Origin of the sequence: Marivivens niveibacter, from assembly GCF_002150005.2 — a bacterium.
Taxonomy (GTDB): Bacteria; Pseudomonadota; Alphaproteobacteria; order Rhodobacterales; family Rhodobacteraceae; genus Marivivens; species Marivivens niveibacter.
This window is the reverse complement of the sequence record NZ_MSPP01000006.1, coordinates 1-57,671: the sequence shown is the minus strand read 5'-3', so window position 1 is coordinate 57,671 and position 57,671 is coordinate 1. Positions and strand designations below refer to the sequence as shown.

General features: G+C 52.4%; 51 protein-coding genes. 20 read left to right on the top strand and 31 right to left on the bottom strand.

Annotated elements, in window-relative coordinates; translation table 11 throughout:
- The first annotated feature begins 13 nt into the window (after positions 1-13).
- From BVC71_RS14035 to BVC71_RS14025, 3 genes are all read left to right on the top strand, one after another.
- Positions 14-775 (top strand): DUF2793 domain-containing protein, encoded by a 762-nt coding sequence (locus BVC71_RS14035; RefSeq protein WP_086452400.1) that lies wholly within the window; start codon positions 14-16, stop codon positions 773-775.
- 91 nt (positions 776-866) lie between these two features.
- On the top strand, positions 867-1,964 hold the full coding sequence (locus BVC71_RS14030; RefSeq protein WP_165767785.1) for a DUF3500 domain-containing protein: 1,098 nt from the start codon (positions 867-869) through the stop codon (positions 1,962-1,964).
- A complete protein-coding gene (locus BVC71_RS14025) occupies positions 1,964-2,500 on the top strand; it encodes a hypothetical protein (protein WP_133064551.1) in 537 nt (178 codons plus the stop codon). The genes BVC71_RS14030 and BVC71_RS14025 overlap by 1 nt, the downstream gene beginning before the upstream one ends.
- 36 nt (positions 2,501-2,536) lie before the next feature.
- Here BVC71_RS14025 and BVC71_RS14020 read toward each other — a convergent pair whose 3' ends face one another.
- The 3 genes from BVC71_RS14020 to BVC71_RS14010 all read right to left on the bottom strand — a co-directional run bounded on the left by BVC71_RS14020 (position 2,537) and on the right by BVC71_RS14010 (position 8,138).
- Positions 2,537-4,846 carry a Tex family protein gene (locus BVC71_RS14020; protein WP_086452327.1) on the bottom strand — a complete coding sequence of 770 codons (2,310 nt, stop codon included), beginning with the start codon at positions 4,844-4,846 and terminating at the stop codon, positions 2,537-2,539.
- Positions 4,847-4,936: 90 nt separating this feature from the next.
- A complete protein-coding gene (locus BVC71_RS14015; protein WP_165767784.1) occupies positions 4,937-7,465 on the bottom strand; it encodes a hybrid sensor histidine kinase/response regulator in 2,529 nt (842 codons plus the stop codon).
- Between the two features lie 130 nt (positions 7,466-7,595).
- A complete protein-coding gene (locus BVC71_RS14010) occupies positions 7,596-8,138 on the bottom strand; it encodes a glutathione peroxidase (RefSeq protein WP_240516870.1) in 543 nt (180 codons plus the stop codon).
- Between the two features lie 107 nt (positions 8,139-8,245).
- Between BVC71_RS14010 and BVC71_RS14005 the strand changes: the two genes are divergently transcribed.
- Both BVC71_RS14005 and BVC71_RS14000 read left to right on the top strand, forming a co-directional pair.
- On the top strand, positions 8,246-9,448 hold the full coding sequence (locus tag BVC71_RS14005) for an AMP-binding protein (RefSeq protein WP_086452325.1): 1,203 nt from the start codon (positions 8,246-8,248) through the stop codon (positions 9,446-9,448).
- A complete protein-coding gene (locus BVC71_RS14000; protein ID WP_086452324.1) occupies positions 9,445-10,509 on the top strand; it encodes a thiolase family protein in 1,065 nt (354 codons plus the stop codon). Before BVC71_RS14005 ends, BVC71_RS14000 begins: the two co-directional genes overlap by 4 nt.
- A 6-nt stretch (positions 10,510-10,515) precedes the next feature.
- On the opposite strand, the gene BVC71_RS13995 is transcribed toward BVC71_RS14000, so the two are convergent.
- The 7 genes from BVC71_RS13995 to repA form a co-directional block, all read right to left on the bottom strand.
- Positions 10,516-11,187, bottom strand: coding sequence for a nitroreductase (locus BVC71_RS13995; RefSeq protein WP_086452323.1), 672 nt, complete (start codon positions 11,185-11,187; stop codon positions 10,516-10,518).
- Positions 11,187-11,738, bottom strand: a complete 552-nt coding sequence (locus BVC71_RS13990) for a biotin transporter BioY (RefSeq protein ID WP_086452322.1) — start codon at positions 11,736-11,738, stop codon at positions 11,187-11,189. The genes BVC71_RS13995 and BVC71_RS13990 overlap by 1 nt, the downstream gene beginning before the upstream one ends.
- Positions 11,739-11,771: 33 nt before the next feature.
- Positions 11,772-12,386 carry an energy-coupling factor transporter transmembrane component T family protein gene (locus BVC71_RS13985; RefSeq protein ID WP_086452321.1) on the bottom strand — a complete coding sequence of 205 codons (615 nt, stop codon included), beginning with the start codon at positions 12,384-12,386 and terminating at the stop codon, positions 11,772-11,774.
- Positions 12,367-13,071, bottom strand: a complete 705-nt coding sequence (locus BVC71_RS13980; RefSeq protein ID WP_086452320.1) for an energy-coupling factor ABC transporter ATP-binding protein — start codon at positions 13,069-13,071, stop codon at positions 12,367-12,369. The genes BVC71_RS13985 and BVC71_RS13980 overlap by 20 nt, the downstream gene beginning before the upstream one ends.
- A gap of 32 nt (positions 13,072-13,103) precedes the next feature.
- The gene (repC, locus tag BVC71_RS13975; protein WP_086452319.1) at positions 13,104-14,228 is read right to left on the bottom strand and encodes a plasmid replication protein RepC; all 1,125 of its coding nucleotides are present in this window, start codon (positions 14,226-14,228) and stop codon (positions 13,104-13,106) included.
- 179 nt (positions 14,229-14,407) lie between these two features.
- On the bottom strand, positions 14,408-15,307 hold the full coding sequence (gene repB, locus BVC71_RS13970) for a plasmid partitioning protein RepB (protein ID WP_086452318.1): 900 nt from the start codon (positions 15,305-15,307) through the stop codon (positions 14,408-14,410).
- Positions 15,297-16,496, bottom strand: a complete 1,200-nt coding sequence (gene repA / locus BVC71_RS13965; protein WP_086452317.1) for a plasmid partitioning protein RepA — start codon at positions 16,494-16,496, stop codon at positions 15,297-15,299. The genes repB and repA overlap by 11 nt, the downstream gene beginning before the upstream one ends.
- 215 nt (positions 16,497-16,711) lie before the next feature.
- On the opposite strand from repA, the gene BVC71_RS13960 reads away from it, so the two are divergent.
- The 3 genes from BVC71_RS13960 (at position 16,712) to adh (ending at position 19,811) form a co-directional block, all read left to right on the top strand.
- Positions 16,712-17,653, top strand: coding sequence for a GAF domain-containing protein (locus tag BVC71_RS13960; protein WP_086452316.1), 942 nt, complete (start codon positions 16,712-16,714; stop codon positions 17,651-17,653).
- Between the two features lie 99 nt (positions 17,654-17,752).
- The gene (locus BVC71_RS13955) at positions 17,753-18,157 is read left to right on the top strand and encodes a hypothetical protein (RefSeq protein WP_086452315.1); all 405 of its coding nucleotides are present in this window, start codon (positions 17,753-17,755) and stop codon (positions 18,155-18,157) included.
- 133 nt (positions 18,158-18,290) lie between these two features.
- Positions 18,291-19,811: an aldehyde dehydrogenase gene (gene adh / locus BVC71_RS13950; protein WP_086452314.1), complete on the top strand. Its 1,521-nt coding sequence runs from the start codon at positions 18,291-18,293 to the stop codon at positions 19,809-19,811.
- Positions 19,812-19,896: 85 nt separating this feature from the next.
- Here adh and BVC71_RS13945 read toward each other — a convergent pair whose 3' ends face one another.
- Positions 19,897-20,136: a hypothetical protein gene (locus BVC71_RS13945; RefSeq protein WP_086452313.1), complete on the bottom strand. Its 240-nt coding sequence runs from the start codon at positions 20,134-20,136 to the stop codon at positions 19,897-19,899.
- A 200-nt stretch (positions 20,137-20,336) separates the two neighbouring features.
- The gene (locus BVC71_RS13940) at positions 20,337-21,011 is read right to left on the bottom strand and encodes a GntR family transcriptional regulator (protein ID WP_165767783.1); all 675 of its coding nucleotides are present in this window, start codon (positions 21,009-21,011) and stop codon (positions 20,337-20,339) included.
- A gap of 290 nt (positions 21,012-21,301) precedes the next feature.
- Between BVC71_RS13940 and acs the strand changes: the two genes are divergently transcribed.
- From acs to BVC71_RS13905, 7 genes are all read left to right on the top strand, one after another.
- The gene (acs, locus tag BVC71_RS13935; RefSeq protein ID WP_086452311.1) at positions 21,302-23,254 is read left to right on the top strand and encodes an acetate--CoA ligase; all 1,953 of its coding nucleotides are present in this window, start codon (positions 21,302-21,304) and stop codon (positions 23,252-23,254) included.
- 144 nt (positions 23,255-23,398) lie between these two features.
- Positions 23,399-23,656, top strand: coding sequence for a DUF4212 domain-containing protein (locus BVC71_RS13930; protein ID WP_086452310.1), 258 nt, complete (start codon positions 23,399-23,401; stop codon positions 23,654-23,656).
- An 11-nt stretch (positions 23,657-23,667) separates the two neighbouring features.
- Positions 23,668-25,425: a sodium:solute symporter family protein gene (locus BVC71_RS13925; RefSeq protein WP_086452309.1), complete on the top strand. Its 1,758-nt coding sequence runs from the start codon at positions 23,668-23,670 to the stop codon at positions 25,423-25,425.
- 93 nt (positions 25,426-25,518) lie between these two features.
- A complete protein-coding gene (locus tag BVC71_RS13920) occupies positions 25,519-27,333 on the top strand; it encodes a putative nucleotidyltransferase substrate binding domain-containing protein (protein WP_240516869.1) in 1,815 nt (604 codons plus the stop codon).
- 139 nt (positions 27,334-27,472) lie between these two features.
- Positions 27,473-27,826, top strand: coding sequence for a hypothetical protein (locus BVC71_RS13915; RefSeq protein ID WP_133064550.1), 354 nt, complete (start codon positions 27,473-27,475; stop codon positions 27,824-27,826).
- The gene (locus BVC71_RS13910; RefSeq protein WP_086452307.1) at positions 27,826-28,200 is read left to right on the top strand and encodes a response regulator; all 375 of its coding nucleotides are present in this window, start codon (positions 27,826-27,828) and stop codon (positions 28,198-28,200) included. The genes BVC71_RS13915 and BVC71_RS13910 overlap by 1 nt, the downstream gene beginning before the upstream one ends.
- Complete coding sequence (locus BVC71_RS13905) at positions 28,190-30,214, top strand: 3'-5' exonuclease (protein WP_086452306.1); 2,025 nt, start codon at positions 28,190-28,192, stop codon at positions 30,212-30,214. Before BVC71_RS13910 ends, BVC71_RS13905 begins: the two co-directional genes overlap by 11 nt.
- On the opposite strand, the gene BVC71_RS13900 is transcribed toward BVC71_RS13905, so the two are convergent.
- The 5 genes from BVC71_RS13900 to glf all read right to left on the bottom strand — a co-directional run bounded on the left by BVC71_RS13900 (position 30,194) and on the right by glf (position 36,135).
- Positions 30,194-32,137, bottom strand: coding sequence for a polysaccharide biosynthesis protein (locus tag BVC71_RS13900; protein WP_086452305.1), 1,944 nt, complete (start codon positions 32,135-32,137; stop codon positions 30,194-30,196). The two genes, BVC71_RS13905 and BVC71_RS13900, sit on opposite strands and share 21 nt — an antisense overlap.
- A gap of 86 nt (positions 32,138-32,223) precedes the next feature.
- Entirely contained in the window at positions 32,224-32,889 is a 666-nt protein-coding gene (locus BVC71_RS13895; RefSeq protein WP_086452304.1) for an ABC transporter ATP-binding protein, read from the bottom strand.
- Positions 32,886-34,022 carry a KpsE/RkpR family capsule polysaccharide export protein gene (locus BVC71_RS13890; protein ID WP_086452397.1) on the bottom strand — a complete coding sequence of 379 codons (1,137 nt, stop codon included), beginning with the start codon at positions 34,020-34,022 and terminating at the stop codon, positions 32,886-32,888. The genes BVC71_RS13895 and BVC71_RS13890 overlap by 4 nt, the downstream gene beginning before the upstream one ends.
- 41 nt (positions 34,023-34,063) lie before the next feature.
- Positions 34,064-34,990, bottom strand: coding sequence for a glycosyltransferase (locus tag BVC71_RS13885; protein WP_086452303.1), 927 nt, complete (start codon positions 34,988-34,990; stop codon positions 34,064-34,066).
- Positions 34,987-36,135 carry a UDP-galactopyranose mutase gene (gene glf, locus BVC71_RS13880; protein WP_086452302.1) on the bottom strand — a complete coding sequence of 383 codons (1,149 nt, stop codon included), beginning with the start codon at positions 36,133-36,135 and terminating at the stop codon, positions 34,987-34,989. The genes BVC71_RS13885 and glf overlap by 4 nt, the downstream gene beginning before the upstream one ends.
- Before the next feature lie 167 nt (positions 36,136-36,302).
- Between glf and BVC71_RS13875 the strand changes: the two genes are divergently transcribed.
- Entirely contained in the window at positions 36,303-37,412 is a 1,110-nt protein-coding gene (locus BVC71_RS13875) for a polysaccharide biosynthesis/export family protein (protein WP_086452396.1), read from the top strand.
- Here BVC71_RS13875 and BVC71_RS13870 read toward each other — a convergent pair.
- Both BVC71_RS13870 and BVC71_RS13865 read right to left on the bottom strand, forming a co-directional pair.
- Positions 37,407-38,909, bottom strand: coding sequence for a calcium-binding protein (locus tag BVC71_RS13870; protein ID WP_086452301.1), 1,503 nt, complete (start codon positions 38,907-38,909; stop codon positions 37,407-37,409). The genes BVC71_RS13875 and BVC71_RS13870 overlap by 6 nt on opposite strands.
- 114 nt (positions 38,910-39,023) lie before the next feature.
- Positions 39,024-39,812, bottom strand: a complete 789-nt coding sequence (locus BVC71_RS13865) for an ABC transporter permease (RefSeq protein WP_165767782.1) — start codon at positions 39,810-39,812, stop codon at positions 39,024-39,026.
- A gap of 240 nt (positions 39,813-40,052) precedes the next feature.
- Between BVC71_RS13865 and BVC71_RS13860 the strand changes: the two genes are divergently transcribed.
- Entirely contained in the window at positions 40,053-41,063 is a 1,011-nt protein-coding gene (locus tag BVC71_RS13860) for a hypothetical protein (RefSeq protein ID WP_133064549.1), read from the top strand.
- A gap of 21 nt (positions 41,064-41,084) precedes the next feature.
- On the opposite strand, the gene BVC71_RS13855 is transcribed toward BVC71_RS13860, so the two are convergent.
- Positions 41,085-41,459 (bottom strand): VOC family protein, encoded by a 375-nt coding sequence (locus tag BVC71_RS13855; RefSeq protein WP_086452298.1) that lies wholly within the window; start codon positions 41,457-41,459, stop codon positions 41,085-41,087.
- 39 nt (positions 41,460-41,498) lie between these two features.
- Between BVC71_RS13855 and BVC71_RS13850 the strand changes: the two genes are divergently transcribed.
- Entirely contained in the window at positions 41,499-42,044 is a 546-nt protein-coding gene (locus tag BVC71_RS13850) for a winged helix-turn-helix transcriptional regulator (RefSeq protein ID WP_086452297.1), read from the top strand.
- Here BVC71_RS13850 and argE read toward each other — a convergent pair.
- From argE to BVC71_RS13795, 11 genes are all read right to left on the bottom strand, one after another.
- Positions 42,027-43,175, bottom strand: coding sequence for an acetylornithine deacetylase (gene argE / locus BVC71_RS13845; RefSeq protein WP_086452296.1), 1,149 nt, complete (start codon positions 43,173-43,175; stop codon positions 42,027-42,029). The genes BVC71_RS13850 and argE overlap by 18 nt on opposite strands.
- Positions 43,176-43,178: 3 nt before the next feature.
- Positions 43,179-44,363 (bottom strand): M24 family metallopeptidase, encoded by a 1,185-nt coding sequence (locus tag BVC71_RS13840; RefSeq protein ID WP_086452295.1) that lies wholly within the window; start codon positions 44,361-44,363, stop codon positions 43,179-43,181.
- Between the two features lie 199 nt (positions 44,364-44,562).
- Positions 44,563-47,169, bottom strand: coding sequence for a bifunctional lysylphosphatidylglycerol flippase/synthetase MprF (gene mprF, locus BVC71_RS13835; RefSeq protein ID WP_240516868.1), 2,607 nt, complete (start codon positions 47,167-47,169; stop codon positions 44,563-44,565).
- Positions 47,170-47,274: 105 nt separating this feature from the next.
- Positions 47,275-48,012: a bifunctional hydroxymethylpyrimidine kinase/phosphomethylpyrimidine kinase gene (gene thiD, locus BVC71_RS13830; protein WP_240516867.1), complete on the bottom strand. Its 738-nt coding sequence runs from the start codon at positions 48,010-48,012 to the stop codon at positions 47,275-47,277.
- A gap of 8 nt (positions 48,013-48,020) precedes the next feature.
- A complete protein-coding gene (locus BVC71_RS13825) occupies positions 48,021-49,001 on the bottom strand; it encodes a HesA/MoeB/ThiF family protein (protein WP_240516866.1) in 981 nt (326 codons plus the stop codon).
- On the bottom strand, positions 48,980-49,570 hold the full coding sequence (locus tag BVC71_RS13820) for a thiamine phosphate synthase (RefSeq protein ID WP_086452291.1): 591 nt from the start codon (positions 49,568-49,570) through the stop codon (positions 48,980-48,982). Before BVC71_RS13820 ends, BVC71_RS13825 begins: the two co-directional genes overlap by 22 nt.
- Entirely contained in the window at positions 49,570-50,337 is a 768-nt protein-coding gene (locus tag BVC71_RS13815; protein ID WP_086452290.1) for a thiazole synthase, read from the bottom strand. Before BVC71_RS13815 ends, BVC71_RS13820 begins: the two co-directional genes overlap by 1 nt.
- Before the next feature lies 1 nt (position 50,338).
- The gene (thiS, locus tag BVC71_RS13810; protein WP_086452289.1) at positions 50,339-50,536 is read right to left on the bottom strand and encodes a sulfur carrier protein ThiS; all 198 of its coding nucleotides are present in this window, start codon (positions 50,534-50,536) and stop codon (positions 50,339-50,341) included.
- Entirely contained in the window at positions 50,505-51,473 is a 969-nt protein-coding gene (locus BVC71_RS13805; RefSeq protein WP_086452288.1) for an FAD-dependent oxidoreductase, read from the bottom strand. Before BVC71_RS13805 ends, thiS begins: the two co-directional genes overlap by 32 nt.
- Positions 51,470-53,269: a phosphomethylpyrimidine synthase ThiC gene (thiC, locus tag BVC71_RS13800; protein ID WP_086452287.1), complete on the bottom strand. Its 1,800-nt coding sequence runs from the start codon at positions 53,267-53,269 to the stop codon at positions 51,470-51,472. The genes BVC71_RS13805 and thiC overlap by 4 nt, the downstream gene beginning before the upstream one ends.
- Before the next feature lie 343 nt (positions 53,270-53,612).
- Positions 53,613-54,668: an alpha/beta hydrolase family protein gene (locus BVC71_RS13795; RefSeq protein ID WP_165767781.1), complete on the bottom strand. Its 1,056-nt coding sequence runs from the start codon at positions 54,666-54,668 to the stop codon at positions 53,613-53,615.
- 137 nt (positions 54,669-54,805) lie between these two features.
- On the opposite strand from BVC71_RS13795, the gene BVC71_RS13790 reads away from it, so the two are divergent.
- Together BVC71_RS13790 and BVC71_RS13780 are read left to right on the top strand one after the other, a co-directional pair.
- On the top strand, positions 54,806-55,810 hold the full coding sequence (locus BVC71_RS13790) for a helix-turn-helix domain-containing protein (protein ID WP_086452285.1): 1,005 nt from the start codon (positions 54,806-54,808) through the stop codon (positions 55,808-55,810).
- A 713-nt stretch (positions 55,811-56,523) separates the two neighbouring features.
- The coding region (locus BVC71_RS13780; RefSeq protein WP_205905983.1) for a hypothetical protein at positions 56,524-57,671 on the top strand (1,148 nt) is incomplete at its 3' end.

Below are 57,671 nucleotides of genomic sequence, written 5' to 3'. Positions count from 1 at the left end.
GTCAGAGGCGCCCATGTCCGATAACACCCCTTCCCTGCAGCTCCCTTATATTTTGCCAGCCCAAGCGCAAAAACATGTCACCCACAACGAAGCGCTAGATCAGCTAGATCAATTGGTCCAACTCGTCGTCACCGCGTATGATGCAACGACTCCGCCTGCAGAACCTCAAGAGGGCACCGCATACACAATCGGCAGCAACGCGACCAATGAATGGGCAGGGTTGGAAGGCAAAATCGCCAGTTGGCAGAATGGTGGTTGGGTTTTTACTGCGCCAAAATCAGGTTGGCGGGCATCAACACCCGCGGGTGATTTTCGTATCTTTGACGGCGCCGCGTGGAAAGATGCGCGCTGTTTCACAGGTTTGCACAATCTGCCCGCGCTTGGTGTCGGCGCGACTGCAGACGATTCAAACAAATTGGTTGTGTCGTCAGATGCCACACTACTCACCCACGCGGGTGCAGGCCATCAGGTCAAGATCAACAAATCAGGCGAAGCAAACACGGCGAGCGTTCTGTTCCAATCAAACTGGACCGGCCATGCAGAAATGGGCCTAAGCGGGTCCAACAATTTCAATATCAAGGTCAGCGCCGATAGCGGAAACTGGATCAATGCGATTTCAATCGCACCTGATGATGGGACTGTTACGATGGCATCAATGATGACGCTCACCCCCTCTGACGAACCAACGACACCTCTGGCAGGTACAGTTTATTTCGATAGCGCGACCGCGAAACTGCGATGTTATGATGGCAGCATTTGGAACGATTTATATTAATGACAGGGCCCAATTCGGGCCCTTTTCACTTTTGCGCGACGGAAAGGTCTACGTTCTGCGTTAGTCAGGTAAAATGACAAAAGGACAGGACATGAAACGAATTACGCTGGCTACATCCGCTGCTGCAATTGCGATTGGCTTGGGGTTGGTTGTTGCATTGCCCGAAATTTCAGATGCCCAAGGACGGAGCCTACAAAACCCGGCGGTAGATCTGACAATTTCTGACAACATCACGGTTCCCGCAGCTGACGAACAAACAAACGCGATCGTCGCTGCCGCGAATGCATATCTGGAAACGCTGTCAGACGAACAAGTCGCAGCGTCTATCTATTCCTTTGATGACAACCTACAGCGTGCAAACTGGTCGAATTTTCCAGACGGCGCAGTAAATCGCGGCGGGGTCATGATCGGTGACCTGAACGACGAACAGCGCGACGCGCTTTGGGCGCTGCTGAACACCGTGCTAAGCGACGAAGGCGTTCGCAACGTTGACCTGCAGCTCGCTGCTGAAGAAACCCTGAACGAAGGCGGGAATGGCGGCGTACGTTTCGGGCACGACTACTACTACACCTCGTTTCTAGGCACTCCAGCCGCTGACACACCGTGGATGTTCCAATTCGGCGGCCATCATCTGGCAATTAACGCAACTGTCGTCGGCCCAGATATTTCGTTCGGCCCATTGCTGTCGGGCGGCGAACCTTTGAACATCACGCATAATGGCGAAGAGGTTTACATCACCGAAACCGAAACACGTGCCGCACAGACCTTTATGGATGCGCTGGATGAAGCGCAGCAAGACGTGGCTATTGTCAGCTCTCGCTATATCAATCTGGTCGCAGGTCCAGGCGAAGATGACGCCATCATCGCACCCGAAGGCATCAAAGGCAGCGCCCTGAACATCGAACAAAAAGCGTTGTTGCTGGACGTGATCGCGGCCCGATTGATGATGCTGAACGCCGATGATTACGCAGCTAAATTCGAGACTGTTTTGGCCGAAATCGATGAGACCTATTTCGGCTGGTGGGGACCAACTGGCACTTTGGGTGGCGCTTATTTCCGAATTGTCGGCCCATCAATCGCAATTGAATATTCGCCTCAGGGCGGCGACGGCACACCAACAGATCACGCGCATAACATCATGCGTGAAACTGGCAACGATTACGGGGCAGCATGGATCGCAGCAAACTAATGTTACGTTCACTTACAGGTGCGGTTTTCCTAATTGGGACGACCGCGTCTGCGCACCCGCATTCCGACATTGATCAACAGCTGTTGATCACCTTAGGCGTTGATGACGCTGCGCTGACCTACGTCATTGTTCCGTCGATTGGGTCCGGCCCTGATTTTGTGTCCATGATCGATACAGATACCGATGGCACAATTTCCCCAGCCGAAGCCGATCAATTTGCGAACGCCATAGCGGCGGCGACGACAATTCTGGCGGATGATCAAACCGTGGAATTGTACGATGTATTCGCAATCATGCCACCCGTTGAGAACATCATGTCAGCGACCGCGCCAATCACGGTCAAAGCGACAGTTGAAATGCCTTTCGCCACGTCCGGGATACACAGCGTTGGCGTGGACATCGCATTCGATGCAATGTCCCACGACTGGTTTATTCAGCCTTTTTATCGGTCCGACCTAATTGATCTGACTGGAACGCCCGAATTGATGCGACAAAACGATACCAGCGCGATTAGCATTACGGCTCAGACACCCTAAAAATGCGCCGCACTCACTACGGTGCGGCGCAATGACTCAGCGTTTGCGCATCGCGGACAATAGCGCATCACCTAAGGCACCAGTTCCACTAGATTGTGGTTTGGAACTGTAATTTCCGCCCTTTGGGCCTTTGGGTTTGGGGCGCGACGGGCCACGCTCTGCCCGCGCTTCTTTCGCTGACGCTCCGCCGTCTTTGCGCATGGTCAGGCCGATCCGTTTGCGCGGAACGTCGACTTCGGTCACGGTCACGCGCACAACATCGCCCGTTTTGACGACCTCATGCGGGTCTTTAACGAAACGGTCGGCCAGCTGGCTGACGTGCACCAGACCGTCCTGATGGACCCCGATGTCCACAAACGCGCCAAAGGCGGCGACGTTGGTCACGGTGCCTTCCAACGCCATGCCGGGTTTCAGATCTTTGATATCTTCGACCCCGTCGGTGAATGTCGCCGTTTTGAACGTCGGGCGCGGGTCGCGTCCAGGTTTTTCCAGTTCGGTCAGAATATCGCGCACTGTCGGCAGGCCAAAGGTATCGTCGACAAACTGTTCGGCGCGCAGACCGCGCAATGCCTTTTCATCGCCCATCAGGCTGCGCACATCACGCCCACAGGCCGCCACGATTTTACGGGCAACGCCATACGCTTCGGGGTGGACCGATGACGCGTCTAACGGTTCCGACCCGTCGCGAATACGCAAGAAACCCGCGCATTGTTCAAAGGCCTTGGGACCCAAACGCGCGACCTTTAGCAGGTCTTTGCGCGACTGAAAGGCACCGTTGATATCGCGGTGCGAAACGATGGATTCAGCCAAAACAGGGCCTAAACCAGACACATGCGACAACAGTGCGGCCGATGCAGTGTTCAGGTCCACGCCCACTGCATTCACGGCGTCCTCGACCACGGCCTCTAGCGATTTCGCCAGTTTGTGCTGGTCCACGTCGTGCTGATATTGGCCAACGCCAATCGCCTTTGGTTCGATCTTTACCAATTCGGCCAATGGGTCCTGCAAACGTCGCGCGATCGATACGGCACCGCGCAAGGAGACATCTAGATCAGGGAATTCACGGGCCGCCAATTCGGACGCGGAATAGACCGAAGCGCCTGCTTCGCTCACCACAACTTTGGTCGGCGGCGTCACGGATTTCGGCAGCATTTTGATGGTGTCCGCGACCAAACGTTCGGTTTCGCGGCTGCCCGTGCCGTTGCCAATCGCGATCAGGTTCACGCCGTGTTTCGCGATCAGCGCCATCAATGCGGCCTGCGATCCTTGGACGTCCATTTTGGGCTGGAACGGATAGATGGTCGTGGTGTCCAGCACCTTGCCCGTTGGATCAACAACCGCGACCTTAACGCCCGTGCGAATGCCAGGGTCCAAACCCAACGTCGCCTTGGCCCCCGCGGGCGCGGCCAACAGTAGGTCTTTGAGGTTGCGAGCGAACACATTGATCGCTTCGTCATGGGCGCGGCTACGCAGATCGCCCAGCAGGTCCAGCATCATCGACATGGACAGTTTCACCCGCCACGTCCAACCCGCAACAGTGGCCAACCATTTATCGCCCGCCGTTCCGTGACGCACATCCAGATGGTGCGAAATCATCGACACCGCGCGTTCAACGCCCGCCTCGTCCGGAACGATATCGATGGTCAGGAAACCTTCGTTCGCGCCGCGCAGCATCGCCAGCGCACGGTGCGATGGCGCGTCCGCCCATTTTTCGCTGTGATCGAAATAGTCGGCGAATTTGGCGCCTTCGGTTTCTTTGCCTTCGATAACCTTGGCCGTGATCAAGGCGTCACGTTTCAGGAATTCGCGCAGTTCACCCAATAGCGCCGCGTTTTCAGCCAGACCTTCGACCAAAATATCACGCGCACCATTCAGCGCATCACGCGTCGTCGCCACGTTTTCGGTGATGAACCCAGCCGCGTGCACGTCAGGGTCCGTCGTACGATCCGACAGGATCAATTCGACCAAGGGTTCCAACCCGTTTTCGCGTGCTATCATCGCCTTTGTCCGGCGTTTGGGTTTGTAAGGAAGATAGATGTCTTCCAGCACCGCTTTGGTTTCGGCCTGATGGATGGACAGCGCCAACTCATCGGTCATTTTGCCCTGCGATGTGATTTCTTTGGCAATGGCCGCGCGGCGCGTTTCCAATTCGCGCAAATACACCAAACGTTCGGACAGAACCCGCAACTGCGTATCATCCAATCCCCCTGTTACCTCTTTGCGGTAACGCGCAATGAACGGAACAGTCGCGCCTTCGTCCAACAGAGCAACGGCCGCGCCGACCTGTTTTGGGGTTGCATTGGTATCTTTCGCAATCGTGTTTGCGATACGGGTAACGGTGTCCACTCAGGCCTCCTCATGGGAATTGGAGGAACTGTTTAGACCCTGAACCCCGAAACGGAAAGTCGGATTTCAACGGCACCGTTTACAAAGGCTTTATTCCGCCAAACGCGCCAGAAACGCCATCAAACGCTCCATGTCCAATGGTTTGGCCATGACCAAATCTGCGCCTGCAGCCTGAAACCTGTCGATGTCATTACCGACAGCTGCGGCCGTCAAACCGATAATCGGGAATTCATGTCCCTTCTCGCGCAGCCGTTTGATTAATTCGTCGCCTTCTAACTTTGGCATGAACAGATCGGTAATCACCAAATCAGGCGAATGGTTTTCCAGATACTCCAATGCCATCTGCCCATCCGACGCAACAGTCACAGACTTGAACAGTTTTGACAGACGCGATTTGGTGACCTCTGCAACCAAAGCATTGTCTTCGGCCAATAGTACATCCATTTTCGACGTATGTGCCATGGGCAAGGATTTCTTAGCCGGCTGAGGCGCAGACTGATCGGCGGCAATCGGTTCAGGCAACGAAATTGCGTAACAGGCCCCTTTCGGGATCGGCACATAAACGATCGCGCCGCCCAATAACTCGACCGTAGTTTTGGCGATATATAGACCCAGACCGCTACCATCAGCCTGGTTTCGCGGGTCCGCCCCACCGCGTTCAAATGGTTCAAACAGGCGCGGCACTTCGTCTTTGGGAACGCCAACACCATCATCGCGAATGGTCCACTGGGTCCAAGTTTCGCCAGTCGCTTCTTTTCGTTCTTCGAAATAGATTTCGACCTTTGTGCCTTTCGAATGGATCAACGCGTTGCGCACCAAATTGCCGATCAGTTGTTTGGCACGGGTCTGGTCACCGACACGGCGCACGTTCGCCCCAGCACCCAGATTCAACTCGATCCGCATCGACGATTTATGGGCCAGATCCTGATAGGTGTTGCGCACGGTTTCAGCCAATTGCGCCGGCAGGTAACTGGTTTTCACAATCGCCATATTTTGCGCCGGATTCACGGCCTGACGCATGTCCGTCAGAACGCCTAACAGTTGGTCGGATGCTTCCTCCATCCGGCTGCGGGTTTCTTCCAAATTCGTGTGATCCAAATCCTCGATCAGCATCGACAATACAGAGGCGGGGGTTCTGATTTCATGGCTGATGATCGAAAACATGCGACGCTGTTTTTCGTCTTTTGCCTCTAGATCGGTCAATGCATGACGCAGGGCAGATTCTTGCTTGTAGGCTTCGGTGATATCGACGACCAAACCATAGGCAAGGTTCGCGCCGCTTTCGCTGCGCTGCGCCCACACAAAGATGCGGATTATCACGTCGTCGCCGTCATCACGCGGGACACGCAAAATACGGTTAAACGACGTACCCGGTTCGACAACCCCAACGGCGATCAGTTCCTTTTGCGATTCTGGCGCAAACCGGCTGTATACATCGGCCACGTTTGAAAACACCCGCGGAATACCTGTGACGCGCATACCGGTGTGGTCTAATTGGATCACACCCGTTGATTGGTTCACCATGAAAATTCCAACGCCGGCAAAGTCACGCGCCACGTCCAAACGCGTAATACTATCGACAGCCGACGTTTCCCTTTCATGCTGCGCACCGCTTTTGGCAAGGATGATTGCAGCCAAATTCAACAGAGCAATAGAGTAGTATTCAAGCACCCCCTCTTGCGGCGATGCATAGACCACATCAGACAAATAAACGCCGGTCAAACTAGCATACAGACCCACCGATACGACCAGCGCCAAGGTCGCAGCACTGCTAGGCAGTAACAAAGCAAACGTACAGCCAGCGATGGCCGCCTCGATCCCGCTGGGACTGCCGTAGCCCATCGAATGCAGGGCAGCCAGCCCCACATATACCGCCACGGGCAGCGCGACATAATAGGCGTCTTTCCAACGTGGGCGATTGAAAAACAGCAGGATGAATACCAGAAAAACGGCGCAGCCACGCAAAACGCGGCGGATCGCCAAATCAATGTAATGGCCGTCGTAACCGGCCAAAGCCTGCGCGACATCAGATTGCGCGGACATAAACCGATCAAAGCCAAAGACCATGCACAGGTTTAAAACAAGGAACGCGACTTGCCCCGCAAACGCTAAAACCATGTCAGCCGAATAAGGGGACATTTTTGCGCGAAATTGGCCAAAGACCCACATCGCGATCGCGCCATTCAAAATGGCCGCGCCGACGTTCACAGCAAAAATTATGGCGACGACATTTGGCGCTGTTTGCAATAAATCGTACCAGTTCTGCAATTCCACGAAAGGCAAACAGAACGGCACAAATAAAACGGCAACAAAGGTTAAGGCCGGTATCCAAAATCGATGCGGTGGGTAAATCGCCAACCCGATGATCAACGAATAGAAACCGATGGAAGGCGAATATTGAATGATAAAGGCATTCGACCCGTAAACCGCAGAGCCGTATGACAACAAAATCGTCCAACCCAAAACGATCGGCAAAAAGAACAGCAAAAAGCCAAAAGGACGACGCCTGACTATTCTGCGTAATCGAAACAGACGAGATACCGCAAACCCATCACGCAGCGGTTCGGTACGATCCTCGGATCGCCGTAGCCCTGTATCTCCAATTGCACCTGTTACCACGTTTCTTTTGCCTCAAGCGAACGCACCTAAGCGCCGGAATATCCTGAATTACACGATGCGCAGGATCACAAGCGGGATCAACCCCTTACAGGCTGGGCAATAGTTCAGTTTCGTTTTTCATTAGGCGCAATTAGCGCGATACAGCTGCCTCAATTGCATCGGCAAATTGGGGGCTATCGGGGGTGACAACGCTACCCCATGTCCCGCCAATGGTGCCATCGCGCAGGATCAGAACCTTGTTAAAGTTCCATGTCGGTTCGAAACCGTGGCTTTCCTTGAACCAAACAAACAAAGGGTGCGCGCCCTGCCCTACCACCTGAGTGATGTCTGTCATCGGCATGGTCAGGCCAAAATTCAATTCACAGTAGGATTTGACCTCGTCGATCGAGTCCAGTTCTTGATTGAAATCGTCCGACGGCACGGTCAGGACGATCAACCCATCATCTGCGTATTCATCGTACAGATCCTGCAAACCATCGTACTGAGGCGCAAAAGCGCAGCGGCTTGCTGTGTTGACGACCAGAACAGGTTTTCCTGCCCAATCATCTGTTCGAATGAAACCACCGTCCGCCGAAACGAATTCCACTGACGGAACAGTGGTCGTCGCCGCAACAACTTGCGTTGCTGCAATCGCCAGAACAGCCGTCATACCAAGTTTACGCCAGAAGGTCATAGGATCGGACACCGTTAACAAAAAACTGACTTTAACAAATGAACCTGTTCGCCCTAAGGTCAATAGCAAAGCTGGCCCCAAGTCATGACCTAAGCTAAGGAGGCTTCATGGAACAGATGACCTCCTTGCCTTGTTTGCGTCCTTCGCGCACCTCTCGGTTGCTGCATTGTGGGTCGGCTATTGATCATCCTTATGTCGAACGATCGACCGGTGGGCGCGTCACAACGATCCGCCCTACCCCAGTCCGCCCCTCCCTGTTGCGGATTCTGGAATGCCTGTGGTCGGGTGCACCATTTTGCGTCACCAACGGTGCCGATGTTGATTACGATGACGACCCCGATGTCATCCATAGCCAAAGCTCTGGTTCAACTGGCGCGCCGAAACGCATCAGGCGCCATGCCTCTAGCTGGACAGCCAGTTTCGAGCAGAACAAAGACCTGTTCGGAATTACGTCATCAGACAGGTCTGTGATCCTAGGAAGCCTGGACAGTTCTTTATCACTCTATGCTTTGTGCGAAGGACTGCACCAAGGTATCACCGTTGACGTGGTTTCAGGCGAAAAACCAGCCGTTCAAAAAACCGCCCTGCAGGATGCTACTATCCTATACGCCACACCGACCCAAGCTCGCGTGGCGCTAAACCAACCTTTCCAGAACCTTAGGGTCATCGCAATCGGTGGCGGACATTTGGATGACAAAACCCGCGCGGCAATCAAACAGAACGCCCCAAATGCACGGGTCGTAGAATTTTATGGTGCAGCTGAAACCAGCTTTGTCACTATGTCCGATGACAACACGCCAGCTGGATCCGTTGGATCGCCCTACCCGTTTGTTCAAATTGAAATCCGTAACGCGGACAAAAACGGAATTGGTGAGGTCTGGGTGAAATCGCCCTATCTATTCGATGGCTATGCATCGCCCGAATTGGGCCAAACGCGGACGGACGGATCATGGGTGACGGTTGGCGAAATTGGCGCGCTGCGTGACGGTTACCTGTACCTTATGGGACGTAGCGACCGCATGTTCACCGTTGCTGACCGCAACTATTTCCCCGAACCGAGCGAGGCAAAGCTGGCCACGATCCTTGGCGTAGATCATATCGCCATTCTGCCACGCTCGAATGACATACGCGGCGCAGTGCCAATCATTCTATATCAGGGCGATATTGCTCCAGATCAGATGCAGGATGCGGCACGGCAATTGTTAAACGCTGACGCCCCGAAAAAGGCGTTCCGGCTGTCAACATTTCCTCTGACCCTTTCGGGCAAACCTGATATTGCAGCTCTTCGCGGAATGGTGGACCGTTTATGATCGACGCCCATATCATCGCAGCACGGCGCACAATCGTGGCCCCCAAGGGCGGCGCGCTATCCACCCTGTCATTACACGACATGGCGGCACCAGTGATACGCGCAGCATTAGACGACGCGATGATCGGCCCACACCAAGTCGATGAAGTCATCCTATCGAATGCGATTGGCGGCGGCGGCAACCCTGCCCGACTTGCCGCATTAGCCGCAGGGTTGCCCGAACACGTTGCCGGCCTGACAATCGACCGCCAGTGTGCCGGCGGATTAGATGCGATCGGTATGGGCCTCGCAATGGTCCGGTCGGGCCTTGCAAAGGTGGTTGTCGCTGGCGGATTGGAATCTCATTCTCGTCGCCCTATCAGAATGGCCGTTCCCATTGACGGCCCACCTGTTGCCTATGACAGACCGCCCTTTTCGCCTTGGCCTGACCGCGATCCTGACCTTCCTGTTGCGGCTGACGCGCTGAACATTCCACGCGAACGACAAGACGTCTGGGCTATGGACAGCCACGACAAAGCCATGAACTCGAGGACCGCGCTACGGTTTGAAATTGTCCCGCTCGGCGCCGAATTGGACGATCCATTTACACGCGACCTGTCGCCACGATTGGTTGCCCGCGCACCTGTTGTCACGGGGCAGTTGACAGCTGTCAACACGGCGGTCGCTGCTGACGCGGCTGCGGTAATTGTGATCGTAGCGGCAGATTTGATTACTCGTGCATCAGTACGAATTGATAAATACGTCAGCATCGGTGGAGACCCAGCACAGCCAGCATTAGCCCCGATCGAAGCAATCAATCGCCTTGGAACCCACGACATCGCTCAAGCTGAAATAATGGAGGCTTACGCAGCCCAATGCATTGCGACAGTTGATGCGACCGGCATTGATCCGAAAATCGTAAACCCAAAAGGCGGCGCGCTGGCACGTGGTCATCCGATTGGGGCGTCTGGGGCTATTCTGGCCGTGCGTCTGTTTCATGATTTGGCAGGCACCGGAAAGTCAGGCATCGCGGCGATAGCAGCCGCTGGAGGTATTGGGTCCGCCCTGCGAGTGACCGGTTGACAGCTGTCAACCGTCGAAACCTCGGAACGTAGTGAACTCTGCCAACGCAGCGCGTTCCGTACGAAAATCATTCACCGCAGCATCCGCCGCATATCCCAGTGCAATACCTGCGACCACGACCTGATCGTTAGGCAGCTCTAACACCTCATGCACCAAGTCACCGTAATTCGCGATAGCGCCAATACCACAAGCAGCTAAGCCAGCATCATGAACTGCAAGCAAAAACGTTTGGATCGCCATCCCCATGTCCATCCAACAGCCTTTGCCCATATCGCGATCAATCGAAATGATGATCCCAACGGGTGCGTCAAAGAAACGGTAGTTCCGTTCAAACTGCGCACGCCGACCATCCAAATCCCGCTTCTCGATTCCCAACGCTTGGTACAGCGCATACCCAGCCGTGCGTTGACGCGCCTTTAGCTGTTTCGACAGCGGGTTTGGAAAATACGAATATTCAGAAACCTGAGGCCGATCCGCTGCAATGCCGGCTGTCAACTGTGCGTTCAGGTCCGCCAACGGTTTGCCCGTTAAAACGTGAAACTGGCCCGGCTGTAAATTCGCGCCAGAGGGCGCACAGCGGGCCAGTTCCAAAAGATTTGCAATCGTCTGTTTGTCGACTGCACGATCTGTAAATTCGCGCACCGAACGCCGTTCACGTATGGTGCGCGATGTTTCCATTAGTGACGCGACAACAGGCTTTGTGGACGCGCTTTGGCCAATGCACCAACAATGATTGCCGTGAGCACAACTTTGACCAAGTCACCTGGGATATAGGTAACCATGATCGAAATCGACGTGCCCAGCGATTTGTCGGTCAGCATGTAGAAACCAAAGATGCCCATCACGTACAAAACAATGATACCGCCGATGAACGACGCGATGCCTGATGCTACGGTTGGATCAAACCGCAGTTTTTCCATGATAAGACCCGTCACAAACGCGGCGACAGGGAAACCAAAAATAAAGCCTGCAGTAGGGGACGCAAAAACGCCCAGACCACCACGGCCACCAGCTAACAATGGTAAACCTAGCGCGACAAGGCCAATAAACAGCAGGATCGAAAGACCACCACGTTTAGCGCCCAATACTGCGCCAGCAAGCATCACGCCCAGGCTTTGCGCTGTGACTGGAATACCCCAAGGCATCTGGATCGAAGGGATCAAACCCAAAACCGCAACCAATGCGGCGAATAGGGCGATCAGAACCAGATCATTTTCTTTCGATTGCATGTGCTCTCTCCCACTAAATGCTGCGCGTGCATATCAGGGTTTGTACGCGCCATCTAGCCCACCTTTGGCACGAAGGGCAGTGGCAACATGATCGGCGTCATCTAGTACGGACATGATTAAAGGCAGGATAATATAAAAGGTCGGGAATTTCGTGGATCTTGCTTTGAACGCCAGCTGCATCTGATTTGCGCGCGTGAGCAGGACCGGGACGAAACGCACAACCAATGCAATCGCTAAAGCAAGTGGTTTAGGTGACACACCCAAAAAACTGAGCGGCGACATCATGCGATAAGTCACATCAATCAAGTCATCCAATCGCGTCGTCAGCGTTACAAGATTAGCCAAAGCCACCGCAGTTGACAGCCGCAACACAATCGCGATCCCAGTTTGCGCATCTCCGGTCACAACGTGCCATATCAAAATAAAGGCTAACAGAAACCGTAGGGGCCGCATCATGCTCAGGCCAATTCGGGCGAAATAGACACTGAACGACAAATAAAGCCCGGAGGTCAAAACCGCAGCTAAGGCTAAATAAATTGGCGACTTAAGCCAGAATAGGGTCACAATGGCCCCTGACATCAGCGCAAGCTTTAACCCAGCCGACCATTTATGCAGCGGGGTAGGGATGTCAGAGGTCAAAGCCAGCATCGGCGGCCTCCATCGCAGCTAGAAAATCTGGCAACACAGCATCGGGCGTACCATCAGCAGCGATTTCGCCGTTTTCGATCCAAATCAATCTGTCATAGTCGCGAACTAATTCAGGGTCGTGCGTGATGTGAATTAGGCTCTGTTCCAGCCCAACAAAGCGTTTTTGCAGTGCCCGCTTTGTTGGAATATCCAGCCCACTAAATGGTTCATCAAGAACAATCACTTTTGGAGCCATTGCCAGCACCGACATCAAGCAGACCAACTGTCTTTGGCCTTGTGAAAAATTGGAAACAGGACGATCCGCCCAGTCCATTCGATTGAACCGTTTCAAAACCTCAACAGTACGAGTTTTCGCGTCGTGTTTTGAAGCACCTAATTGACGGATCCCAAACCCAATTTCCTCGGCCACTGTGGGGAAAATGATCTGATGATCAGGGTTTTGAAAAATGATTCCAACGGTGTTCAAGGCTGCAGGTCGATCATTCAAAACATCAACATCGTTGACCAGAACTTTGCCGCTATCTGGTTTGATTAGACCACAAATCGCTTGTGCAAGCGTTGATTTCCCTGACCCATTGCGTCCTACAATCGCGATGCGGCGTTCCGTCAGTTTCAAACTGACGTTAGATAGGGCGGTTCGATCGCCGTATTTGTACGTAATTGATTGAATGTTGATTGTGGTCATAGCGTGCAAAGGGTCTTAACCCTGTCCGGTTGTCAACTTGTTTGGCGTAACAGCGCAATGATCATGGGCATAGGAGAGAATGATTTTTTCTCAGCTTTTTGCGTGAGGCGTCGTAGGTAGCCGCCTGGTGATTTAATTTCACCCATTCTTTGCAAAATTCCTGCGGTCACAACAGCTGTGGTTTGTGGGCCCATGATTTTCATCGCATGTTCCCATGTCTCTGCTGTGATACCCATCATGGATTTGATGATGGACATGGATGAAATGAAATCATGCCAGTTTCGCAAAGGTCGATCGGCAAAATCTTGAATATCTGGGCATGCCTGTAGGACCATTGGCAATGGAACGGTGGTCTGTTCAGAGTCAGCAGTATTTTTATTTGAATTAGAATAGTGCCGCTCATTTTGGATGTCATTGCCGCTCATTTTTGGTGTTTGATTGGGGTTTATCCCCAGCCACTCCTTGATGTTGTCTACAAGGACAATCAGTGTCTGTTTCAGCTGGGATAGAGCCGATACATCCAATTTCCGACGTAGAAACTTTGCTAGCTCAGCTAGACGTGATTTTGGTTCGTCTAAATCGTATTTCAGGCCGATTTCGTGACTGTATTCGATGAGTTTGTCAGCGTCGCGTTTGAGGATGATAATCTCATTTCGTAGCTCTTTACGCTCGGCTTCTTTCTGGCGCTGCGTTTCTGCGGCTTCGATGATTTCTGATGCGCGAACAAGCAGGGGGCGCAGGTCAAAGCCATAGGCTTGTACGATGTCTCCAGAGCGCGACGTCATCGCGTAACGTTTTCCATTCGGGCTGTCGTTGCGCAAGATGAGACCCGATTTAACAAGCTTGCTGATGTGGCGGCGCAGTGTGCTTTCGGGCATACCATGGGCACGGTTTGACAGTGTGGCGTTGGACGGAAACACAATCAGCTGATCTTCTTGGTCAAGTTCTTCGGATTTGTGAAAACTGACTAATGCGTTCAATACGGCGATGTCGCGGTCGTTTAGTCCAAACGTTTTTTTCGCTGCGCATAGTTCGCGTAAAAGATCCCATTTGCGAACGCGTGGAAGGGTAGGGGCCTGTTGCCGAATTGCGGCTCGTTTGATTAGGCCAGCCGTTACCGGCCGCTGCCCAAAAGGCGTCGTTGAAATAACGTGCATGATTTTTCACATGGCAAAACTTTTTTGCCCGCCGCACACGACGCCCGTTGACAGCTGTCAACAAATAGCTCATTTTCGGAGGTGCTAGAACCGAAACGGGCCTTCTGGGGTGTTTGCCTCGGGGGGCCTTTTTCTTTTGTTTTGCTCGGTTGTGCCTCCTTAGTTTGTGTTTACTGCTCTTATTCTTCCGTAGACTGTTTCCAGCTACGGTGAATCTGGTCGAGATTGGCCAGTAGCCATTCGTCAAATCCATTGCGCGGCATCGTCAGAACCGTTTTCGATGGTTTACGGGCGACACGCGCGATTTCTTCGCCTTCGACCCGAATGATGTCGGGCATTGGCGCTGGGGCCTTTGGCGGGGTAAGGGCGCTAAAGACAGCTTCGAACCGGGCGTCGGATGTATCGCCTTTTGCAGCTGAAACCATGTCGCGGCCGTCTAATTTGTCCGACAATTTCATCCAACGATCACGACCGATAGATGGCGCGGCTCCGATCGCTTCGATTAGGTCCAATGGAACGCTGTCTGCCACGGAAAGCATACGTGAAATCAATGTCTTATCGACATTGAGGGCATCACAAATGACCTTGCGTTCATATCCTCCGTCACGCATCTGACGTGCAAAGTTTGCGCGTTCGATGAATGACAGGTCTTTACGGGCAGAGTTTTCCTGACCCTGCGCAATGACTAGTTCGCGGTCATTTAGAACGCGGACCATCGCGTTGACTGGGATGTTGAGCTTTTTCAACGCAGCGACACGGCGACGACCGTAAACAATCTGATAACGTTCAGGATCGTTCGGATTTGGGCGCAGCAAAACAGGAACCTGCTGGCCATACGCTTTGATACTATCGCACAGCGCGTCGATATCGTCTTTTTCCAGACGATCCTTCATTCCGGCGTCATCAATCATCCGCGGATCGACCTGAACGATCGAACGAGATTTCAGTTCAGCGATTGATTGGCTAACTGCGCCGATTGCACCTTTGGCGTAGCGTGGTTTTGCTGGATCCACCCGTGTTTCGGTTTGTGGTGCCGCAGCCTGATCCATCAGGCCGTTCAAAATGCCCTTACGCGCCATTGTTACGTCCCCATGCGTCTTGAATCAGTGTTTCGATTTCACTGCAAACGTTGGTGATACTTTCGATCGCACGATCATAGGTCGAACGCGTGAACTGTGATTTTTCGATTTCCCACAGAGTTTGCTTTGTCAGGCCAGCGTCAGAAATCGCTGTGGATTTCAGCATCGTGTGATTCAGAACGTGTTCGCCAAACATCGATCGCATAAACGACACCATTTGGTTTTGCGGACCGTCACCTGGTTCATAGCGTGTCACGACATAACGCAGCCAATCGTAGGACATGTCGCCGCCGGCTTCTGCCACGACGCCCAAAAGGTTCGATGTCATCAACAGGAATTGGCACATCGACATAACGTCCAACATTTGCGGATGAACGGTGACAAGCACAGCCGTTGCAGCAGACAGAGCGGACATCGTCAAAAAGCCCAACTGTGGCGGACAGTCGACGATGACAACGTCGTAATCATCTTCGACTTCGGCCAGCGCATCGCCGACGCGAGTAAAGAACAGACTCCCGTCCCGTTGAGCCAATGCACGCGGCGTGTCGTGTTCAAATTCCATAAGGTCCAGATTGCCTGGAATGATGTCCAGATTGCGGAAATATGTTTTTTGAATCACATCACGGATCGATACAGGATCATCATATCGGATCGCATCGTACAGGGTGCCGCCGTCCAGAAGGTCAAACTCTGGTTGGAAACCGTGCAATGCGGAAAAAGACGCCTGCGGGTCAACATCTACTGCCAAAACGCGATAGCCATCTAGCGCCAGTTTTTGCGCCAAATGTGCGGATGTGGTCGTTTTACCAGAGCCACCTTTGAAGTTGATGACCGAAATAACCTGCAAATGGTCGCCCGGGCGGCGTCCTGGCATATAGGTGCCGGGCACCTTGGCGCCCTTTTCCAGGTACTCGCGCAAAGCAACGATATCGTCGGGCGAATAAAAACGGCGACCATTGCCGCGAATTTCAGGGTCTGGCCCTTTGGATTCGAGACTAAGCTTGCGCAAATAGGCATCTTTCACACCCAACAGGTCTGCCACTTCGCCACTGGTAAACTTGCGCAATTCTTTTCGCGCATGTGGTGGGAATAGCTGTGCGCGATGCGCTTGTAGTCGTTCGGACAGCATTGCGGCATGCTGGCCTACGATGGTATCAATGCGCAAATTCGCCTTTGGGTGTTGGCCCATCTGTCTCTCTTTCTCGCCTCGGCCGTCTAACCGTTTGTTACGGTTTTTGCCGTTATTTCCGTTTTTTTCGTATATACATGCGACAGGATTTAGATTCTGGCAAGAGTTTTCCACAGGTTTGGGTGAAATTGGCTGTTTCGGAAAAAGAGTTGCCTTTTTCCCGAAGGTTGTTCCACTCTAAGGCCGAGGAGAAATCAGCCCTAATTGTTACGGATATGACGCATCAAGAGCATGTAGATCGCGTGATGGAAACGTTATCGTCGGGGTCGGCGGCTGCGCGGTCACGGCTGGCGGCCAGCTGGCAACGGTCAGCGCGAAACCACGGGCTGGATCCGTCTAATGTGCATGGCCGTGATGGTCTGATTCACAAAGACCTCGCTGAACGCAAGGAAAGGGCAGGGGCCTTTCTAAAGGTCGCAAATCCGCAGATGGATAATCTGTTCCGTATGATTTCGCATTCAGGCTGTGGCGTTTTGTTGACGGATGCAGATGGGATTATTTTGGAACAGCGCTGTGCGACGGCAGACAATGATGCATTTGATGATTGGGGCCTATCAGCAGGGCGCGATTGGAGTGAAGCCGCAGAGGGAACAAACGGTATTGGAACCTGCCTAGCCGAACAGCGGGCCGTTACCATTCATCGTGGCGATCATTTTATGGCGCGAAACATCGGGATGAGCTGCATCGATGCACCGATTTTCGGGCCAGAGGGGGAATTGATTGGCGCGTTAGACGTTTCATCAGCCCGAGCGGATCAAACAGAGGCTTATAATCGGTTGATGGGTGCAATGGTGTTGCAAACCGCGCAAACAATCGAAACTGAAGTTTTTCGCCAGACATATTCGGGTAAGCGGATCATTGTAACCGAAGGTGATGGGGCCGCATTGTTGGCAGTGGATGGCGATGACATCGTTATCGGCGCAACAAAGGCGGCGCGTCGGGCGTTGGGGCTAGCATCTAGTGGAGCGCTCGCGCCGCGTCCTGCCGTCGACCTGATTGGACGCGATGGCGATGGGGCAGGTTTAGACCGCGCCGAGAAAGCCGCTTTGGCACGGGCGTTGGCTCGGGCTGATGGGAACGTGACTGCGGCAGCCCGCGCGTTAGGGATCGGGCGCGCCACGATTTATCGATTAATGAAACGGCACGGTTTAAGTTAGGCCGCTGATTTGTGCACCCACGTTTAATCTAGACTAGAAGCGTGAGACGAATGAGTTACCATAAATCAATCTAAAGCCGAGTCGTTACAGGTCAGTTCCGTGATCACCTCTGTCGCAGAAAATGGATACATCCGTCACCGTTTTACCGGTGTCGTCGATGCAGACCAAGTGCGCGATTGGTACGCCACGTTGGATTTAACTAACGAAGCGACATCCGGTGGGATCTATGCGTTTATCGATTATTCGCAGCTAAAATCCATTACCAAAAAAGCAATGGATCTGATCGTTGATGTTCAAAGGGACGCTAGAGACGCTGGTCTGGTCAGGGTCGCCGTGGTTGTGAACTCTGGCATGTTGCAGCTTCAGACGGAACGTCTAGCGCGCAGTTCCGCCATATATAACGTGGAGCGATATATTTCGAGTGATCGCACCCCGAATTGGGAAGACGTTGCGAAGGCGTGGCTGATTCATGGGATCGAACCGTCTGCCTATCGTGGTGAATAACGGCGTCTAGAACTGTCTCAGATCTGAGACAAATCCAAAAACTCCGACTTTGGTCCGACTCCACAGGCACGTTTGTGTTCGTCATGGTGACCTCATCCCCACGAGAGGACGTGGGATCAGAGGAGGAAATATCATGAACGAGATGACTCAGGTCGTTGACTATTTCGTCAACCCATTCAAAGACCGCTATGACAACTTTATCGGTGGCAAATTTGTTGCGCCGAAAAACGGCAAATATTTCGATAACATCACCCCGATCACTGGCGAAGTTGTTTGCCAGATCGCACGTTCCGACGCAGCAGACGTCGAAGCAGCATTGGACGCAGCGCACGCAGCAAAAGACGCTTGGGGTAAAACCTCGGCTGCGGAACGTTCGAACATCCTGCTGAAAATCGCAGATCGTCTGGAAGAAAACCTGCACATCCTGGCGTCCGCTGAAACCTGGGACAACGGCAAACCAATCCGTGAAACTGTAAACGCAGACATCCCGCTGTCGGTTGACCACTTCCGTTACTTTGCTGGCGTTCTGCGTTCGCAAGAAGGCAACATGTCGGAAATCGATCACGACACCGTTGCGTACCACTTCCACGAGCCTCTGGGCGTTGTTGGCCAGATCATTCCTTGGAACTTCTCGATCTTGATGGCTGCATGGAAACTGGCACCTGCGCTGGCTGCTGGTAACTGTATCGTGCTGAAACCAGCCGAACAGACCCCTGCTGCGATCATGGTTCTGGCTGACATCATCTCTGACCTGCTGCCTGCTGGTGTTCTGAACATCGTTAACGGCATGGGCCCAGAGGTTGGCGGCCCGCTGGCAACATCGTCGCGCATCGCGAAAATCGCGTTCACCGGTTCGACCGAAACTGGCCGCATCATCATGAAAGCTGCGACCGAAAACCTGATCCCTGTTACGCTGGAACTGGGTGGCAAATCGCCAAACATCTTCTTTAAAGACGTGATGGCCGAAGACGATGCATTCTTGGACAAAGCAGTCGAAGGTTTTGTTCTGTTCGCGTTCAACCAAGGCGAAGTTTGCACCTGCCCATCGCGCGCCCTGATCCAAGAAGACATCTACGATGAATTCATCGCACGTTGTATCGAACGCGTAAAAGCGATCAAACAAGGCGATCCACGTGACATGAACACCATGGTTGGTGCTCAGGCGTCGCAGGAACAAAAAGACAAGATCCTGTCGTACCTGACCATCGGTCGCGAAGAAGGCGCAGAAGTTCTGGTTGGCGGCGACGCCGCACGTTTCAACGGTGATCTGGCAGATGGTTTCTACATCCAGCCGACCATCCTGAAAGGCCACAACAAAATGCGCGTCTTCCAGGAAGAAATCTTTGGCCCAGTTGTGTCGGTAACGACCTTTAAGGACGAAGAAGAAGCCCTGCAGATCGCAAACGACACCATGTATGGTCTGGGCGCTGGCGTCTGGAGCCGTGATGCGAACACCTGCTATCGCTTTGGCCGCGCAATCGAAGCTGGCCGTGTGTGGGTGAACAACTATCACGCATACCCAGCACACGCTGCATTTGGTGGTTACAAGCAGTCCGGTATCGGCCGCGAAACCCACAAAATGATGCTGGATCACTACCAGCAGACCAAAAACATTCTGATGTCGTACAACCCGAACAAACTGGGTTTCTTCTAGGACTGTATCCTCCAGCTACGGGCCGTGTTTTGGTCCGTAGCATCCCCCTCAAACGGGTCACGGTTTTTCGTGGCCCGTTTATCCTTTAATGGGCGATTTCGTAGCTGATTTTGCCGCCGTCTACGTCTTCGACACGGGCAAGCTTGCCGCGCATAGCCAGTACTTTTAATTTTCTGTGGGCGCGATCACGTGTCCAACCAGAGTTGCTGAGCATACGGGCTAGTTCTTCGGCAGTAGTGGTGCCGCCACAAGCAGAAATGATTTTCAGACAGACTTCGTCCTCGGTCGCCGGATCGATTTCGAAAGAGTATTTACCGAGCGTCATGGCTTTCCTACGTGCTTCAGCTTACCTTGCGTTCTTTGCGGCCTAGGACCGCGCTACTAAAAGGTATTACGCAGAAATTTCGAAAAGGTTTCCGAAACGTGTTTGGACCTCTGCAGAATCTACCCACAGCTTTAAGATGACCAATGGCCGTAGTTGTTACTAGCTGTGCAGAAGACTGTAGGTTCTATCCTGTCGGACAGTTATTTGCGGGTCAGGCCAGCTTCGACCGCGCTCGCGTGTTTGCGGAAATGGCGATTAATCAACGCAGCAACCAATTCGCTGTTTCGATCCATCAATGCGTCAAAAATAGCCTGATGATCGGCGCGGCTATCTATCGGCATTCGGCGCCAAGGTGCTGCGATCGTCATATACCGAACCCAATGGGTCTGGTGCAGATCGCGCATCGCGCCCAGCCAGCGGTTTCCGTGGGCCGAAACGGTCGCGTCGTGAAAATCGCGGTTCGCTTGTTCCCAATGGAGCGCGCGTTCAGCGGGAACAGCCGCTTCAATACGTGCTAGACGGTGATGGGCTGCAACAAGATCGGCCTCCCATTGATCGTCGCCTTTGATGATCGACTGACGCAGAGCTTGTTCTTCGATCATACAACGGGTGTCGACCAATTCCCGGAAATCGGTCAGCGAAACATGAGCCGCCCGAAATCCGCGTTGTCCTTCGGAGGTTACAAGGTTTTCAGCCATAAGGCGGGATAGCGCTTCGCGGACGGTTGAAGCGCCTACATCATATCGTGTGCGCAACTCTTCGACCCGCAAACGGGACGCTGGTGCGATCTCACCGCGTAGCAATGAGTCGCGCAAATCGGCATAGACGCCTTCGATGGCCGTTTTGTACCCGTCTAGGTTGCGTTCATATGCCACGGTGGATTTTGTCCCGTTCGTTCGTTGCACCGCAGTATATCGACTGACCGTGCGGTTAAGTCAAAGGGTTCGGATCGAATTTGCCAAGTATCAGAAAAACCACGGAAATTTTTTCAAATTGAAAAGCCGTTTACAGATTTTCAATTCAAAAAGTAAAGGATTTTACAAAAAAACGTTGTTAGCGCCGTCAGTTAGGCGACCTTTGACAGACCTTTGTTGTATATCGTTTGGTAACGATCAGGGCTAATGGGAGTCGGCCTTGTGCAGAAAATAGAGTTTGGGAGGACGTCATGACTGATAAGCTGTACCCGCCGTCACAAGAGATTGTTGACCGCGCTCATATCGATGCCGCGAAGTACGAAGAAATGTATGCCGCATCGGTAAACGACCCTGAATCGTTTTGGGGTGACGCAGGTAAACGCCTGGATTGGATCAAGCCATACACCAAAGTTAAGAACACCAGCTTTGAACATGGTGCTGTAGACATCAAATGGTTCGAAGACGGCGTAATCAACGTTGCTGAAAACTGCATCGACCGCCATCTGGCGACCCGCGGCGAACAGACCGCGATCATTTTCGAACCAGATAGCCCAGAGGACGAAGCCCAGTACATCACGTACAATCAGCTGTCCGAAAAAGTGAACCGCATGGCGAACGTTCTGCTGAGCCAGGGCGTGATGCGCGGTGACCGCGTCGTTATTTATCTGCCGATGATCCCAGAAGCCGCCTATGCGATGCTGGCTTGTGCGCGTATCGGCGCGATCCATTCGATTGTCTTCGCAGGCTTTTCGCCTGACGCGCTGGCAAACCGCATCAATGACTCGGGTGCTAAGGTTGTTATCACCGCTGATACCGCGCCACGTGGCGGCCGTCGCACAGCGTTGAAATCGAACTGTGACGCAGCGCTGCTGCATTGTTCGGACAAAGTGCGCTGTCTGGTCGTAAAACACACCGGCGATCAGACCACTTGGATCGATGGCCGTGACGTTGACGTGAAATACCTGATGGAGCACGCGTCGCCAGAGTGCCCTCCACGTCCAATGAACGCCGAAGATCCGCTGTTCATCCTGTACACCTCGGGTTCGACCGGTAAACCAAAGGGCGTTGTGCATTCGACCGGCGGCTATCTGCTGTATGCGGCGATGACTCATCAGTACACATTCGATTATCACGAAGGTGACGTTTACTGGTGTACCGCTGACGTGGGTTGGGTCACTGGCCATTCGTACATCGTTTACGGCCCGCTGGCGAACGGCGGCACGACCCTGATGTTCGAAGGCGTTCCAACTTACCCAGACGCAGGCCGTTTCTGGGCTGTTTGTGAAAAACACAAAGTGAACCAATTCTACACTGCACCAACCGCGATCCGTTCGCTGATGGGGCAGGGCAACGAATTCGTTGAAAAATACGACCTGTCGTCGGTCCGCATTTTGGGCACCGTGGGGGAACCTATCAACCCAGAGGCTTGGAACTGGTACAACGACGTAGTCGGCAAAGGTAAATGCCCGATCGTTGACACTTGGTGGCAGACTGAAACCGGTGGTCACATGCTGACACCGCTGCCGGGTGCAACGGCAACCAAACCGGGTTCGGCAACAAAACCGTTCTTTGGCGTGCAGCCTGTTCTGCTGGACAGCGTCACCGGCAAAGAAATCGACGAAACCGCAGCCGAAGGCGTCCTGTGTATCAAAGACAGCTGGCCGGGTCAGATGCGTACCGTTTATGGCGACCATGAACGTTTCATGCAGACCTACTTCAGCGACTTTAAAGGGTACTATTTCACCGGTGACGGCTGCCGCCGCGATGCCGATGGGTACTACTGGATCACTGGCCGCGTTGATGACGTGATCAACGTATCGGGTCACCGCATGGGCACGGCAGAGGTAGAAAGCGCATTGGTCGCGCACGCAACCGTCGCCGAAGCCGCAGTTGTTGGTTATCCGCACGACATCAAAGGTCAGGGCATCTACTGCTACGTGACTTTGATGAATGGCCAAGAGCCGTCGGATGAGCTGAAGAAAGAACTGGAAAAATGGGTTCGCACCGAAATCGGTCCGATCGCCAAACCAGACGTGATCCAGTGGGCACCTGGCCTGCCGAAAACACGTTCGGGCAAGATTATGCGCCGTATTCTGCGCAAGATTGCAGAAAACGACACCGGCAGCTTGGGTGACACTTCGACCTTGGCTGATCCTTCCGTGGTCGATGACCTGATCAAGAACTCGGCACATAACCAGGCATAAGTCGCCTGGGGTCATAAAAAATTGCTGGTCGCGGACAACGCGGCCAGTCCCCAAACTGGGGAAGGGGGACAGGCCGTTGTTTTGGGCTGTCTATCATTTCCTTCGGTTGAGGAGCCGTAGGAGGGGTAAAATGGAGGAAGTCTCATGGCTAATCAAAGCGATAACAACGCTTACTGGGCCGCGAACAAACGGATCATCGGCATCAGCCTTGTGATTTGGTTTATTTGTTCGTTTGGCTTTGGCATTCTGCTACGCCCATTGCTGGCGAGCATTAATGTTGGTGGTACGGACCTAGGTTTCTGGTTCGCACAGCAAGGTTCGATCCTTGTCTTCTTGGTTCTGATTTTTGCCTACGCGGCAAAAATGAACAAGCTCGATAAAGAGCATGGCGTAGACGAATAAGGGGACCAACAATGGATCAATTTACGCTCAACCTGCTGGTTGTGGGTGCTACCTTTGCGCTCTACATCGGCATCGCGATCTGGGCCCGCGCGGGTTCCACATCTGAATTCTACGCTGCGGGTCGCGGCGTTCACCCTGTCGTCAACGGCATGGCAACTGGCGCTGACTGGATGTCGGCGGCATCGTTCATTTCGATGGCTGGTATCATCGCATTTGGTGGCTACAACACTTCGGCTTACCTGATGGGCTGGACCGGTGGTTACGTTCTGCTGGCAATGCTGTTGGCACCGTATCTGCGCAAATTCGGCAAATTCACTGTACCTGAATTCGTTGGCGACCGTTTCTACAGCCAAACCGCACGTACCGTGGCAGTTATCTGTCTGATCGTTGCGTCGATCACCTACGTTATCGGTCAGATGACCGGCGTTGGCGTTGCGTTCTCGCGTTTCTTGGAAGTTGATAACCTGACTGGTCTGTTGATCGGTGCTGCGATTGTTTTCTTCTACGCTGTTATCGGCGGCATGAAGGGCATCACCTACACGCAGGTTGCCCAGTACGTTGTGCTGATTATCGCATACACTATCCCAGCGATCTTTATTGCGTTGCAGCTGACTGGTAACCCAATCCCAGCGATCGGTCTGTTCTCGTCGACCGCAACGGACATCGCTGGTGTTCCTGCTGGTGCACCTTTGCTGCAAACCTTGGAAGGTTTGGTGACCGATCTGGGCTTTGCGTCCTATCTGGAACAATCTGACACCACGCTGAACATGTTCCTGTTCACCGTATCGCTAATGATCGGTACCGCAGGTCTGCCACACGTCATTGTACGTTTCTTTACGGTTCCTACCGTTAAAGACGCACGTTCGTCGGCAGGTTGGGCACTGGTGTTCATCGCTCTGCTGTATCTGACGGCTCCGGCTGTTGGTGCAATGGCGCGTCTGAACCTGATCGATACCTTCTGGCCAAACGGCATCAACGAAGCAGCAGTTTCCGTTGAAGAAATCGAAACCAACGAAGATCTGGCTTGGGTCCGTAACTGGGAACAAACTGGTCTGCTGGGTTTCGAAGATAAAAACGGCGACGGCACCATCGAATATCGCGCTGGTGACTCGAACGAGCTGACCGTGAACCGCGACATCATGGTTCTGGCCAACCCAGAAATTGCGAACCTGCCTGGTTGGGTTATCGCTCTGGTCGCTGCAGGTGGTCTGGCTGCTGCGCTTTCGACAGCTGCGGGTCTACTGATGGCAATCGCTTCGGCTGTTTCGCACGACTTGATCAAATCGCAGATCAATCCGTCGATCAGCGAAAAAGGCGAACTTCTGGCTGCTCGTATCGCGATGGCTGTTGCAATCGTTGTCGCAACCTATCTGGGTGCGAACCCTCCAGGTTTCGCAGCGCAAACCGTTGCTTTGGCATTCGGTCTGGCAGCTTCGTCGATCTTCCCTGCACTAATGATGGGCATCTTCTCGAAGCGTATCAACAACAAGGGCGCTGTGGCTGGTATGCTGGCAGGTCTGGGTGTGACTTTGCTTTACATCTTCTTGCACAAAGGCTGGTTCTTCATCGCTGGTACCAACTCGTTCACCGATGCTGACCCACTGCTGCTGTCGATCAAATCGACTTCGTTCGGCGCAGTTGGTGCTCTGATCAACTTCATCGTAGCATTTGTTGTATCGAACGCGACTGACGAGCCACCAGCAGAGATCCAAGATCTGGTCGAAAGCATCCGCATCCCACGTGGTGCAGGCGCTGCGGTTGATCACTGATCTTGACCTCGGTCATATCTCACCGCCAATGTGAGATGTAATTAAAGGGCGCGGGTTTTTGGCTCGCGCCCTTTTCACATCGGGGATCGACCATTGGATAGCAGTGACATTCAAAAATTTCTGGCCACAACGCACCCCTATGACGGATTGGATTCCGACGCGCGGAATGCGGTAATGCAGACTTTGGTTCGGTGCGATGTTCCGGCAGGCATCGAAGTCTATCAGTTTGGCCAAAAATTGGACGGTGTTTGGCTGATCCAAAGCGGTACAGTCGAAGTGACCGATAGATCAGGCGCTTTGGTTTCGATTTTGGGATCACGTAACCATTTCGGCGAACGTGGCTTGTTACGCGATGGGAATGCCGCGACGACCGCAAAAGCGGCCACAGATGTTGTTTTGTATCTGTTCCCAGCAGAGCCTTTCTTAAAAGCGGTCCAGGATTTCCCTACCTTTAACCGCTATTTTTCCCGTGGCGGTACCCGAGGGTTAAGCCAAGACGGGTTAATGACGCTGCAAGTGTCAGAAATGCTGGGGCACGAACCGGTGACTTGTAGCCCCGACACCTCTATCCGTGAAGCTGCGCGCATCATGCGTGACGAACGTATTTCTTCTTTGGGCATTGTCGATCGGGGTTTGCTGGTCGGGTTGGTAACCGTCCGAGACATGAACGGCAAAGTCGTCGCTGACGGATTGGACCCTAACAAACCGATTTCCGAAGTTATGACGAAAAATCCCATTTCTCTGGCGCCATCTGCGTTGGGGTCCGACGTGATGCACAAAATGATCGATCATAAAATCGGACACTTGCCGGTGGTCGAAAATGGCCATTTCAAAGGGATGATTACACAAACCGATCTGACGCGGTTTATGGCAACATCGCAGGCGCAAATGATTGCTGATTTGGGGCGTGCCACGTCGGTTCAGGAAATGTCAGCGGTGACAGCACGGTTGCCGGAATTTTTGATGCAATTGGTGGGCAACCATTTGGCTCATGATGTTGTTACGCGCAAAGTCACCGATGTCGCCGATATCGTGACCCAGCGCCTGATTAAAATGGCTGAACATAAATTGGGGTCCGCGCCGGTTGCCTTTTGTTGGGCTGCGTGCGGTAGCCAAGGGCGAGGCGAACAAACAGGCGTGTCGGATCAGGACAATTGTTTGATTATCCACGACAGCGCGACCGACGATGACATGCGGTATTTTGAACAGCTTGCGCATTTTGTCTGCGACGGGTTGAACCACTGCGGCTATGTGTATTGCCCAGGTGATATGATGGCTACGGCAGATCGGTGGCGGCAACGCGTGTCTGTCTGGCAAGGATATTTTGCAAAATGGATCAATACGCCAGACGATACAGCGCAGATGCTAGCGTCAGTCATGTTTGATCTACGGCCCATTGCGGGTGACGAACGCCTGTTCACATCGATGCGCGATGGCGTTGCCGAGATGGCGGCGAAAAATTCGATCTTTGTTGCGCACATGATCGGGAATGCGTTGAAACACACGCCGCCACTATCGTTGTTTCGCGGATTTGCCACGATCAAATCGGGCGAACATCGCAACAGTTTGGATATGAAACATAATGGCGTCGTGCCAATCGTCGATCTGGGTCGCGTCTATGCGTTGCGCGGGCAAATCGATGCGGTGAACACGCGCGCACGGATCGATGCCGCGATAGAGGCTGGCACGATATCCGACACTGGCGGCGCGGATCTGCTGGCGGCGTATGACACGATCGCGACTGTTCGATTGGAACATCAGGCAGCACAGGTCAGATCGGGGTCGAAACCTGATAACTATTTGGTTCCGTCTAGCCTGCCTGCGTTTGAACGGTCACACTTGCGCGATGCTTTTGTCATCGTGCGCACAATGCAAAGCGCGCTGTCGTCATCATCGGCTGCGCGATAGGGGGGATATTGGGATGTTAATGGAATTTATGGCCGTAATTGTTGCGGGCGGTGCGATGGCCGGTATTTTTATTGGCCTGCAAAAAATACTGAAGGGGCGGTTGCCAAAATGGACAATACCCGCTGCTGCGGGGGTGGGGATGTTACTGACCAGCATAGCTATCGAATACAGCTGGTATGACACGTCCCGCGCAAAATTGCCGGCGGGCAGTACCGTGATCGATACAGTCGAAGTTCAGGCATTTTATAAACCGTGGACTTATATTTGGCCCTTTACCGAGGGCCTTCTAGCAGTCGGGCCGATCCAGATTAACGGTGATTTGCGCGAAACCACAATTCACCGCCGCATGCGTTGGCAAACACCCGAAGAGGTCGCCATTCAGTTAGATTGCGCGAACAATTCGATCGCGCGGGCGTTAGTCAACGGCGGGTATGAAGACCCTGTCGAACTAGCTGAAACAGACCCTATTCTGGCTAAAGTGTGTAGTTCGTGATGAAGGGCAAACAGATCCTATTGGTCGAGGACGAACAAACCGTCGCCCATGCGGTCTGTGTTTTGATCCGGCAATTGGGCGGTGACGTTGTACACACACGTACCGCCGAAGATGCATTTACGTTGATGACGCGTAACAGACCCGATGCTTTGGTTATCGATGCTAATTTGCCTGGAATGTCGGGCTATGCCCTGTGTCAGTCCATTGCGAGCCGTAATGACATGCCGATCCTTTTGATGACGTCCCGACGAGGTGAGTTCGAAAATCGAAAGGCAACCGCATTGGGTGCGACGGGCCTATTGGTCAAACCCTTTGATGCCAAAACATTGCGGGTAAGCCTAACGAAATTGTTGGAGGAAGCGGATGAAGCTTAGTTCCATGCATCTTAGGCTACGTGTCTTTTTGTTTTTTGCGTTGATTGCTGTTGCTGGATTTTCTGTTTTTGTTCTTGGCCTCTGGCTCGGCTCTGATCGTGCGGACGGGTTGGTCCTTGCTGGCATTATCGGGGGATTTGGCCTGACAGCTTTGGTCACATGGGTTTGGTGGTTGTTTGATAAAAACCTAGCCCAGCCGATGCAGGAATTGGCGGGTGCCCTGTCTGCGCGGACACATGGCGTCGGTGCTGCGATTGATCGGGATGGGATCAAATACTTGGGTGATTTAGGGCCAGCCGCCATGCAAGCGGCCCGCCAGATGACCGAATATCAAGGCAGCTTTAGCGATAATATAGCCAAAGAAACCAAAGCGGTCATTCAAGAGAAAGAAAGATTAGCAGCACTTGCCGATGATGTGGCCTATGGTGTGATCATGTGCAGTGCGCAGCACAGAATTGTTTTTTATAACGCTGTTGCCGCGTCAATGCTGAATGGCGCTGAATGTCAGCCCGGTCTGGGCCACAGCATTTTTGATTTTTTGGCACGTGACAGTATCAGCAACGCCTACGATCGCCTTAGGTCTGATAGCAACAATTCTGGTATGCGGTTCAACGTTTCGACAGCGGATAGTACTGGGTTCATATCTGTACGGATGCGTTTGATACACGGGGGCGGTTACGTTCTATCTTTAGACCCTGAAACTGCGCAAATAAGTCAAAGTAGCGCGCTACTTGCCTCGATTTTCACGGATTTGGGGCCCCGCATCATGTCTTTACGGACTGCGCTATCTTTGCGTGCGGAACTGCCTGAATTGATGAATGACCCTGAGATGGATCAGGCAATGGCGACCGACCTTGGTGAATTGTTGGATCGTCTGTCTGAAATGACCGATGACTATGATCAGCTAAGGTCAGACATGGGCGCTAAAGTCGAACCTGTGTCAGCAACTTATGTCGTGAATGCGGTCAAAGATCAGTTCCCAGACTTAGTGGTGGATGGTGCTGAATTAACCCTGCGGGTGGCTGCAAACGATATCATTGCCCTGATCGGTCATGTCATTCGCGCCTTGCAGTCAGAGGTAAAGGCCCGCGCTGTCAGCTTTATCATCGTGCCAGATCAAACTGGTGCAATGGCCGTAATTGGCTGGATGGGCGATGCTGTTCATTATGATGATCTAGCTCGGTGGTTGAGCCAACCCGTTGCGCATAATGTGACGGGGCATCAAATTCTGCACGATCAAAACCTAGAAATTTGGCCCGAAGCGGGACGGGTCGGTCGCGCGGTAATTAAATTGCCATTACCTGTCGCGAAACCATCCGAGTTTTTGTCAATTCAACGTAAAGGGGCGTATGATTTCGGCCTAATTGAAAAATCAGTACCAGATATTTTGGCCGATACTGATTTAGCTGATTTGACCTATGTTGTGTTCGATACTGAAACAACTGGCCTGCACCCTGAACGTGGCGATGAAATTTGCCAAATTGCTGCTTTGCGTGTTGTAAATAGCCGGGTCATACCCACGGAAGAGTTCGATACGCTGGTCAATCCCGGGCGCGTTATTCCGGCGGCATCGACCGCGATCCATCATATTACCAATGACATGGTCGAAATGGCGCCAAGCATCAAAATTGTTGGTGCGCAGTTTCATTCGTTTGCCCGCGGGTCTATTCTGGTTGCCCATAACGCACCATTTGATCTGGAATTCCTACGCCGCAAGCAAACGATTATCGGGAAAGAGTTCTCAAATCCTGTGATCGATACGGTGCTATTGTCTGCCGTTGTTTTTGGTCAAGATGCTGAACATACGTTGGATGCGGTTTGTGATCGGTTGGGTATCTTTATTCCCGAAAATGTGCGTCACACGGCGATGGGCGATACCATTGCAACTGCCGAGGCGTTTTTAAAAATGCTGGCAATGGCACGCAGCAAGGGGATCGTGACCTTTGGTCAACTGATCGAACAGACCCGCAAACACCGCAGGCTCATCGCAGATCTAAACGCTGATCACCTTTAGATGGCTAGGGGTAGATTTATCCGGTTTGGCGGGCGACCAAATCAGGTCGGTAATGTCGCCGGACGGATTGAACCCTGTTGGAGCGGACTGGATAAGGTCGCGAAGGCGTTCAACGTCAAACGTTTTGCAGGCCAGCATCAACTGATCCAGTAGCAGCTCTAGTTCAGATTTTGACAGCTGTTTCTCATGCGCTGTCATGATGCGCGGGTGCGCGGTGCCCGACGGGTTATCCCCGATCAACAGCTCTTCGTAGAGTTTTTCACCTGGACGCAGTCCCGTGATGCGGATGGCAATGTCACCTGTTCCGGACGTGTCATCGTCTTCGAAATATGGAACCAGCCCGTGCAATCGCGCCATCTGCACCGCCATATCGACGATCTTGACAGGTTGTCCCATGTCCAAAACGAACACATCGCCGCCTTTCGCCATCGATCCAGCTTGGATAACCAGCGCCGCAGCTTCGGGGATTGTCATAAAGAAACGGTTAATATCGCGGTGCGTGACCGTGATTGGCCCGCCTGCTTCGATTTGTTTGGTAAATCGAGGTATGACCGATCCCGAAGATCCCAAAACATTGCCAAATCGTACCATCGAAAAACGGGTGGTGGATTGCGCTGCCGCCATTGCCTGACAAACTAGTTCGGCCAAGCGTTTCGATGCACCCATAAAGTTTGTTGGTCGAACAGCTTTGTCAGTGGAAATCAAAATGAAATTTTCGACTTTGGCAGTCACCGCGGCATCCGCCAGAATTTTTGTTCCAAAGACATTGTTGCGGATGCCTTCGACGACGTTCATTTCAACCAATGGCACGTGTTTGTACGCTGCCGCGTGGTAAATGGTTTGAATACTAAATGTGTTTAGAGTCGCCGCAATGCGTCCTTCGTTTTGGACAGAACTGATAACAGGAACGAGCGCTATGTCTAAATTACGATCAGTGATAAGCTGGCTCAGCTCATCATGGATTGAATACAGCGCGAATTCCGACACGTCCAAAAGAACCAGTTGTTTGGGCTGCTGATCGATGATTTGACGGCATAGTTCACTACCGATCGACCCACCCGCACCGGTTACCAATACAGATTTCCCACGAATGTTGCTTTGCATCAAGTGTGGGACCGGCGGAACAGGATCGCGACCTAAAAGCTCTTCGATAGAAATGTTCCGAAGTTCGGAAATCTGCGCTTTGCCGTTAATCAGATCGGCCATGCCTGGCAACGTTTTCACTTCTACTGCTTTGCTGGCCAACTTATCGATGATCACGCGGCGTTCTTTTCGGGTCGAGCTAGGCATTGCAAGCAAGACCGCTTCGATACCGCATTTATCGAATTGTTCAGCTGCTTCCTCGTAAGCCATCACAGGCAGGCCAAAAATTGTTCGACCCTGTAGCGACCGATCATCGTCGATAAACATGAGCGGACGGTACTCAGGCGAATGATTCAGTGCGTGCAGCAATTGTCGTCCAGATTCTCCGGCACCATAAATGGCGACGGGATCGCGATCGTCTTTTGCGGTTCGACCATACGCCTGACGAAACGCAAAACGCGTTCCGCCGACGGCCAGAAACAGCAGCGCAAAATAAATGACGGGCACCGAAATCGGAATCGGAAGGCCCAATGTTAAAGTAGTTGTCAACATGACCGCTGCAGAGAACGCGACGCCAACGCCTACCGCTATTAAGGCTTGGTGGGAAAAGAACCGAACGACAGCGCGATATAGTCCTTTGCGGGCAAAGACATAAAGTGTCGCTGGCAAGACAGTCGCCAAAACAATCCACGCTCTTGGATCAAAGGCAAAATGTTCATGGCGTAATACCATAGCCGCGCCAAAACAGGCCGCTATCAAGATCGTATCGAACAATACCTGGATAGAGCGTTTTGCAGTGCGGCTAAGACCGGCGATAGGCGCAAGAATACCAAATAACATTTTAAACCTTAATCTACGTCCTATGCCCAACCACGTACAACCTATAGTTTTGCGTGTCCACCTAGTAGGAGTGTAAGAACATGCCCTTATGCAAATAGCTTATCACGATAGTAGGTAAATGCATCATTTACGTTGTCAAAGTGAAATAACGTTCCTTCTTCCAAAATGACGGCCCGGTCACATAGCTGGCGTAATTGATCGAGGTTGTGGCTAACGACAATGGCGCTGGCCGATTTGATGCGATCTTTAAATATCTGTTGGCTGGTTTTGCGAAAGTTTGCATCGCCGACGGATGTTACTTCGTCCACAAGATACGTATCAAATGGCAGCGCCATCGATAGCGCGAATGCCAATCTTGATCGCATTCCAGATGAATAATCGCGGACGGGTTCGTGAAAATGTCTGCCCAAGCCCGCCATGGTTCGAACGTTTTCGATCAGCGTTTCGCTATCTGCGCCATGAACTCTTGCGCTGAACCTACAATTCTGGGCGGCGGTCAAATCGCCGTGGAATGATCCTGCAAATCCAACGGGCCAACTGACGCGCCCGTTTCGTAAAACGGCACCGGCATTTGGCCGCAGCGCCCCCGATATGATCCGTAACAACGTCGTTTTGCCCGCGCCATTACGCCCAATAAGCGCGGTTGATTTGCCTTTTTCAAAATCATAACTGATCTGCCGCGCGACTTGGGTGACGCCGTTTTGGCGACGAAACCCATGGCTAATGTCGGATAGGCGCACCGCGTAGGTCATGGCCGGTCGCGCAAAGAATAATAGACCAAGGTGAATACGGCCCAGCCCATTAGGCAGAAAAACAGAACGCCCCCGACCGTTGTCCATTTTTTAGGGTAGGTCGATTTTTCAGCTAAAGTTGGCTGGATATACGCGGCTAAATACAGAGATTGTCGCTGCGCTTCGGCGACGGCAATATCATAGGCTTGACGCGCTGCAGTATAGGCCAATTCGGCAAATTCACGATCAGCGGCAAGCCGTTCATATTCAGCAATTGTTGCGACATAGGCCGCGTCGCTGCTGTCGCCGATCCCGAATTTCGCCCGTTCCTCGTCAATGCGTTTGCCAATAACGTCAATCCGTCGGTTCAGTTGATCTAGCCGTGGATCGGTTGAGGTAACATTGCCCAACAGCAAATCATACTCGATCAATGTTTCGGCCAATTGCGCCTGCAATGTTGTCAGCAGCCCCATTTGGCCCTGAACGTCGGCTTCTGGATCAACAATTTGGTTGCGGATGCGAAATTCGGTCATGTCTTCGCGGATGTCGCGTAGCCGATCTTCGGCGCGTTCCAAATCGGCGAGCGCATAGCGTGTTGCGTCGGCGCGGGCCTGTTCAGACAGTGCGTTTACCATTTGTGTTGAATGGTCATAAATCGCTTGGGCGATAGATTGCGCGTCATGTCGATCAAAGGCGCGTGCAGTGATTTCGATCAGCCCGGAATTTGTATCGTAACCGACCATCGACATGCGCTGCCAATAACGAGTCAAATCTTCGATTGTGCCGTCGGGATCGTAAGCCAACAAAGGATCATTCGAACGATAGCGGGAATACATCGCTGCGAGGTCGAGATAGGCATCAATGCGGGACACGATATCCTGGCTACGAATAAATGCGTCCAGAACATCGCTTTCTGTTGATGTGCTTGCACCCAAACTGCGTCCAAGACCACCCAGCAAATCGGTTGTAACGGATTGGTCTTCGACCCGAACAGTAAAGCCCAAAGTCGAGGCATACTGATCTTTGGCAACCGCGAACATGTAGCCTGCTGTTGCCAGTACGGGCAGCGCGACCATCAGAACAAATAGCAGCGCTAGACCGCGATGGCGCGGGCGAATGTAAGCGGGCGATGCGATTCTCTGGCTGTCCGTCATTTTTCGATCGTTAGCCCAATTCATGAAGATTGGGTTTCACCTTACTGGTTTGCTGAATTACGGCAACCCGAACTGATTGGGCCGCGTTTCCCGCGAATGCCATCAATGATCGCTTTGCGGAAAATCTGAAAATACTGGCGTCTTTCGACGCCGTTCAATGACATACCACGCCGGGTCCAGATCATAAGCAAATATATCATTGCGACGGGCGCCAGATATCCCGCCGCCATTTTTGCGACAAACGTCCCATTTCGGATGGTGTAATAGTTTTTCCAAAGCGGGCGATAGGCACCGCCAGAACGTAAGGTTTCACAGTCGTGGTAAAATCTGATGTCTGGTTCGTACCTGATATGCCACCCAGCACGGCGCATAGATAGGCTGTACAGAATATCGTCCGAGTACAAAAACAGATCCGCTTCAGGTGGACCCATGGAACGCGCAACCTGCCCGTTTAGAAAGAAACCAACGAACGTCGCTGCATCAATCTCTTGGGCATTGTCTACTGTGAACCCTTTACGCCCATGCCGTAAAGCGGCCCAAGCCCGTTTAGACATCCCCCAAAACGGATTGATTAGGGGTTTATTCATCTCGCACGGTGTTCCGTCCGGCAAATCGACACGCGCGGCAATCGCGCCGATGTTCGTTTCAAGGTTTTCTGTCAATGCGCGGAACAGATCAATTGAACCCGGGGTGGGATGGGCATCATCATCGAATAATACCAACCAATCTGCATTCGCCGTAGCGGTCACGCCGTGATGAAAACCGCCTGCTCCGCCAGTGTTGGTGGGGAGGGTGATTACCTGTAATCGGTCATCCGAAATTTGCGCCAGATAGTTTGCAGTGCCGTCGTTTGAGGCGTTATCGACGACAATGATCTTATCGAAACTTTCGTGCATGGCCGCATTGACCGCGTGGCGCAGTTTGTCCACACGGTTATGCGTGACAATAACAGCTGTTATCGTTGTCATAACGGGTCAGTTGCAAAGTTGGGGGACGGGCTGCCCGATGTTACCGCGCTACAATAGGCAGCGACGATGTCGATCGCGGCACGGATACAGGTATCCATGTTTAGATATCGATAGGTTCCTAATCGGCCCGCAAAGGTGACATTGGGTGCAGCTTTGGCCATGTCGACATACGATTTTAATTGATCCCGTTCTGACAGTTTGCGCGTCGGGTAATAGGGGGTGTCGGTCGGGCCGCAGGCTTTGGATGTTTCAATCGAAATAACTGTTTCGTTGTGGTCTTCCCAAGGGGCCAGGTGTTTGTGTTCTGTGACCCGCGTATAAGGGGCGGAGATATCGCCATAATTCATCACCGCGCAGCCCTGCCAATCGCCCGCTTTCCGCGCCATTTCAAAACTCAAGGTCCGATACCCCAATCGCCCGTGTATAAAATTGAAATAGCTATCAATTGTACCCGTCCAAAAACAATGGTCGTAATCTGATATGTCTTGGGCCGTGCAGGTCGTGTTTAGCTGTAAATCAATCTGGGGGTGGTCCAGAATATTTTGGATCAGCGCGGTGTATCCATCTGCTGGTATGCCTACCAGTCGATGGTCAAAATACCTGTCGTCATAGTTAAATCGGACCGGAAGCCGCGCGAAAACCTGTGCAGGAATTTCGGTAGGATCGCAGCCCCATTGTTTGATCGTGTATCCACGAAAAAACGCCTCGTATAGGGGACGGCCAATAGATGCCAACGCCGCCTGTTCAAAGTTTTGTGGCGCCTGAAAATCTTCGCATTGATCGGCTAGAAATGCGCGTGCTTCGTCGCTGTTAAATGTTTTGCCAAAGAATTGATTGATCGTCTGCAAATTGATCGGTAGCGAATAGACCGAAGACTGCACCGTTGTGCGTACACTGTGGCGATAAGGTTTCATCGTTGTGAATTGGCTGACGTATTCCCAAATTTCGGTGTCTGTGGTGTGGAAAATATGAGGGCCATACCTGTGAACCATAACGCCCGATTGTTTATCACGCTCTGTGTGACAATTGCCGCCGACGTTGCTACGGGCATCGCAAATTGTGACCTGATGGCCGTTATTTGCCAATTCGCGGGCAATGACCGCGCCTGAAAAACCGGCGCCTACGACAAGAATACTTTGGTTCATTTTGCGAATTATCTGGCCTTTGGGTACACTTTGACGGGTATCGTGTTTATTGGTGGGATGCTACTAAATCTTGTATTTCCCTGCGATTGCGCCCCTAGAAATTATTGACCTTAGGGGTGGTCATAGTAAGGTACGATAAATTTCTAATAATGGACGTCGGGGTATTTATGGGGTTTCCACTTCGCATGATCGTGGCCGCTGGCCTTTGCTTGGGGCTGACGGCGTGCGTGACGCCGCGTGGGGCAGGCTTCCAATCCGAAGTAATTTCGGCCTCTCGACCTGAAAATCAAGAGGCATTGAATTTTCAAGTCGTTCCCGTCACAGAAGAAACCCGCGCTGCGTTGTCGTATTGGCCAGCCGTCGGAGAAGAGGCCCGCAGCTGGATCCGCAACGCAGGTCAACCGTCATCGTTGATCGTCGCATCGGGCGATGCAATTTCTGTGACCGTTTGGGACACCGAAGAAAATTCGCTGCTGGCGGGCATGGGTGGTCGCATGGCCCAGTTGCAGGACGTGATTGTGTCGTCGAACGGTGAAATCAATTTACCGTATATTGGTGATTTGCGCGTTGCTGGTATGTCGATTGATACTCTGCGCGACCGTATCGAAGAACGCTATGCCGAAACCATTCCATCGGCGCAGGTTCAGGTACAAGTCAAACCGGGCCGTGCGAACCACGTTAATTTGGTTTCGGGCGTATCTTCCCCTGGAGTGTATCCGTTAGAGGGTCGCGATGTCACCGTGATGTCCGTGCTGGCCCAAGCAGGCGGTGCAGCGGCAACATTAGAAAACCCGCAAATGACGTTGATCCGTGGTCAGCATATTTATGGCATTTCTCTAGAACGACTGTTTGATCACCCTGAATTGGATGCAGAGGTGCGAGGCGGCGATCGCATTATCGTGACCGAAGATGAACGCAAATTCCTGTCGCTGGGTGCTGCGGGATCGCAAGCCGAACATGTCTTTCCTTCCGACGTTGTGACCGCTGCGCAAGCGTTGTCGATTATCGGCGGTGTCGATGCGGCCCGCGCGAACCCCAAAGGTATTTTGGTTCTGCGTGAATATCCATTAACGGCGGTACGTTCAGATGCAGGCGGCCCGAATAAGGAACGCGTTGTGTTCACGATTGATCTGACAACGGCAGACGGTTTGTTTGCTGCGCGTAACTTCGATCTAATGGACGGCGATTTGGTCTACGCAACCGAAAGCCCTGTTAATGCGGCCCGAAGCATTTTGGGTCTGATCGGCACGGCATTGGGCGTATCGAACAGCCTATAACGTCCAATCATCGTCTTTGACCTGAGTGTCTGAAATTAAAATGGTCCCGCATTGCGGGGCCGTTTCTGGCTCTGCAGTGTTCGTATCAATTAGCGTCATGTTTGAGTACCGTGAAATCGGAACCAACTCTTCGATTGTGAATAGGTCAGGAGTCAATTCGGCGTCGGATTGTATGTACAAAACCTCATCACCATAGCTGATGGATAGGCCGTGATCCGTGATGTCGAATGTCAGTTGATCAATATTCCGAATGATACCCCAGCCGCTGATGTCGATCCTGTCTACTCCGTGTTCATAGACCGTAATAGAGTCGGCCTTACCATCTGCGGCAAACACAAAAACATCCGCGCCTAATCCACCCGTTAGGTTATCAACACCAGCATCATCAAAAAGAATGTCGTCGCCAATAGATCCGGTAAGGTCATCATCCGCCTTCGTTCCGGCAACTTGATCTCCATTGATTGTATAGGTGAATTTGGCAATTCCCCCTTCGGTCGCAGAGGCGGCGTAAATCGTGACCGTGTCGTCAGTCGCCTGAATTTCTAAATCAGCGACATCAGCAATAGACAGTTCGACGGTATCAACGATCTGCGCGACTGGTTCTAACTGTCCATTGGGTAGTAACGTAAACAAAGTGATCCCGTCATCCGCACCACCAGCGGCCACCCATATCCGTCCGTCGGATTGGACTACGGCCAGCGCCGTGATGCCGGCAAACCGGGTGCCTAATCCATCGATAACATGGTCGACGGATTGCAGCGTTCCGCCGGTTTGCATTTGCAATACCGTGATGGAATTGCTTTGCGCACCAGCGACCAAAACAAAAGTATCTGTGGCGGTGCTGATCGTTTCAACGTCCGTCGGGGCACTGGTCCACAAACCATTATCAGCGTTATATGATCCGACTTCGTTTAAGAAACCGTTCCATCCGATATACCAGACTGACAAACCGTTGCCTTCTAGCGCGGTCGTCAACAAATAGTCCGCGCCATCGTAGGTGGCCGTCGTCACGGCTGTGATGTTCTGGGTAAAGGTGCGGGTTTGGTCTGCATATGTGCGGCTAAGGGTCAGTTCTGCGTCTGTGGTTAAACGCAATCGTCCTAGGCCTTCGCCTGTATAGAACCCGCTATAGACACCAATTTGCCCGTTGGGTAAAACAGTTGCCGTTGCCACAGATATGTCATCAGACCAATCGAATTGACCAAGGTTCACGATCTGCCCGAAATAGCCATCGGTCACGGATATGACCTGGATATCCCCACTGACGCCGCCGCCTGTTAAGATTGCGGGGCCAGTGGACAATTGGAGATACACCAAATTGGGATCAATCCCTGCCAAATCAACATGGGTGAGCGCGTAAGTGTCGATAATCGTGAGCGTTTCGTCGTAGCTGTCGATTTGCCCGCCATAGCGGGTTGTTGCGACCAGGTATCCATCAACCAAAATTAAATCAGTATAGGCTGTCGATGCAATTTGCCCTGCAAAAACAAGGTCCATTTTGTGCCCCCTTCGGCAGTCGAATAAGGGCAGGTTGGTGCGAGGCTGTTGGGATAGCGGGGCTAAAAAAAGGCGCGAAAGCGTCTATTGGATTTGTTTTGGTTCAATGTTGTTTCAATTGATCCGGTCGTGCGATTTTCGCAGTAACATCAGGCCAATGACCAACATGACTAAACCTGTGCCAAATCCGTAAAAATACGACACGAAATCAGGGTGATAGCTTTGGTAAAATCCGCGGCGGAAAATGGAAACGGCGTGTATAATTGGGTTCCACCACAGCCAGAATTGCAGCGGTTCGGCCAAATTTTCAAACGTGTAAAATACACCCGATCCGAAAAATATGGGACGCGCCGCAATGGCCCAGATGCGGGACCAGAATGCAAAACGGCCCGTCAGGTAACAGTTGATAGTGCCTACACCGATTCCGATCAAAGCAACCATCGTTGTGCCAATGAAAATCGACGCAGGGTCGATCCAGATTGGCAGCGGATCAAATAGCAGGATGGCGCACAGCACGATTGTAGATACTACAATGCCCGTTCCCCAATGCAGGATGGTGCGTGCGATCATTGTATCGATCCACAATACCGCTGGATAAGCGATTAGTGGCCGAAAATAGCGCAGAGCGTTCATTAGTTTGCCGGAAAGTTCGCTGTAAATATGCAGCGGCAAGAATCCCGTTGCATAAAAAAGCATGAAATTCGTACCCAACGGCGGTGCGTGAAATACCAGCCCAAAACCCACTGCCATGACTACGATAAAACCCAGTGGTTCTAGTATTGCCCAAAGGTATCCACCGGGTGTGCGCCCGTAAATTGCTGACATTTCGTGCAAAATTATTGCGCCGATAGAGCGGGCTGACCGAACGGTCACAGCGTCGGTGTGCGGATAAACGATGGCCATGGCCCACCGTACCAGTTTGTTTTGCTCAGTCCAAACCAAACGTGATGGGCTCATTTTATCCTGAAAAGTAGGGGTTCCGTTACCTTTTCCTAAACTCCTAAATGCGTCATCTTTTATTTACGAAACGTTATGCTTTTGTCTGTCCGACCACATGCTACACAGGGTTGTGCACGTTTTGGACGTCAGTGCATCCAGACTTAAGGCCCAAAACTAATTTATTTATCATAGGTAATTTTTAGCGTGATGTTGGATTGGGAACTGCGATACGTGCAGGGCGGCGTAGACGCGTCGGCTGATATAAATCGACTGTTAGATCTGATGAAAGACACATTGGGTGCGACACGGATCGGTATAGCGAATGCAGCTCCGTCGGCGTTCACAAGGCTGAAACATTCCGCTTTGCCGCCGCGGCCTGCTGGTAAATTGGTGCGGCTCTATATGGCTAATCGACCATCCGAATTATCAGCTGCGATTGCGGATCCCGATTTCGACAAACCAGCCAAATATCGGATCGCGTGGATTTTCGAAAGCTTTTGGTCGGATGAAATACCAAAAATAAGTCTGTCAGCTTTTGATCTGATCATTCTTACGCAGTCCTGCGATGTCCCGTTATATCGCGAAGCCGGCGCGCGCGATATTCTGGTGTTACCATGGGGGTCAGATGTATTGCGGCTGGGTGCAGGCAGTAGTCATAGGCCGGTTGATGCTATCTGTCTGGGAGATCAGCCCAAGAATTTATTGCCAGAAGAAGAGTTCAAAAAAGAGGCGGAGGAGCTGGGTGTTCGTTATTCCAATGCGCCCGCTGCTGATCTAACGGTTCCACAGTATTTTGGGGCTTTGTCAGGCGCGAAATATGTAACGCTATTTTCAAACCTTGTGTCGCAACGGGGCGGCGGGCACCCGACGAAGGAATATTTCACGGGCCTGTGGGCAAATGCGCTTGCGTCAGGTGCCTCCGTTATAGGTATTGCCCCACACAGTGATCGTTCGTTTTCCGATATGCTATGGGATGGCGCGTTGATCGATGTCGGGTCGCCAGAACGTGGCAAATTCCAATCGGAATTGCGCAGGGCTGTCGCGAATTGGAGCAAAGATCAGCCGCGCCGTAATTATCTACGGTCGCTCGAACGTTTGGATTGGCGCTGGCGGATCAAAACCCTTTGTGAACATTTGGCAACCGATACGGATGCTCTGAAATCGCAGTTAGATGAGATTCAGGAATTCATCAGCGGAAACGTCACGATTAAATAGGATCGCTGCGATATTTAAGGTTTAACCGCCAGTCAAATCCTGCGCGATCATCAACGCGTTTTTATCTAGATCATATAGCGTTGCTGTTTTCACCATTCCTTCGACCACATCGGTTGGGCCATCAAACTGTACCCCAGCGGACTCAAGGACGGCGCGCGATGAATCTAAATCAGAGACGCCGAAAACGGGAACGCAATTTCCCGGCGCGGGTTCGGTGTGTTCGCCTAGTCCTAAAGTCACCCCTTTGGTGTTTGTTTGGATTTCTGACCAACCGGCTTCGTCAGCGTGAAAAAGCGTTTCAAAGCCAAACATCTGTTCATACCAACTGGCGCTGGCGTGTCGATCTGTGACGGAAAGGGCGATGGTGATAGTGTCGTTTACAGAAACAAGAGACATGGGTTTACCTGAGATAACAAAATATACTAACTATACTTTATGGACATAAGCCTTGTTGTCAATATCACTGCCAAAGCGTGGGCCTTGCCGATCCTATGGAACCTTGATGCCGGGGTGCCAGGGCGGCAGGCACCCCTGTTGGCTGCAACGGGCGCTAGCCGTACTGCCTTTGGTCATAGTTTGAACCATCTGATCCAGTTAGAAATTATCGAACGAAATCCCGGCTACGGTCACCCGCTACGGCCAGAATTCCGTCTGACAAAGCTGGGCGAAACCGCGGCAAGTTTGGCTAGTCGCATTCGCGCGGCCACTGGTGACGAGGAAAACCGATTATTGCGCCGCGCGTGGACGGTTCCGATTTTATCCCAGTTGGCGGAGCCGAATAGCTTTGGTGCGTTTAAACGGCAGTTGCCAATGATCACTGATCGTGCGTTGTCTCAGTCACTAAAATTGTTGGAAACGCATGACTGGGTCGTCAGGGATGTTGATGTAGCGGCGCGCCCTCCGAAACCTATTTACCACGCCATTAATGAGGGCGCATTGATAAGTCAGGCCGCATCTTATGCGTTAAATACGGTCCCCTAATTTTTGTAAAAGGTTCAGGCAGCTTTGTAGTTGATCGATTGCCAGAAATTCATTTGCTTTGTGAGCTTGAGCGATACTACCCGGGCCGCAGACAACCACATCCATTCCTAATTCCTGAAAGATTCCAGCCTCTGTTCCAAAAGGAACAAGGTGGGCAGTATTCGCGCCTGTAAGTTCAAACAGGATACGTTTGGCTGCATTTTCGTCGACCGGTATTAGGCCGGCGACTTCGCCTATAATTTCAGTGGTGATCGCGGCGTAGGGGTACACGCGCTGCATGTCTGGCAATAGTGTATCACGGCAATATTGGTCGATGGCCTGTTTTACAAATTTGGCATCCGTATTCTGAACAGGGCGCATTTCCCAATCTACCTTGGCGCGGGGTGGTATGACGTTGTGAACGCTGCCGCCGTTGACGGCACCCACGTTGATCGTTGTCCACGGTGGATCAAACGGGCTGCCAACTGGGGCCATGTGTTTTAGGTTTTCGCGTAACTCCAATAACCGCGACACATAGCGGACCGCGTATTCGACGGCATTTACGCCTAAATCGGGCGACGAACCGTGCCCCTCTAGCCCGCTGAAATGGGCGGTATATTCGTAACAACCTTTGTGACCTTCGACGACCTGCATCATCGTCGGTTCACCGATCAACGCCATCGCGGGCCGAATACCGCGTTGGCGCAAGGTTTCGGCCAAATGCCCTGCACCCACGCAACCGGTTTCTTCATCGTAGGTATAGGCAAAATGAATAGGCTTTGGTCGCGCCATTTGTGCATATTTAGGGGCTATTGCCAAAGTCGCGGCAATGAAACCTTTCATATCGCAGGTGCCGCGACCGTATAGGCGACCGTCCATTTCGGTCATTTGAAACGGATCGGTCGCCCATTTTTGGTCGGTTACGGGAACAACATCACTATGACCGGACAACACCATGCCGCCGTCGGTTTCGGGGCCCAAAGTGGCAAACAAGTTCGCCTTTTGCCCGCTGTCGTCGCGATAAATGTCAACCATCGCCCCGCAGGATTTCAGGTGATCAGCCATATAGGTGATCATGTCCAAATTGCTGTCCGCCGAAATCGTTGGAAATGCAATTAGGTCGGCCAGAATGCGTTTGGTTTCGGTCAGCATAGCCTATGGTTTCACGAAAAGTTGGCGTTCAACGTTGCACAACGGTTCTGCTGCACCGTTTTCACGGATCAAAATTGTTTCCGTCGTTTCCAAACCCCAGCTGTCCATCCAAAGAGCAGGCATAAAATGGAACGTCATTCCAGCTTGCAATACGGTCGTGTCTTCGCTGCGGATTGATGCAGTACGTTCGCCCCAATCGGGCGGATAGCTTAGCCCGATGGGATAACCCATGCGGCCGGATCGTTCGATCCCATAGCGTTTCAAAACGCCCATAAAGGCATTGGCGATGTCAGCGGTCAAATTTCCAGCACGCGCGGCGTTTAATCCTGCTTCGATACCTTCTAATTGAGCCTCTTCGGCACGGCGCATGTCATCGGTTGGCGTTCCCAAAAATACGGTGCGCGATAGCGGTGCGTGGTAGCGGCGATAGCAGCCCGACAATTCAAAAAATGTCGCTTCGCCCGTGTTCATCGGCGCGCCATTCCACGTTAGATGAGCGGCAGTGGCGTCTAACCCCGATGGGGTCAGTGGCACGATTGCGGGGTAGTCGCCCCAATCGTCATCGACGCCAGTAATGCCCGCGTGGAATAGATCGGCGACCAAATCATTTTTGCGAACGCCCGGTTCGGCGCGTTCTATTGCTGTCTTGACGACTTTGTCCGTAATCCGCGCGGCTTTGCGAATGAAACCAATTTCTTCGTTTGATTTTACCAATCGTTGCCAGTTCACAATCGCTGTTGCATCGAAAAATCGTGCGTTTGGCAGTTCCGCAGTCAAAACGGCGTGCGCTTTGGCGGAGTAGTAATAGTTCTCCATTTCGACGCCGATTTTGGCTGTTTCCAATCCGCGAGATTTGAACAACTGCGCTAAGTCCTGCATCGGGTGGAATTCGGTCGATTGGACGAAATGATCGCCATAACTAACAATGTGATCATGGGACATCCAGCACGTTCGCCGACCGCCCATCATGTCCATATATCGGCCCCACCAGATCGGATCGGCGTCCAAAGTCACCAATACGCCCTGATGAACGTAAAAAGACCACCCGTCATAGCCCGTGAGCCATGCTTGGTTAGAGGGGTCGGTGACAAATATTGCGTCCAATCCTGCATCACTGATTGCCTTGCGAGTCAGGGCCAAACGGCGATTGTATTCTGCTGTGCTAAAGGGGGTGTTGGATTGGATCATTCAGGTATTCCGATTTTGGCAGATCCCGCGCATTGCGGGAAAAAATGGCGCGCTTTGCATGCCACGTTTCGCTCGGCCGCAGCGCGCAATGCCTTTATTGCCAAGATACCCAATCGTAATCACAATCGACCGCGTTCGATCAATTGCAATTTCGCATAGGCTTTGGATTGACCTGATTTTTCAAGAATGCGCTGGTTTTCTAGGCAGGCGACGGATCCGTTTCGGGTTTGGTCGGAGCGTTGTTAATCAGGCTCACCACATCCGCAGCTACTGATAGAATGTTAGCCCGCGGAGGAACGGCGACATAGACGGGTTCCCATTCTGGGTCGAATTTGTCCTTGAACGTACGCAAGCCAGCAAAGTTATAAAACTGACGCCCGTGTTGATAGACCAATGCGCCCAATCGGGTCGACAAACTGGAACCGCGCCGCGCCTCGAGTCCCGATAACGGGGCATTCCCAAGCGAGAATTCTGCGTAGCCTTGCTCAGAAAAATGTAACAGCAGTGATGTAAACAGGAACTCCATCATCCCGCTTGGCGCATCATCGACATGGCGCATTAGGTCGACATTCACGCTTTGGTTTTGATCGGTGACCCACAGTGTTGCAAAGGCAACGATGCGGTCATCATGGCGGATCAACGCAATGGGTGCGCGAGAGATGACATCAGTATCAAACGCGCCGACAGAAAATCCTTTTTCGCCGCCAGATTTCGTTTTCAGCCACGCGTTAGAAATTTCGCGCAGATGTGGCAGTAAATCATCAGCGTAAGGTGGGGAAATTACTTCAAACGATAGACCGTCGCGCAGGGCACGATTGTACGTTGTGCGCAGTCGTTTACGTGATGGCCCATTAAGAGAGAATTGGGGCAAAGGAACGACCGCTTCTTCGCCCATTTTGACCAAAGCCAATCCCATTTCCAACCACAATGGGATCATGGATGTCCCAATAGAATAAAAAACGGGTCGGGCGTTTGCGGCGTAAGCGGCATCATGAAAAGCCCACGCAAGCTCGGCCAATTCAGATTTTTTGCCAAAGGGTTCGTGCAAGGCGATCCAGCTTCGGCCTTTGATCCGGTACATCAGAAAACTGTCGCCGCTTTCTGAAAACATCAGGCATTTATCGCCTGTTAGTGCGATATTGGCCTTTGCATCCGGCTGAGCCATTGCGATGGAACGCGCTTTTTCCAATTCAGCGCAGGTTGGCAACGCGTGGGTCATTTTGCCTGGTCGCAAGGCAAATACCAATAGTGACAGGATCAGAACAACCATTCCCACTAATCCGGCGCGTAGTGACCGTGGTGCAGTTTGGTCCGTAGCGAATTTCCACCATAGTTCATGGTCATAAGGGACGGCTTTGTGCGCGAAAAACAGAACTGATACGGCAGTAATGGCAATGCCGCCGATCAACAGTGTCCAACGCAGGCTAAATGCGTTCCGTGTCAGTCGTGTTGTCCGGAAAAATTCGCGTTTTGTCGGCCATAGGATAGCAAGCGCGATGCCCAAAAACAGCGCGCGCGGTGCATCCAATCCGTTCGCCAATGATGCGACGATGCCCGCGGCTAATGTAATAATCGCAAGCCACCATGCCCCTTGAACGCGGCGTAGCAAACCATGGGCAATGACCAACATCATCGCGCCCAATATGCTGGCCATAAGCGCGCCGCCTTCGATCACGGCGAGTGGTGTGAGCATGTTCAAATGTTCTGTGATTTCTGATGTCGGCGGGATCAAACTGGACATCATCAAAAACAGGCCCGACACTAACATCATCACGGCCATCGCCAGCGGGATCAACGCGCTAACGGATCGCGTTAACGGTGACAAGACAGTCATCATCGGGGTTAGGACCCGCCCAGATGCAGCGCGCGCCTCTGTCAGAGCGATCAAAATCAACGCTATTCCGAACGGCAGAAGGAAATAAATGGCGCGAAACAGCAATAAACCTGTCGCGGCCTGTTGCACTGAAACTGACGATGGCAAAGCCGCTATAATAACGGTTTCCAACACGCCGACACCGCCCGGAACATGACTGATCACCCCAGCCATAAGTGCCGCCGCAAAGACCGCTAAAAATGTAGCAAAGCTAAGGTCATTAGGCGGCAGCAATAAATAGAGCGTAACCGCTGCGAGCAGCACATCGACAAAGGTAAAGCCAAATTGCGCCAAAAGCAGTTTAGGTGATGGCGCCTGAAGCCGTACCCCGCGCAACGACACCGACGCACCTGTCGCGCTAAGCCAGAACAGAACTCCGCTCGAAATAATCACAATAACGACCGAGCTCCAGCGAATGATTTCGGGCGAAAGGTCAACCATATGGTTTAGTGCATAGGGATTATAAATCAGCGCCGCAAAACCAATGATTGTCGTCCCAAACCCAAAGGCAATTGATGCAAACGCAGCAACACCGGCAATATCCTGAGCGGAAAGCCCAAGTGCGGAGTAAATGCGATAGCGAACTGCGCCACCTGTGATCGGTCCGGCACCGATTGTGTTGCTCATCGCATAGCCCAGAAAGCTGCCTAGCGAGATGACAGGCATGGGCAGTGGTTTGTCGATATAACGTAGCGCCGACCAGTCATATCCGATCAAGGCGGCGTAACTGCCGCCGGTCGCCAAAATGGCCAAAGTAAGGATGTACCAAGGTGTTTGCCGCGCTTCGGTCAGGACGTGACGTAGGTCCACCGTTGCTAACTGATGATACAAAACCCACGCACCAATAGAGAACAGGGCCGCCGTCACGATCCATGGCATCAGCGGTTTGACCCGCCGCCATATGCTGGCCGCTTTATTGGCGTTGGCGCTCAAATTCCCCTCCGTCAAAACGGATCCCCTGTGGCTTGGTCTGGTGGTATAGCTATCAGATAGTGGGGAATAGGTTAAAATCTAAACTACGCCAATAGCGACGTTGTGCTAATCAGCCAGTTCGGTGCGCGCATTGGTTTCGTCCTCTGATATCCAATCAAAGATCAATGATTTGGCCCGATCGCAGGCGTGGCTTAGCGCATTGCCTTGGGCCAAACCACATGCAATCGCAGTGGCAAGAGCGCAGCCCGTACCGCGCATGTCTTTGTTCAAACGTTGGGACGAAAAGGCCTGTATCGTTGTTCCCTGAAACAGATAGTCGGTTGAAGCAACGCCTGTTGCGTGACCGCCTTTGATCAACACGGCCTTTGCGCCATTGGCCTGCAAAATTTCCGCCTGCTTACGGATGTTGGGTGGGCTCATTGCAACGGGTAGATGTGTCATCGCTGCCGCTTCGAACAGGTTGGGCGTGATGATATCTGCCTTTGATAACAGAGACGGGGGAAATGGTCCCGACATGAGGTCACGTCCCGAGGTGGATTTTAGGACTGGGTCAATCACGATGGGGCAACTAGCGGCGCCAATAGCATCCGCAACTGTTTCAGCGATTTCTGGGGTGCCTAGCATTCCTATTTTTATGGCAGCGGGCGTTTCGCTGGCTAAAGCAGCAGTGATTTGATCCACGATGAAATTTGCCGTCATCATTTGTACGGATTTCACCAGCTGATGTGATTGCGCTGTCACGGCAGTCACAATCGGCATAGTGCCAAGGCCAAAATGCTGGGCTATAAACGCGTCGCGGGTCAACCCAGCGCCACCGCTGCTGTCGGTTCCGCCGATGGTCATTATCATATTCATTGGCAGGCCGTTGCCGCCATTAGGGCCAAGTTGTCATAGCCATTTTCGGCCAATTTTTCAGCCGCACGCCATGACCTTAGTCCTGTTCGGCAGCATAATATGATGCGTTTATCTGTGGGTAGCGGCGTAGATAATAGGTCATCTATGGCGCACCGCTGCGCATTCGGATGGAGCAGGTCAGCATCAGCGCGTAATTCGATGACATGATCGTCAGGTGTCACCATACCTAATGACAGGAATGGCAGAGCCGTTTCTGGCTCTTCGCTTGTAATGAAATCAAACGATCCAAAAGTCATATCAGCAAGGTTCGCAGTAACCATTTTGCCTAAAGGCGATGGATCGGCCCCCAACAAAACGCGCAAGGCAAACTGCGCTTGCAGCGCACCAATTGTGCCTACGGCGGGGCCCATTACACCTGCCGTTGCACAAGTCGCGCTAGACTGCGGCAAGTCAGGAAAAACAGCCCGCAGAGAAGGGGCAGCGCCACAAAATCCGCCAACGTATCCGTTTTGGTCCAAGGCGCTTGCGCTAATAAGCGGGATTTTCTGCCGAAAGCATTCCTCCGACAGTATGTAGGACACGGCAAAGTTATCTGCGCAATCAACCACGATATCAGCACCGATCATGAACTCTGAGGCATTACCGGCACCGATTTGTTGGGTGACTGGTTCGGCAGTGACATCGGGATTTAGCGCCGTCGCCAGTTCGCAAGCGACGACCGCTTTGAATTTGCCAACGTCGTCTGTTTTGTAGATTGGCTGGCGATGCAGGTTGGTTTCTTCGATGCGGTCTGGGTCTGCGATGAGAATATGCCCGACCCCCGCGCCGGCCAGATATTGTATGACGGGGCATCCCAATCCGCCTGCGCCAATTATCAAAGCGCGGGATGACTGCAATTTTTGCTGACCATTCGCCCCAAAGTCAGGTAGGATCATTTGGCGGTTATAACGGTTCATCAGCCACACACCTTCAGCCATTCGCGTGTCCGTTCCGCGGGGTTTTTGGCGGTTTGAATATCTGTGACGACAGCGACGCTATCAGCGCCTGCCTGCAGGACTTTGGCACCTCGTTCGGGGGTTAGACCACCTATCGCGACTAGTGGTGTTTGTCCGATTTGGGTTTTCCATTCTGCGACGCGGTTCAGGCCTTGAGGAGCCCATTTCATCTTTTTCAGGGATGTTTCATAGATTGGCCCCAGCGCGATATAGGCAGGATCGAACGACATCGCGCGATCCAATTCAGTTTGGTCATGAGTGGACAAGCCAAACTGGATGCCAGCCGCCCGCAAGGCGTTGAAATCCGCAGTTTCCATGTCCTCTTGGCCTAAATGGACAAAATCGCAGCCCAATTCGATTGCCAATCCCCAATGGTCATTCACGACCAATTGAGCCGTATGTTTTTCACATATCGCTTTGGCGACTGTGATCTGACGACGGATGTCGGACTCGGATGCGTTTTTGATCCGTAGTTGGACCAATTTCACGCCCAATGGGACCAGCTGAACCAATGGCTCGACGCTACTGGTTATGAGGTAAAAACGTTGCATTAAACCAGCTCTGCCAATCCTAGGACGGGGGTGGATGGCACGGCAACATCGCGTCGTTCCATCGGTCCTGCTTGATATCCCGTCCGACCAGCGCGCACTGCCATCGCCATTGCTCGGGCCATTTGAACTGGGTCACCTGCCTTGGCGACGGCGGTGTTTAACAAAACGGCGTCCATGCCAATTTCCATCGCGGCAGCGGCATCTGACGGACGACCGATCCCTGCATCAACGATCAGCGGAATATCAGGGAAATGCGCACGCATGGCCCGCAACGCATCGGGGTTGCGTAGACCTTGACCCGATCCAATTGGCGCGCCCCAAGGCATCAATACCTTGCAGCCTGCTTCGATCAGTTTTTCGCCAACTACCAGATCGTCGGTCATGTAGGGAAAAACCTTGAACCCGTCTGCGGATAAAACGCGCGCTGCATGGACCAGCTCAAATACATCCGGCTGCAAATTGTCTGCGTGGCCGATGACTTCTAATTTAATCCAATCGGTTTCAAAAATATCGCGGGCCATTTGGGCAGTTGTGATCGCCTCTCTGGCGGTGTGACACCCAGCTGTGTTGGGTAGAATTTTTGCCCCCGTTTGACGGATGACGTCCCAAAATCCCGCGCCCGTACCTTGGGCTGTTTCACGGCGTAAACTGACAGTCACAATTTCACAACCTGCGGCCTTGATCGCGTTTTGCAGCACTTTGGGCGAAGGATATTGCGCTGTACCTAATAGCAATGGGGTGGCTATGTCTGTTTCATATATACGCATTTTATCCACCCTGCATTGGGGCAACGATTTCGATTTGATCGCCAGAATTGATAGGCGTCTCTGCGCGCGATTTTTTGGGCACAAATTGACCGTTTACAGCGGTTGCGATTGCCGGACTGTCAAAGCCAACTTCCGTTAAGATGTCGGACAATGTGTGCGATCTGACGTCAAACGGTTTGGAATTGACGATGATTTTCATGACTACCCTGCTTCGAAAAATGATGAACGACCTGCGCCGCCATTGCTGGCGCAAGTAAAAAGCCATGTCGATAAAATCCGTTTAGATGGGCCACGCCATTCGACTGGACGAGCCGTGGAAGATTATCAGGAAATGCTGGCCGCAGGCCGCTACCCGTTTCGATCACGGTTGCTTCGGCAAAGCTGGGATGAATGGCGAAGGCTGCGCTAAGGACTTCCGACAACGACCGCACCGAAATAGGGCGGGCCGAAGAGTTTTCGATCATTGTCGCGCCGATCATATAGACACCATCACCCCGTGGCACGAGGTACAGTGGGATACGCGGATGCAATAGTCGAATAGTCCGGGTAAGATTCAAATCTGGGCAATGCAAAATGGCCATTTCCCCGCGCACCATTCGCAAATCTGGCAGGTCCGATGCGGGCCCAGTACAATCTAGATCGACCCGTTTCGGTGCTGGGGTCCCGCATAGGATTTCAACGCCTGCTTTGGTTGCTTCGGTTGCCAGATCACGCAATGCTGTTCGCGGATTTAGATGTGCCTCTGTTTCGAAAAACAGACCATTGGCAAACCGATTGCCCAGTGCGGGCTCTAACGCTGCAATTTCGTCTGCGTGTACCCATTCATAGTTTCTCGTGCGTTTGGAAAATCGGACCAATTCGGATTGATCGCGGGGCGGGGCGACCACCAAGGTGCCCATCCGCGTTACGGGCGTTATCTGTTCCCACCAATCCGCAGCACCATTCGCTAGTTCTACAACGGTTTGATCGGCGCTTTCGCGTTCGCACCATGGGGCAAGCATTCCGCCTGCATAGCGCGAAACGCTGTCTGATCCGATGTTTTCACTGGCCTCGTAAACCCGAACGATGTGGCCTGCGCGCGCTAGTTCCAGCGCAGACGAAAGTCCGGCCAAACCTGCACCTGCAATGGTGATCATTCTGCGTCCTCGGTCACTGGCATGTACAAATCACCGCCGTTGCGGAATTTGGCCGCCATCGCTTCCATGCCCTCTTTTTGGGCCTCGGCGCGGATATCATGTGAAATGCGCATCGAACAGAATTTGGGTCCGCACATTGAACAGAAATGCGCGACCTTATGTGCTTCTTTCGGTAGGGTTTGATCGTGGAAATCGCGGGCGGTATCGGGGTCGAGCGATAGGTTGAACTGATCTTCCCAGCGGAATTCAAATCGAGCACGTGATAATGCGTCGTCGCGGCGCTGTGCCCCCGGCAAACCTTTGGCCAGATCCGCCGCATGAGCTGCAATTTTATAAGTAATTACGCCCGTTTTTACGTCGTCCCGATCCGGCAGGCCCAAATGTTCCTTTGGTGTGACGTAGCACAACATGGCGCAGCCAAACCAACCAATCATCGCGGCGCCAATACCGCTGGTGATGTGATCGTAACCAGGCGCGATATCAGTGGTGAGTGGCCCCAATGTGTAGAATGGCGCCTCGTGACAGCATTCCAGCTGTTTATCCATGTTTTCTTTAATCTTGTGCATGGCGACATGGCCGGGGCCTTCGATCATGACTTGGCAATCTTTGGCCCATGCGATTTTGGTCAGTTCGCCCAAAGTTTCCAATTCCGCAAATTGGGCCTGATCGTTCGCATCGGCGATCGATCCAGGACGCAATCCATCCCCTAGGCTGAAAGCCACGTCATATTGTCGGCAGATGTCACAGATTTCTTCGAAATGTTCGTACAGAAAGCTTTCGCGGTGGTGGTGCAAACACCATTTGGCCATGATCGACCCGCCGCGAGATACGATGCCTGTTACGCGTTCTGCCGTCATAGGCACCATGTGCAAACGGACACCTGCATGGATCGTGAAATAATCGACGCCCTGTTCGGCTTGTTCAATCAATGTGTCGCGGAAAATGTCCCAAGTCAGATCTTCGGCAATGCCATTCACCTTTTCCAGCGCTTGATAAATCGGCACGGTTCCAATCGGAACGGGGCTATTGCGGATGATCCATTCGCGTGTGTTGTGGATGTTGCGGCCGGTGGACAGGTCCATCACGGTATCTGCGCCCCAACGGATCGCCCAAACCAGCTTGTCGACTTCTTCGGCCATCGAAGAGGTCACCGCAGAAGTGCCCATATTGGCATTGATTTTTACAAGGAAATTACGCCCGATGATCATTGGTTCGGACTCGGGGTGATTAATATTGTTGGGAATAATCGCGCGACCAGCAGCGATTTCCGACCGGACAAATTCGGCGGTGACGTAGTCGGGAATATTCGCGCCAAAATCATTGCCGTCGCGATGGCAGGGCGCTTTTTCACGTAATTGATTTTCGCGAATTGCGACGAACTCCATTTCGGGCGTGATGATGCCTGCACGCGCATAGGCGAGTTGTGTTGGCGATTGTCCCGGTTTTGCCCGCAAGGGACGCGTCTTGATTGGAAATTCAGGTGTTAGCCGATCGCCATCGACAAACCCATTATCGGCGGCGGTAACAATGCGCCCTTCGTATTCTTCGACGTCGCCGCGGGCCATTATCCAATCAGTGCGCAATTTTTTCAGACCCTGAGTGATGTCTGTCAGGATGTTAGGGTCTGTATAAGGGCCTGAACTGTCATAAACGGGTAGGGGCGGTTCACCTGCGGTGGGGTGCATGGAAATTTCCCGCATCGGTACGTTCAGATCGCTAAAGATGTCACCTTTGACATAGATTTTGCGCGATCCGGGCAATGCGCCCGTGGTGATTTTGGGATTGGGTACATTCATTTTGGCGCTCCTCAAGCTCGAGTCTTAAAAAGACACCAGATGCAAAAGGAGAGGAGGCGAAGGCGCAAAACGCCCTCTGTTTCGGGTGAAAATACCAATGGCGATATGCCACCCTTAGCTTCCTACGCCAGTGTCAACTGGGTCAGGTTCAAAGGGTCGCGTCACCGGGCAAATGCCCACTCAGCCTCTCAGTCCCCTAGGCGGGACTCCCCTGCGTGGGTATTTGTTAGCAATGGGTTCGCGTATTTGTAAATAGATATTTTGTTTTTTCCACTTTGGGCTGATTAATCACTTAACTATATGTTTTTGGATATAAATGTCGCGGCCCCTAGGGGCCAACGACTTAGCTTTGGGTCAAAAAATCTTTTATCCGTTGCGCGATATCGGCGTGAATTTCCGCGCGTGACCGGCTGCCTGCGTCATCGCAGAGCGGGTCCGGTTCGCCTTCTTTTGCCAAAATATCGGCGCCCCGATCTGTGCACTCAGCCAGAAAACTAAAATGCGTCGCATCCGGAACAAAGCTGTGTTCGGCATTGGGGATCAACTCTGCTGCGGGCAAAGCGTAAACGCCGATTGGAACGGTGTCTTTTTCGCCCAAATTTAGAACCATCATGGAAATGTCGATGTTTTCCAAACTTTCAGGTGTGATCGTTTCGATAATACCTGGATCAATCGCGATGGTGCTCTTTATGCGTGGATCTTTCAATGATTGCGCGGCTGGCGACAAATCATAGGCATGCAAATCAACTCCGTACCGTGCGAGAAACGCACAATCTGACATGCCGTGATCACTTTCATCGCAGTAGCTTTGGAGTTTGTCAGGATCAACTTGGGCACCAGATAATGCCAATGCTGTATACCCGCCCGCCGAAAAACCGATCATGGAAATGTCAGATGTATCCATATACCCATAAACCTCTGGGTTTGCGGTGATTTCATCGATAACTGCGGTGATGTCAGCGGGTCTTTCCCAAACACGAACCGCAGCTTCGGCAGAAGCGTTACCGGATGTTGTGCCGGGGTGGTTCGGGATGACAACAACGTAGCCTGCGCTGGCTAATTCGGATGCGATCCAGCCAAACTGTCCTGCGTTACCGCCTGCGCCGTGCGACAGGATAACCAGCGGAAATTGACCGGCTTGTCGGGGCGCTTTGCTACCCGCAGGCGTTCCGTAGAATACACCGTTTCCGCCAACAGTAACGGCGCGACCGCCCGATTGAGCAGGATACCAAATCGCGAATTTTACATCTTCGCCGCGGGCAGGCGCATAGGCCGAACCAAAGTCTATACCGATATTGCCGTCATATCCTGGACGCGTCAGTTCATAACCCGCCCAGCTGATAGAGCCGAAAACTGTAGTCGCCGCTGCGATTTTTATCAGAGTGATGAATTTTGGCATTCGTCCGATCCTTTCTTGATCATGGCATGCCATTTTGATGCCTGCGGACGGCGCGGTGTTCGTCCTAAAACGCGATTTAGGTCGTCCTAGAACGTGTTCTGGTTCATGCTAGCGGCGTATTTGTTTAGGCCTTTACGATGATTTCCGTTCCCTTGCCGCTGTTTGCAACCTTTGTTTTGGTATTTGTTTTCGTGCGCTTTGTGACCGCGCGAGACATGGCAATGTTGGCCCACCGATTGTTTGCTTTGCTGATAGCGTCGTACTGTTTGCAATCATTTTTGTTGGTTTTGCGTTGGGGGTATGAACAGTCGGCGGTTGCTTTACCGATTGCTATAATCGCGCCTGTTTTGCCGATGTTGGCCTATTTGGCATTTGCCACGCTTATGAACGGAACCAAACGGTCGATTACTTTGTCGATTGTAGTCCTTGCTCTGACATGGACGTCATTTGTGGTCGTTCCCGAGATTTACGATCTAATCATCATAGCGACGTACTTGGGGTATGGTGGTCTATTGCTGTCCCGCGCGGCGCGCGGAGCTGATGTGTTGTCGTTTTCCCCGATTGTGAAAACGCAGGGTATTTTGTTTGCAATGCGACTGATTGGTGCGGGGCTGATTGCCTCTGCATTGACCGATGTTTTTATCATTGCCGACTTTATTCGAAACGGCGGGGATCATGTTGGATTGGTCATCACCTTTGTCCAAACGGGATTCATCTTGCTGATTGGCACCGCGTCTAGCGTTGCCAAATCCGCCCCAATTGATGATGACCCGTCCCCTACGTTGATCGACAGCACCGACGCGGATCAAGCGATCGTCAATCGGATTGAAACGATTTTCACAACCGAAGGTTTGCATAAATCCGAGGATTTAAGCTTGCGTAAATTGGCGCGTCGCCTTGGTATCCCAGACCGTCAGGTATCTAATGCAATCAATCGCGTCTGCGGCCTAAATGTATCTCAATTCGTGAATGATTTTAGGATCAAAGGGGCCTGTGAAATGTTGCGTCAAACCGATGCCAATATTTTAGAGGTCTCATTGGCGGCCGGCTTTGCGTCAAAATCGAATTTCAATCGCGAATTTCAGCGAGTGATGGGACAAACCCCGTCTGCGTGGCGTAAATCGAATGGCGGTAATTTGTAGACGACGACTGCCTGTCCTATGCCAGTTGGGGCTTCGTTTTTTGATTTACGGTTTGGTTGCAGCAGCTGTTCCCGAGTAGTCCGGCCGTAGCTTCAAGCACCGTATCTGCACGATTCTCCAACAGAACTTTTCGACAATTCTGTACCTTAAGAACACTACGTATTTTTCGGCAAAAATAGGCGTCATCTGACCGGTCTTTGGCCGCAAGCGAAAACCGCCCAATTGGTGTGTTTGATAGTTCGCAAGTTTAGATGGCAAAACAAATTGGACCAATTGGTAAGGTACTGAGTTTTGACACTTTTTGAAACAATTAGACCAAAGTGTAGGGGGGAATATCACTTTGGTTTACACCTTTTTTCAGACGGTGTTATGAGCAGAAAAAAGAGCAGAGCGAATCTACAAAAAAAAATCTGAGTAATACGGAAAAATCCAGAACAACAGGCAACCATACTTCATTCTTGTACGTAGTAGATCCAGCTCATCGTGGGACGCGATGATGCGTGGAATACGTTCGCCCATGATCGACGATGTTTTCGCTTTGGATTTCGAATTGTAGCAGATCGCTAACCAAGGACGGCAGCCGGCTACGTGCGGCATTAAGGGGACCAAAAGTGATGGACAGAAAGTTTAACCAGTTAGTTGGACTGGCGGGCGCTAAATTTAACTTTATCCAATATTTGGTGCTTCTTCTCTCACTGATAGCTATCCTCGCAATGCCTTCAGTTGTGTATGCGCAGCGTGTTTTGCTAAACGGCAGTTTCGAAGAAGGCGCGCCACCCTTGGATGGTTCGGGTAACTATGCGAACTCCTGTACTTCGCCTCGTGTTGTGCTGTCCGGGCCATGGGGTGCGTATGTCGTAGCTGATGATATTTTGGGTTGGGAAACCGGTGCGACATTTACGACTGACATTTGTTCACCCGGCACCAACGTCACTTATCCGGTCATCGAGTTTTCGAAAAAACCCGAGTTTGCGCCCTCTTCGCCGCAAGATGGTTCGCACTATATTGAATTGAACTCCTCAGATCGGTCTGGCGTGACGCAGTCGATCTGTGTTCAGCAGGGTGAAACGATCGGCTATTCGTTCTGGCACCGCTCAACACAGTCGACCGGCGATCCTGAAATCGTAGAAATGATCGTCGGCGGCCAAGTCATTGCAACGAGCGGCGATGCACCAGAAGGTTCTTGGCAAAATATAGCCGGTACGACCACTTACACAGGATCAACTGGTTTGACTACTTTCCAGTTTAGTGCTGTTTCTCCGGCTGTTGGCGCCGAAGGTAACCTGTTAGACAACATTTCGTTGACGCTGGTGCCCTATTTCAAGTTTGGAGCGGACAATTGGGCAGATAGCGAAACTGTCGGCAATCCTTCGGGTCCATCGATCATTGTCGATGGCACGGTGCCATCTGGTGGTATATCTGTTCCAATTGATATTAACGCAGCAAGCACCGCGACTGAGGGCGTGGACTTCACCTACACAAATACCATCTTTATTCCGGAAGGTGCGTACTCCAACACTGCATACCCAATTTCGTTCACAGTACTTCGTGATGACCTTGCTGAAGGCGATGAAACCATTGTGTTCGAGATCGGTGATTTGGGTACATCTGGTGAAATTGCCGATGCTACAACATGTTCGCCGGCCACTAACGCAGCGACCTTCACCATCCAAGACGCTCCCCCGCCCGTTGCGAACCCGGATACGCTGACAAGCGCGGTCTATGGCGCCGCGACGATCGCGCCTTTGGGCAATGACACGGATGCGGATGGCACGCTGGATGCGACTTCGGTTGTTCTGACGAATGCGCCAGCGGGTGCGACGCTTGCGGGTGACGGCAAAACGCTGACGGTTCCGAATGA

Excerpts from the sequence above, each read along its gene's own strand:
- BVC71_RS14035 (WP_086452400.1), top strand. The coding sequence starts at position 14 with ATGTCCGATAACACCCCTTCCCTGCAGCTCCCTTATATTTTGCCAGCC.
- BVC71_RS14030 (WP_165767785.1), top strand. The coding sequence starts at position 867 with ATGAAACGAATTACGCTGGCTACATCCGCTGCTGCAATTGCGATTGGC.
- BVC71_RS14025 (WP_133064551.1), top strand. The coding sequence starts at position 1,964 with ATGTTACGTTCACTTACAGGTGCGGTTTTCCTAATTGGGACGACCGCG.
- BVC71_RS14010 (WP_240516870.1), bottom strand. The coding sequence starts at position 8,138 with ATGACCTTCTGGCGTAAACTTGGTATGACGGCTGTTCTGGCGATTGCA.
- BVC71_RS14005 (WP_086452325.1), top strand. The coding sequence starts at position 8,246 with ATGGAACAGATGACCTCCTTGCCTTGTTTGCGTCCTTCGCGCACCTCT.
- BVC71_RS14000 (WP_086452324.1), top strand. The coding sequence starts at position 9,445 with ATGATCGACGCCCATATCATCGCAGCACGGCGCACAATCGTGGCCCCC.
- BVC71_RS13995 (WP_086452323.1), bottom strand. The coding sequence starts at position 11,187 with ATGGAAACATCGCGCACCATACGTGAACGGCGTTCGGTGCGCGAATTT.
- BVC71_RS13990 (WP_086452322.1), bottom strand. The coding sequence starts at position 11,738 with ATGCAATCGAAAGAAAATGATCTGGTTCTGATCGCCCTATTCGCCGCA.
- BVC71_RS13985 (WP_086452321.1), bottom strand. The coding sequence starts at position 12,386 with ATGCTGGCTTTGACCTCTGACATCCCTACCCCGCTGCATAAATGGTCG.
- BVC71_RS13980 (WP_086452320.1), bottom strand. The coding sequence starts at position 13,071 with ATGACCACAATCAACATTCAATCAATTACGTACAAATACGGCGATCGA.
- repC (WP_086452319.1), bottom strand. The coding sequence starts at position 14,228 with ATGCACGTTATTTCAACGACGCCTTTTGGGCAGCGGCCGGTAACGGCT.
- repB (WP_086452318.1), bottom strand. The coding sequence starts at position 15,307 with ATGGCGCGTAAGGGCATTTTGAACGGCCTGATGGATCAGGCTGCGGCA.
- repA (WP_086452317.1), bottom strand. The coding sequence starts at position 16,496 with ATGGGCCAACACCCAAAGGCGAATTTGCGCATTGATACCATCGTAGGC.
- BVC71_RS13960 (WP_086452316.1), top strand. The coding sequence starts at position 16,712 with ATGACGCATCAAGAGCATGTAGATCGCGTGATGGAAACGTTATCGTCG.
- adh (WP_086452314.1), top strand. The coding sequence starts at position 18,291 with ATGAACGAGATGACTCAGGTCGTTGACTATTTCGTCAACCCATTCAAA.
- BVC71_RS13945 (WP_086452313.1), bottom strand. The coding sequence starts at position 20,136 with ATGACGCTCGGTAAATACTCTTTCGAAATCGATCCGGCGACCGAGGAC.
- acs (WP_086452311.1), top strand. The coding sequence starts at position 21,302 with ATGACTGATAAGCTGTACCCGCCGTCACAAGAGATTGTTGACCGCGCT.
- BVC71_RS13930 (WP_086452310.1), top strand. The coding sequence starts at position 23,399 with ATGGCTAATCAAAGCGATAACAACGCTTACTGGGCCGCGAACAAACGG.
- BVC71_RS13925 (WP_086452309.1), top strand. The coding sequence starts at position 23,668 with ATGGATCAATTTACGCTCAACCTGCTGGTTGTGGGTGCTACCTTTGCG.
- BVC71_RS13915 (WP_133064550.1), top strand. The coding sequence starts at position 27,473 with ATGTTACTGACCAGCATAGCTATCGAATACAGCTGGTATGACACGTCC.
- BVC71_RS13910 (WP_086452307.1), top strand. The coding sequence starts at position 27,826 with ATGAAGGGCAAACAGATCCTATTGGTCGAGGACGAACAAACCGTCGCC.
- BVC71_RS13905 (WP_086452306.1), top strand. The coding sequence starts at position 28,190 with ATGAAGCTTAGTTCCATGCATCTTAGGCTACGTGTCTTTTTGTTTTTT.
- BVC71_RS13900 (WP_086452305.1), bottom strand. The coding sequence starts at position 32,137 with ATGTTATTTGGTATTCTTGCGCCTATCGCCGGTCTTAGCCGCACTGCA.
- BVC71_RS13895 (WP_086452304.1), bottom strand. The coding sequence starts at position 32,889 with ATGACCTACGCGGTGCGCCTATCCGACATTAGCCATGGGTTTCGTCGC.
- BVC71_RS13890 (WP_086452397.1), bottom strand. The coding sequence starts at position 34,022 with ATGACGGACAGCCAGAGAATCGCATCGCCCGCTTACATTCGCCCGCGC.
- BVC71_RS13885 (WP_086452303.1), bottom strand. The coding sequence starts at position 34,990 with ATGACAACGATAACAGCTGTTATTGTCACGCATAACCGTGTGGACAAA.
- glf (WP_086452302.1), bottom strand. The coding sequence starts at position 36,135 with ATGAACCAAAGTATTCTTGTCGTAGGCGCCGGTTTTTCAGGCGCGGTC.
- BVC71_RS13875 (WP_086452396.1), top strand. The coding sequence starts at position 36,303 with ATGGGGTTTCCACTTCGCATGATCGTGGCCGCTGGCCTTTGCTTGGGG.
- BVC71_RS13870 (WP_086452301.1), bottom strand. The coding sequence starts at position 38,909 with ATGGACCTTGTTTTTGCAGGGCAAATTGCATCGACAGCCTATACTGAT.
- BVC71_RS13865 (WP_165767782.1), bottom strand. The coding sequence starts at position 39,812 with ATGGCCATCGTTTATCCGCACACCGACGCTGTGACCGTTCGGTCAGCC.
- BVC71_RS13855 (WP_086452298.1), bottom strand. The coding sequence starts at position 41,459 with ATGTCTCTTGTTTCTGTAAACGACACTATCACCATCGCCCTTTCCGTC.
- BVC71_RS13850 (WP_086452297.1), top strand. The coding sequence starts at position 41,499 with ATGGACATAAGCCTTGTTGTCAATATCACTGCCAAAGCGTGGGCCTTG.
- argE (WP_086452296.1), bottom strand. The coding sequence starts at position 43,175 with ATGCTGACCGAAACCAAACGCATTCTGGCCGACCTAATTGCATTTCCA.
- BVC71_RS13840 (WP_086452295.1), bottom strand. The coding sequence starts at position 44,363 with ATGATCCAATCCAACACCCCCTTTAGCACAGCAGAATACAATCGCCGT.
- thiD (WP_240516867.1), bottom strand. The coding sequence starts at position 48,012 with ATGACCATCGGCGGAACCGACAGCAGCGGTGGCGCTGGGTTGACCCGC.
- BVC71_RS13825 (WP_240516866.1), bottom strand. The coding sequence starts at position 49,001 with ATGGCTGAAGGTGTGTGGCTGATGAACCGTTATAACCGCCAAATGATC.
- BVC71_RS13820 (WP_086452291.1), bottom strand. The coding sequence starts at position 49,570 with ATGCAACGTTTTTACCTCATAACCAGTAGCGTCGAGCCATTGGTTCAG.
- BVC71_RS13815 (WP_086452290.1), bottom strand. The coding sequence starts at position 50,337 with ATGCGTATATATGAAACAGACATAGCCACCCCATTGCTATTAGGTACA.
- thiS (WP_086452289.1), bottom strand. The coding sequence starts at position 50,536 with ATGAAAATCATCGTCAATTCCAAACCGTTTGACGTCAGATCGCACACA.
- BVC71_RS13805 (WP_086452288.1), bottom strand. The coding sequence starts at position 51,473 with ATGATCACCATTGCAGGTGCAGGTTTGGCCGGACTTTCGTCTGCGCTG.
- thiC (WP_086452287.1), bottom strand. The coding sequence starts at position 53,269 with ATGAATGTACCCAATCCCAAAATCACCACGGGCGCATTGCCCGGATCG.
- BVC71_RS13795 (WP_165767781.1), bottom strand. The coding sequence starts at position 54,668 with ATGCCAAAATTCATCACTCTGATAAAAATCGCAGCGGCGACTACAGTT.
- BVC71_RS13790 (WP_086452285.1), top strand. The coding sequence starts at position 54,806 with ATGATTTCCGTTCCCTTGCCGCTGTTTGCAACCTTTGTTTTGGTATTT.